This is a genomic window from Collinsella aerofaciens (genome assembly GCF_040910185.1).
GTDB classification, from domain to species: domain Bacteria; phylum Actinomycetota; class Coriobacteriia; order Coriobacteriales; family Coriobacteriaceae; genus Collinsella; species Collinsella aerofaciens_BF.
In genome coordinates, this window is the sequence record NZ_JBDGBA010000003.1 from 45522 (window position 1) to 103192 (window position 57671).

General features: G+C 59.6%; 44 protein-coding genes, 1 tRNA gene and 1 pseudogene (1 of these 46 only partly in view). 31 read left to right on the forward strand and 15 right to left on the reverse strand.

Annotation, left to right across the window (positions count from 1 at the left end; all coding sequences use genetic code 11):
* Positions 1-174: 174 nt before the first annotated feature.
* The 7 genes from pknB to AB5Z54_RS02145 form a co-directional block, all read right to left on the reverse strand.
* Positions 175-2130 (reverse strand): Stk1 family PASTA domain-containing Ser/Thr kinase, encoded by a 1956-nt coding sequence (pknB, locus tag AB5Z54_RS02115; protein ID WP_368159966.1) that lies wholly within the window; start codon positions 2128-2130, stop codon positions 175-177.
* A gap of 132 nt (positions 2131-2262) precedes the next feature.
* Complete coding sequence (locus AB5Z54_RS02120; protein ID WP_368159968.1) at positions 2263-5133, reverse strand: FtsW/RodA/SpoVE family cell cycle protein; 2871 nt, start codon at positions 5131-5133, stop codon at positions 2263-2265.
* 16 nt (positions 5134-5149) lie between these two features.
* Positions 5150-7048, reverse strand: coding sequence for a Stp1/IreP family PP2C-type Ser/Thr phosphatase (locus AB5Z54_RS02125; protein WP_368159971.1), 1899 nt, complete (start codon positions 7046-7048; stop codon positions 5150-5152).
* Positions 7045-7461: an FHA domain-containing protein gene (locus AB5Z54_RS02130; RefSeq protein WP_006235180.1), complete on the reverse strand. Its 417-nt coding sequence runs from the start codon at positions 7459-7461 to the stop codon at positions 7045-7047. The genes AB5Z54_RS02125 and AB5Z54_RS02130 overlap by 4 nt, the downstream gene beginning before the upstream one ends.
* A gap of 6 nt (positions 7462-7467) precedes the next feature.
* The gene (locus AB5Z54_RS02135; RefSeq protein WP_368159973.1) at positions 7468-8478 is read right to left on the reverse strand and encodes an FhaA domain-containing protein; all 1011 of its coding nucleotides are present in this window, start codon (positions 8476-8478) and stop codon (positions 7468-7470) included.
* Positions 8475-10328: a serine/threonine-protein kinase gene (locus AB5Z54_RS02140; RefSeq protein ID WP_368159975.1), complete on the reverse strand. Its 1854-nt coding sequence runs from the start codon at positions 10326-10328 to the stop codon at positions 8475-8477. Before AB5Z54_RS02140 ends, AB5Z54_RS02135 begins: the two co-directional genes overlap by 4 nt.
* Before the next feature lie 142 nt (positions 10329-10470).
* Positions 10471-11187: a hypothetical protein gene (locus AB5Z54_RS02145; protein ID WP_368159978.1), complete on the reverse strand. Its 717-nt coding sequence runs from the start codon at positions 11185-11187 to the stop codon at positions 10471-10473.
* 115 nt (positions 11188-11302) lie between these two features.
* On the opposite strand from AB5Z54_RS02145, the gene dnaX reads away from it, so the two are divergent.
* The gene (gene dnaX / locus AB5Z54_RS02150) at positions 11303-13780 is read left to right on the forward strand and encodes a DNA polymerase III subunit gamma/tau (RefSeq protein ID WP_368159980.1); all 2478 of its coding nucleotides are present in this window, start codon (positions 11303-11305) and stop codon (positions 13778-13780) included.
* Between the two features lie 21 nt (positions 13781-13801).
* Here the strand turns inward: dnaX and AB5Z54_RS02155 are convergent, their stop codons facing one another.
* Entirely contained in the window at positions 13802-14275 is a 474-nt protein-coding gene (locus AB5Z54_RS02155; RefSeq protein ID WP_006235175.1) for a hypothetical protein, read from the reverse strand.
* Positions 14276-14614: 339 nt separating this feature from the next.
* On the opposite strand from AB5Z54_RS02155, the gene AB5Z54_RS02160 reads away from it, so the two are divergent.
* The 7 genes and pseudogenes from AB5Z54_RS02160 to AB5Z54_RS02190 all read left to right on the forward strand — a co-directional run bounded on the left by AB5Z54_RS02160 (position 14615) and on the right by AB5Z54_RS02190 (position 22397).
* Complete coding sequence (locus AB5Z54_RS02160; protein ID WP_006235174.1) at positions 14615-14935, forward strand: YbaB/EbfC family nucleoid-associated protein; 321 nt, start codon at positions 14615-14617, stop codon at positions 14933-14935.
* A gap of 13 nt (positions 14936-14948) precedes the next feature.
* The gene (gene recR / locus AB5Z54_RS02165) at positions 14949-15545 is read left to right on the forward strand and encodes a recombination mediator RecR (RefSeq protein ID WP_006235173.1); all 597 of its coding nucleotides are present in this window, start codon (positions 14949-14951) and stop codon (positions 15543-15545) included.
* 245 nt (positions 15546-15790) lie between these two features.
* Entirely contained in the window at positions 15791-16696 is a 906-nt protein-coding gene (locus AB5Z54_RS02170) for a hypothetical protein (protein WP_368159983.1), read from the forward strand.
* Positions 16693-18537 (forward strand): serine/threonine protein kinase, encoded by a 1845-nt coding sequence (locus AB5Z54_RS02175; protein ID WP_368159986.1) that lies wholly within the window; start codon positions 16693-16695, stop codon positions 18535-18537. The genes AB5Z54_RS02170 and AB5Z54_RS02175 overlap by 4 nt, the downstream gene beginning before the upstream one ends.
* A gap of 3 nt (positions 18538-18540) precedes the next feature.
* A complete protein-coding gene (locus AB5Z54_RS02180; RefSeq protein ID WP_368159987.1) occupies positions 18541-19479 on the forward strand; it encodes an FHA domain-containing protein in 939 nt (312 codons plus the stop codon).
* Between the two features lie 324 nt (positions 19480-19803).
* A pseudogene (locus AB5Z54_RS02185) lies at positions 19804-20073 on the forward strand (methyltransferase); the annotation flags it as partial.
* 695 nt (positions 20074-20768) lie between these two features.
* On the forward strand, positions 20769-22397 hold the full coding sequence (locus AB5Z54_RS02190; protein ID WP_368159990.1) for an ATP-binding cassette domain-containing protein: 1629 nt from the start codon (positions 20769-20771) through the stop codon (positions 22395-22397).
* A gap of 886 nt (positions 22398-23283) precedes the next feature.
* On the opposite strand, the gene AB5Z54_RS02195 is transcribed toward AB5Z54_RS02190, so the two are convergent.
* From AB5Z54_RS02195 to AB5Z54_RS02205, 3 genes are all read right to left on the reverse strand, one after another.
* Positions 23284-23463 (reverse strand): hypothetical protein, encoded by a 180-nt coding sequence (locus AB5Z54_RS02195; RefSeq protein WP_147324165.1) that lies wholly within the window; start codon positions 23461-23463, stop codon positions 23284-23286.
* A 30-nt stretch (positions 23464-23493) separates the two neighbouring features.
* A complete protein-coding gene (locus AB5Z54_RS02200) occupies positions 23494-23697 on the reverse strand; it encodes a hypothetical protein (RefSeq protein WP_124785779.1) in 204 nt (67 codons plus the stop codon).
* Positions 23698-23866: 169 nt separating this feature from the next.
* Complete coding sequence (locus AB5Z54_RS02205; protein WP_082421808.1) at positions 23867-25225, reverse strand: radical SAM/SPASM domain-containing protein; 1359 nt, start codon at positions 25223-25225, stop codon at positions 23867-23869.
* A 515-nt stretch (positions 25226-25740) separates the two neighbouring features.
* Here AB5Z54_RS02205 and AB5Z54_RS02210 point away from each other — a divergent pair.
* Positions 25741-26214, forward strand: coding sequence for an FHA domain-containing protein (locus AB5Z54_RS02210; protein ID WP_055310071.1), 474 nt, complete (start codon positions 25741-25743; stop codon positions 26212-26214).
* A 451-nt stretch (positions 26215-26665) separates the two neighbouring features.
* Positions 26666-30205: a pyruvate:ferredoxin (flavodoxin) oxidoreductase gene (gene nifJ, locus AB5Z54_RS02215; protein ID WP_349124727.1), complete on the forward strand. Its 3540-nt coding sequence runs from the start codon at positions 26666-26668 to the stop codon at positions 30203-30205.
* A 283-nt stretch (positions 30206-30488) separates the two neighbouring features.
* Here the strand turns inward: nifJ and AB5Z54_RS02220 are convergent, their stop codons facing one another.
* The 3 genes from AB5Z54_RS02220 to AB5Z54_RS02230 form a co-directional block, all read right to left on the reverse strand.
* Positions 30489-31820 carry an ATP-binding protein gene (locus AB5Z54_RS02220; protein WP_343006502.1) on the reverse strand — a complete coding sequence of 444 codons (1332 nt, stop codon included), beginning with the start codon at positions 31818-31820 and terminating at the stop codon, positions 30489-30491.
* A 271-nt stretch (positions 31821-32091) separates the two neighbouring features.
* Positions 32092-32616 carry a hypothetical protein gene (locus AB5Z54_RS02225; RefSeq protein ID WP_368138240.1) on the reverse strand — a complete coding sequence of 175 codons (525 nt, stop codon included), beginning with the start codon at positions 32614-32616 and terminating at the stop codon, positions 32092-32094.
* A 2-nt stretch (positions 32617-32618) separates the two neighbouring features.
* Positions 32619-33035, reverse strand: a complete 417-nt coding sequence (locus AB5Z54_RS02230) for a DUF3830 family protein (protein WP_346970053.1) — start codon at positions 33033-33035, stop codon at positions 32619-32621.
* A 602-nt stretch (positions 33036-33637) separates the two neighbouring features.
* On the opposite strand from AB5Z54_RS02230, the gene arcC reads away from it, so the two are divergent.
* From arcC to AB5Z54_RS02260, 6 genes are all read left to right on the forward strand, one after another.
* Positions 33638-34600, forward strand: coding sequence for a carbamate kinase (gene arcC, locus AB5Z54_RS02235; protein ID WP_006235166.1), 963 nt, complete (start codon positions 33638-33640; stop codon positions 34598-34600).
* A 372-nt stretch (positions 34601-34972) separates the two neighbouring features.
* Positions 34973-36868: a BglG family transcription antiterminator gene (locus AB5Z54_RS02240; protein WP_368159993.1), complete on the forward strand. Its 1896-nt coding sequence runs from the start codon at positions 34973-34975 to the stop codon at positions 36866-36868.
* Between the two features lie 119 nt (positions 36869-36987).
* On the forward strand, positions 36988-37314 hold the full coding sequence (locus tag AB5Z54_RS02245; RefSeq protein WP_117648559.1) for a PTS lactose/cellobiose transporter subunit IIA: 327 nt from the start codon (positions 36988-36990) through the stop codon (positions 37312-37314).
* A 46-nt stretch (positions 37315-37360) separates the two neighbouring features.
* Positions 37361-37654 carry a PTS sugar transporter subunit IIB gene (locus AB5Z54_RS02250; protein WP_117648560.1) on the forward strand — a complete coding sequence of 98 codons (294 nt, stop codon included), beginning with the start codon at positions 37361-37363 and terminating at the stop codon, positions 37652-37654.
* Positions 37655-37663: 9 nt separating this feature from the next.
* A complete protein-coding gene (locus AB5Z54_RS02255) occupies positions 37664-39013 on the forward strand; it encodes a PTS sugar transporter subunit IIC (RefSeq protein WP_117776361.1) in 1350 nt (449 codons plus the stop codon).
* A 1-nt stretch (position 39014) separates the two neighbouring features.
* Positions 39015-40469: a family 1 glycosylhydrolase gene (locus tag AB5Z54_RS02260; RefSeq protein WP_267489792.1), complete on the forward strand. Its 1455-nt coding sequence runs from the start codon at positions 39015-39017 to the stop codon at positions 40467-40469.
* 453 nt (positions 40470-40922) lie between these two features.
* On the opposite strand, the gene AB5Z54_RS02265 is transcribed toward AB5Z54_RS02260, so the two are convergent.
* A complete protein-coding gene (locus AB5Z54_RS02265; protein ID WP_368159996.1) occupies positions 40923-41783 on the reverse strand; it encodes a C39 family peptidase in 861 nt (286 codons plus the stop codon).
* A 534-nt stretch (positions 41784-42317) separates the two neighbouring features.
* Here AB5Z54_RS02265 and AB5Z54_RS02270 point away from each other — a divergent pair.
* The 15 genes from AB5Z54_RS02270 to AB5Z54_RS02340 all read left to right on the forward strand — a co-directional run.
* Positions 42318-43769: an APC family permease gene (locus AB5Z54_RS02270; protein ID WP_368159998.1), complete on the forward strand. Its 1452-nt coding sequence runs from the start codon at positions 42318-42320 to the stop codon at positions 43767-43769.
* 132 nt (positions 43770-43901) lie between these two features.
* Positions 43902-45179, forward strand: a complete 1278-nt coding sequence (locus AB5Z54_RS02275) for a metal-dependent hydrolase family protein (RefSeq protein ID WP_196022367.1) — start codon at positions 43902-43904, stop codon at positions 45177-45179.
* A 112-nt stretch (positions 45180-45291) separates the two neighbouring features.
* Positions 45292-46683, forward strand: a complete 1392-nt coding sequence (locus AB5Z54_RS02280) for a histidine kinase (protein WP_368160000.1) — start codon at positions 45292-45294, stop codon at positions 46681-46683.
* A 38-nt stretch (positions 46684-46721) separates the two neighbouring features.
* Entirely contained in the window at positions 46722-47456 is a 735-nt protein-coding gene (locus AB5Z54_RS02285; protein WP_055285284.1) for a LytR/AlgR family response regulator transcription factor, read from the forward strand.
* A 92-nt stretch (positions 47457-47548) separates the two neighbouring features.
* Entirely contained in the window at positions 47549-48493 is a 945-nt protein-coding gene (locus AB5Z54_RS02290) for a zinc dependent phospholipase C family protein (protein ID WP_368160002.1), read from the forward strand.
* Positions 48494-48730: 237 nt separating this feature from the next.
* Positions 48731-49981: an MFS transporter gene (locus AB5Z54_RS02295; protein WP_368160004.1), complete on the forward strand. Its 1251-nt coding sequence runs from the start codon at positions 48731-48733 to the stop codon at positions 49979-49981.
* A 171-nt stretch (positions 49982-50152) separates the two neighbouring features.
* Positions 50153-51337: a glycosyltransferase gene (locus AB5Z54_RS02300; RefSeq protein ID WP_368160006.1), complete on the forward strand. Its 1185-nt coding sequence runs from the start codon at positions 50153-50155 to the stop codon at positions 51335-51337.
* Positions 51337-52680 (forward strand): histidine kinase, encoded by a 1344-nt coding sequence (locus AB5Z54_RS02305; protein ID WP_368160009.1) that lies wholly within the window; start codon positions 51337-51339, stop codon positions 52678-52680. The genes AB5Z54_RS02300 and AB5Z54_RS02305 overlap by 1 nt, the downstream gene beginning before the upstream one ends.
* Before the next feature lie 72 nt (positions 52681-52752).
* The gene (locus tag AB5Z54_RS02310; RefSeq protein WP_022094115.1) at positions 52753-53469 is read left to right on the forward strand and encodes a LytR/AlgR family response regulator transcription factor; all 717 of its coding nucleotides are present in this window, start codon (positions 52753-52755) and stop codon (positions 53467-53469) included.
* Positions 53470-53565: 96 nt separating this feature from the next.
* A complete protein-coding gene (locus AB5Z54_RS02315; RefSeq protein ID WP_006235155.1) occupies positions 53566-54033 on the forward strand; it encodes a YfcE family phosphodiesterase in 468 nt (155 codons plus the stop codon).
* Between the two features lie 409 nt (positions 54034-54442).
* Positions 54443-54520 (forward strand) — tRNA-Asp (locus AB5Z54_RS02320).
* Between the two features lie 360 nt (positions 54521-54880).
* On the forward strand, positions 54881-55366 hold the full coding sequence (locus AB5Z54_RS02325; RefSeq protein ID WP_138341664.1) for an RrF2 family transcriptional regulator: 486 nt from the start codon (positions 54881-54883) through the stop codon (positions 55364-55366).
* Positions 55367-55387: 21 nt separating this feature from the next.
* Positions 55388-56293 carry an HhH-GPD family protein gene (locus tag AB5Z54_RS02330; protein ID WP_368150418.1) on the forward strand — a complete coding sequence of 302 codons (906 nt, stop codon included), beginning with the start codon at positions 55388-55390 and terminating at the stop codon, positions 56291-56293.
* 114 nt (positions 56294-56407) lie between these two features.
* The gene (gene rbr, locus AB5Z54_RS02335; RefSeq protein ID WP_006235152.1) at positions 56408-56947 is read left to right on the forward strand and encodes a rubrerythrin; all 540 of its coding nucleotides are present in this window, start codon (positions 56408-56410) and stop codon (positions 56945-56947) included.
* Positions 56948-57398: 451 nt separating this feature from the next.
* Positions 57399-57671 carry the 5' portion of a hypothetical protein gene (locus AB5Z54_RS02340; protein WP_368143289.1) on the forward strand. The gene runs 150 nt beyond the window's last position, so the window shows 273 of its 423 coding nt (coding positions 1-273); it begins with the start codon at positions 57399-57401; its stop codon lies beyond the right edge, outside the window.

Sequence of the window (57671 nt, forward strand, 5' to 3'; positions counted from 1 at the left end):
GGTCGAATCCGCCCGGAGCACCAGAGATTTGTCGAGCCCGGTACCGCTACGGTGCCGGGCTCTTCTGGTTCAATGCCATGTCAAAAACGAAGCGCCCGCTTGCTGGGGGAGCAAGCGGGCGCCTGTGAGCGAATATGTTTGCGGCGAAAGCCGCGATAAGCGGTGGGGTGGCGACTAGTTGGTCGTACCGGAATCGTCGCCCGTGCTCGTGCCCGAGCCCGAACCAGAAAGTGCGACCGTCAGCGTAATCGTGCTGTCGGTGGACTGCTTGCCAGTGGGGGAGACGCCCGTAACGGTGGCATCCTCGTTACCGCTTACGGGATTGCCGTTCTGGTCACAGAAGCCAATGTTATAGAAACCGGCGTTGTTGAGCGCGGTAACGGCGGCGGAGATGCTCTTGCCGTACAGGTTGCCCGGGACGGTGGCCTTGCCGGACTTCTTGGCAATGACGACGGTAATCGTGGCGCCGGGCTTCTGCTTGCCGCTGGGGTTCCAGCTGATCACGGTGCCCTCGGTAACCGAGTCGTTCTCCTGGTAGCTCACGTCGACGCCAAAGCCTGCCATATCGAGGGCGTTGCGCGCCTGGGCCTCGGTCATGTCGGTCAGGTCGGGGACGGACGTGGTATCCGGGCCGCTCGAGACCTTGTACGAGATGGTCGTGCCCTTCTCGACCTCCTTGCCGGCAACAGTGCTCTGCTCAAAGACCTGGCCCTCTTCGGCCTCATTGGCTTCCTCCGAAGCGCTGCCCTTCAGGCCCACGCTTGCCAGTGCGGCCTCGGCCTGGTCCTTGGTCAGGCCGACGAGCTGCGGAACCTCAACCTTCTCGGAGGGCTTAGGGCCCTTGGAGACTACCAGGTTCACCCTCGTGCCCTTGGCCTTCTTGGTGTTGCCGTTGGGGGTCTGCTCGGCGACCTTTCCCTCGTCGACATCGTCGTTGTAGCTCTGGTCGACGGTGCCAACCTCAAGGCCGGCTTCCTTGATCAGCTCAATAGCGGTTTCCTGGTCCTTGCCCAGCACGTCGGGCACCGTGACCTGTTCGCCACTGAACATGCCCGTGGCAAAGGCCACTACAACGCCAATCACGGCGACGGCGGCAATCACGGCGGCGATAATCTTGTTCTTGTTGGACTTAGGCTTCTCGACCTCGTAGGAGCCCGTGGAGCCCGAGACAGCGCTACGGGCGGTGTTCTGACCGCTCACGCCCGAGACGGGACGAACCATAGCGCGCGTTGAGTCGGAAAGCTCGCGGGTCTTGGTGGCACCCGGGTCGCCGGCGGCACCGATGATGCGCGTGGGCTCCGAGACGTTGACGGCACGGCCGGACAGGTAGCTGTTGAGCACCTGGCGCAGCTCGTCGGCCGTCTGGAAGCGGTTTGCCGGGTCCTTCTCCATGCACTTGAGGATGATGCGCTCCAGGTCGGCATCGACGCCGGAGTTAATCTGGCTCGGCGGGATGGGGAGCTCGTTGACCTGCTTGAGCGCGACCGAGATGGCGTCGTCGCCGTCAAAGGGTACGCGGCCGGTGGCGCACTCGTACATGACGACACCCAGCGAGTAGATATCCGAGGTGGGGCCGAGGTCCTGGCCGCGGGTCTGCTCGGGGCTTACATAGTGGGCGGTGCCCAGCACGTTATTATCCTGCGTGAGATGGCTGTTCTTGGCGCGTGCGATGCCAAAATCCATTACCTTGATGTTGCCGTCAGGCAGCACCATGATGTTTTGCGGCTTAATGTCGCGGTGGATGATCTCGTGCTTGTGTGCGACCGAAAGCGCGGAGCTGATCTGCGAGCCGATCTGGGCGACCTTCTTGGGATCGAGGGCGCCGTGGCTCTTGATGCCGCTCTTAAGGTCGGTACCGCGCAGGTACTCCATGACGATGTAATAGGTGTCGCCGTCCTTGCCCCAGTCGTAGACGCCCACGATATAGGGGGAGGACAGGCCGGCAGCTGCCTGGGCCTCCTGCTTAAAGCGGGCGGCGAAGGTGGCGTCGCCGGCATACTGCGGCAGCATGATCTTGACGGCAACCGTGCGGTCGAGGACCTGATCCTGTGCACGGAAGACGGTCGCCATGCCGCCCGTTCCCACCTTATCCTTGAGGAGGTATCTTCCCCCGAGGACCCTCTGTTCCATTCCTGCTCCTAACATAACTATTCGCTCAACGATGTGTGTAGTACCAAATGTGTGGCCGCTGGGGCCGTGTGGCGCGTTGCCGCTAGCTCATCGGCCGCGGCGCGCCCCAAGTATCCGCTTTGATCACGGGCATCACGCTCCCTGTGCGGCGAGCGCCGCGGTCAGGACGATGCCGGCAATCTTGGCCGCCTCGACGTCGTGTTTGTCGTAATCCTCCAGGGCCACCGAGATGGCAACCGTGGGTGAATCGTAAGGCGCAAAGCCAACAAACATAGAGTTGACGTTGGTGCCGCCGATCTCGGCCGAACCGGTCTTGCCGGCAACCTTGACGCCCGGAATCTGGGCATCGGTGCCGGTACCGGACTGGACGACGGCGAGCATGGCCTGCTTGACCTGGTCGGCCGTGGCAGAGCTGACAGCCTGGCCCAGCGAGCGGGACTGCGTGGTCTTAACCACGGTTCCGTCCGGGGCGAGTATCTGGGACACAAAGAACGGGTCCATGACCACGCCGCTGTTGGCGATAGCGGCAGCGATCACGCAATTCTGCATGACGGTGGTCTGCGGGCCAGGTGTGTGGTCCATGCCGACGGGCTGGCCGGCGCCTGCCCAAGCGGTCTCCCACTCGGTCATAAGCGACGGGTCGGCCATGATGGAAGCCGCGGTGGTCAGATCCTGACCGAGCTTTTGACCGTAGCCAAAGGCGTTGGCAAACTGGACGAGCGAGTTGGCGCCGACCTCGTTGGCCACCTGGCCAAAGACGACGTTGGACGACACGGCGAAGGCCTGCTGCAGGCTGATGGTTCCGTAGCTCTCGTTGGCAGAGTTGGTGACCGGCGCGTTGCCGATGTCCATGGAGCCGGGCGCCTGGTACGTGCTGGTAAGGCTGGCAGTGCCGGTTTCGAGCGCCGCGGAGAGCGTGACGACCTTAAAGGTCGAGCCCGGGGTGTACAGCGCGTCCATGGCGCGGTCGTACATGGAGCCGTCCTCGCCACCGCCCGACTGCATCAGGGCATCGATGTTGGTGTTGTCATAGGTGGGCGAGCTCGCGCACGCGAGGACCGCACCGGTACGCGGATCCATGACCACCACAGCGCCCTTAAAGCCCTTGAGCGCCTGCTCGGCAGCCGTCTGGATGCGCGAGTCGATGGTGAGCTTGGCGGTATTGCCCGGCTGGGTCTGCCCCGCGAGCGATGCGATGGCGTTGTTCCAGCTGGAGTAATCCTTGGAGCCGGTGAGCGTATCGTTCATGACGCTCTCGATGCCGGCGGTGCCGTATTGCTGGCTCACGTAGCCCACCACGTGCGCGGCCATGTTGCCGTTGGGGTAGGAGCGGGCGTAGGTGCCGTCCTCCTGCTGCAGCGACTCGGCTAGTGTCACGCCGTCGGACGTGATGATGGAGCCACGCTGGATGTACTTGGAGCGGGCGATGGTGTGGTTGTTGGTCGGCATGTCCTGATAGTCCTTCGCCTTGATGACCTGGACATAGGTGAGGTTGCCGATAAGGATGGCGAACAGCGCCGTGAAGGCAAACACGGCACGAGTCAGACGGTTGGCAAGCGCCACGCGGCCGAGCACGCCGGACTCAGGCGTGTCGAGCAGGCGACGACGCATGCGAGAACCAGCGGAGTGGTTGCCGTGGCTGTAGGAAGGTGCGCTGGCAAAACGCGTACCGGTCGGGGCAGCGGCGGATGCGACCTGGTCATCGGTGATGGCGGCCATGGTGCCGGTGCCGGTGAGCTCGGCTTCGCGTCCGGTTGCCTCGTCGCCGGCGCGCAGCAGCAGCGCGACGATGATAAAGCTCGCCAGCAGCGAGGAGCCGCCCTGGCTCATAAAGGGCAGGGTGACGCCGGTCAGCGGGATCAGGCGGGTTACGCCGCCAACGATTAAGAATGCCTGGAAGCTGATGGCCGCCGTAAGGCCGGTCGCGCTAAAGGCGGCAAGGTCGGACTTGGCGCGGGCTGCCGTGGTGAGGCCACGCACGGCAAAAAGCATAAACAGGATGAGCACGGCGCCGCCGCCCAAAAGGCCCATTTCCTCGCCGATGGCCGAGAAGATGAAGTCGGACTCGACGACGGGGATGTTGTTTGCCATGCCATTGCCGATGCCGACGCCAACCAGGCCGCCGTCAGCCAGCGAGTAAAGTGACTGTACGATCTGGTAGCCCTGGCCCTGGGCGTCCTTAAACGGATCGACCCAGACCTGAAAGCGCACTTGCACGTGCGACAGGAACTTGTAGGCGCCCACGGCTCCAACGGCCAGCAGCGCAAGGCCGATGATGACGTACGAAAAGCGTCCCGTGGCAACATAGAGCATCAGCAAAAAGATGGTGTAGAACAGGACGGCCGAGCCCAGGTCGCGTTCGAAGACGACGATGAGCAGGCACACGCCCCACACGGCAAACAGCGGCAGCAGCAGGCGGAGGCGCGGAATCTTGAGGCCCAGGATCTTGCGGTTGGAGATGGAGAGCAGCTCACGGTTCTCGGCCAGATAGCCTGCCAGGAACAGGACGATGAAGACCTTGGCGAACTCGCCAGGCTGGATGGTGAAGCCCGCGATGCGAATCCACAGCTTGGAGCCCGAGATCTTGGTGCCGATAAAGATCGGCAGCATCAGCAGGATGATGCCGATAATGCCAAAGGTGTACTTGTAGCGCATGACCACATCGAGGTTCTTGACCAGCGCGAGCGTTCCCACCATGAGCGCCACCGAGACAAACAAGATGATGAGCTGCGAGATGGCGAGGTCGGGGGCCAGGCGCGTCACGAATGTGATGCCGATGCCCGAGAGCACAAAGACGATGGGCAGGATGGCGGGGTCGGCGCCGGGCGCCAGGATGCGCACGGCGATATGCGCCGCGGCGAAGGCGGCGAACAGGCCGATCGGCACGGCGAGCGTCTCAAAGGAAATCGTGGCGCCCGCGGTGAGCACGTACATCGCATAGAGCAGGATGACGGGGAACGCCGAGGCGATGAGCAAGAGCAGTTCGGTGTTGCGGCGACTCATAAGCGGCACTCCCTTTCTAATTCTTATCGGAGGCTTCGGCCTCGGCTGACTGTTCGGCGGTTTTCTCGGAATCTGACTCGGAGGTGGATTCCTGATCGGTGTTGTTGCGAATCGTTTGCGCGTCAATCACCTGACGGGTCTGCTCCTCGTCAATCTGATGGCGGTACTTGGAAATGGTGTCCTGCGCATCGTCGACACTCGTTTGCGGAATGCCTGCCTTCAGGCGGTTTTGCGTGTCTTCGGGCAGGTCGGACAGCTTGATGCTGGTTTCGCTCTCGAGCCAGTGGAGCTCGACCCCGAGCGTCTTGCCGGGCAGGCCGCGCCAGACGGCGACATTGCCGTGGTAGGTTCCCAAGTAATAGGAGCCGGTGACGCCCGTGTATGCCCAGATGCCTGCTACCAGCACAAAGACAAGGGCCAAGACGGCGCCGATGGTGACATTGCGGCGTCGGACGCGTTTTGCCTCGCGCATGACGCCGTCGTCGACCAGGTCGACGACCACCACGGTCACATTGTCGTGGCCGCCGGCGGCGAGCGCCGCGTCCACCAAGTTGTCGACACAGATCTGTGCGCTCGAGGACTGCGTAGCGATGTTCTCGATATCGCTATCGGGAATCATGCTCGAAAGACCGTCGGAGCACAGAATCAGGCGGTCGCCTTCCTCGATGTGCAGGGTAAAGTGGTCGGCATACATGGCGGGATCCGAGCCCAGCGCGCGGGTGATGACCGAGCGGTTGGGGTGGACGCGGGCCTCGTCGGCCGTGATCTCGCCGGCATCCACGAGCTCCTCCACGTAGGAGTGGTCGCGGGTCACGCGGATGAGCGTACCCTCGTGGAGCAGGTAGGCGCGCGAGTCGCCCACGTGGGCGATGGCGAGCGTGTCGTTTTCGATGTAGGCGCAGGTGGCCGTGCATCCCATGCCGGGTTTGCCCAGGCCGTTGAGGGCGGCCTCGATCACGGCGGCGTTGGCGGCCTCGACGGCTGCGGCCAGGCGCGCGGCGTCGGCGGACTGCGGCGCCGTCTTGGCGATGGTCTCGACGGCGATGGAGGATGCCACCTCGCCGGCGGCGTGTCCTCCCATGCCGTCGCACACGCAAAAGAGCGGCGACTGCACCAGATAGGAGTCCTCGTTGTGCGGGCGAACACATCCGACGTCGGAGCGGGCGCCCCACATAAGCTGCGTGGTGGTGCCGGCGTCGTAGGTCGAGTCGGTCTCGATGCGCTCGTCGGTCAGCGGCTCAAAGCTCATGGTCGAGCCGGGATCTTTGAGCTTTGCCTCCACGGCGGCGACATCGATCTCGGCGGTGTCGCCGGGGGAGACGGTGTCGGCATCGTCTCCCGACTCGGCGTCGGAGACGTCCGGAAGGTTGAGATCTTCGGTTACGCGGTCGGCGGGATCGCCGTCCTGCTGCGGCTCGACAGCCGTCGGCTCGGGCGTCGCAAAGTGCGACGGCGCGGGCGTGCTCTGGGGTTGAGCGGAGGGCTCGGGAGCTGCGGCGGGCGCGGCAACGGGCTGCTCGACTTCGGCAGGCGTTGCAGATGCGGGTGCCGCCTCGCTTGCCGGGGCGACGGGGAATACCGGCGCGTCAGGCTCGGGCGCTGCAAACACGGCAGCGCTCTCGTTAATCGCCTCGGCGACGGGCTCGGCAAAGTGAGCCGGTGCGGGCGTTGCCTCCGGTTCCGCGGGCTGCTCGGCAGCGTGCGCGCCGATAGGGGCGTCGAGCTGCTCGGTGTCGGCGTCCTCGTCATCGACGAGTGCCGGATATTCTTGAGTTACATGCGAAAGAGGCAGGGAGAACACGGTGTCCTCGGGCTCCACGGTCGCAGGGCGCGCCGGAGCGGCATGGGCCGGCGCAGCTGCGGGGGCAGTCGGCGTCTCGGGCATGGTTGCGGACTTGTTCTCCTCGTCGATCATCGACGGTTCACCTTCATGACCACGTCGCCAATCTGGACCTCATCACCCTCGCGCAGCGTTGCGGGCTCCACCAGCTGACGGCCGTTAACGAGCGTGCCGTTCAACGAGTTGAGGTCTTCGATGATGAGTGCCGGTCCCTGCAGCGAAAAGCGTGCGTGCGAGGCTGAGACAAACGGTTCGTTGATGCAGATGTCCGAGGACGGCGAGCGGCCCACGATGACGGGGCCGAGCATGTCTACATGGATGCCACGGATGCCGCGCGGACCCTTGTCCACATCGATCGTCCAGATAGCGGAGTCGCGGCGCTGGCCGCGTACGAGTCCCACGCCGGTTTTCATGACGGCGAACAGGAAGATGTAGAGCAGGGCGACCAGGACGATGCGGCCTGCAAAAAGGACGATATCGATGTTCATAAGCGACTATCCCCAAAATTCAAAGGTGCTCAGGCCAAACGTCAGCAGATCGCCGTTGCGCAGCGGGCAGCGCGTGATGCGGCGGTTGTTGACGAGCGTGCCGTTGGTGGAATTGAGGTCCTCGATCGACCAGTCCGAACCGGTAAAGGTGAGCTGGGCGTGACGGCGCGACACGTTGGGGTCGCGCAGGGCGATGTCCGAAACCGAACGCTCGCGACCGATGGTCACCTGCGCGGAAGTGATGCTGTGGCTCTCGCCGCTCACGACGTCGACGAGCTGGGCGAGCGGGCGCTGCGGGGCGCGGGTGCTCGCCATGTTGGAGGCAATACCGGCCGCGGCGCCAAGGCCCACGGCGGCGCCGGTCGCGGCGGCTCCGCCCATACCGGCGAGGGCGTCACGAGAGACGGTCTGCGGCACGGGGATGGGCGCGGCGGCGGGGTCGGGGACGTTGGGCGCAAAGGGATCGGCCACGGCGAGCGGGTCGGGAGCGACGGCGCGGGGCGTCGGCTGCTGGGGCATGGCGGCGGGGTGCTGTTGCTGCGGAGCGGCGAATTGCTGCTTGCCGGCGCGGGGAGCGCTGGCGGCGCGGCTTGCTGCCGAGTTGTTCTGGCCCAGGCCATTCTGGTAGGCGCGCTCTTCCTCGTACAGACGACCGAGCGTGGGGGCGTCGACGTTCTCGGCAAAGACCGAGAACTTACCGGCACGCAGCTGCGGGTCGATCATAAAGCGAACGAGGGGCTCGCCGACAAACACATAGCGGCGCTTTTCGGCCTGTGCCTTCACAAACTCGCGGACTTCGCGCGAAAGCTCGGGGTAGAACGGGGCGAGCATGGGATCGTCGTCGGCGGCGATCAGGATGGTATAGAGTGCCGGCGCGGTGTTGACGCCGTTGATCACCAGAGTCTGATCCTCCATGTCGCGAGCGGCCTGCTTGGCAAGCTTCTTAAAGGAGAACGGGGCACGGGTGGCACCGAAGATGCCGGCCACGTGGTCCTCGAAGATGTTCAGGAAGTTCACGAAAGATCACTCTCCGTATAGGTTCTTTGGTATCCGAGCAAATATAGGCATATCCCAACGATTATAGAGGATAGGGTTCCCGCAACCGCCGCCTTGACGACGACCGCGGCCGCAAGGCTGGCAATTTCCATATGGTGTGCAAGACAGAGCGACGCCGCGGAGCCTATTCCGCAGCCGGCGATGGCAGCGATTGCAGCCAGGTTCGAACCCTGCTCGGCACGCTTGGCATGGACGTTGAGCAGCAGAGATGTCAGTGCAGCTGTCGCCGCGACAAGCACGACGGCAGCCCAGAAGAGCATGTCTCCCAGCGCCGCGGCAACATTGCCGAGCCCCAGCACGCCTCCGGCGGAAAGCGCAACCGTAGCCAGGCGGCCAAAAAGCGCGCCCATCCCCGTGGCGGCCGCGGCGCTTGCCGGGCCGAGCCAAAAGGCCGCGATGCCGGCGGCGACCCCGGCGGCAAGGAGGACGTCGCCCGTTAGACATCCAAGTGTCACCGCGCAGGTGAGCGCGGCGCTCGCGGCGGCCTCGGTGCGGCCCCAGGCGATCCACCAACCGGACATGGCGGCGGCAAAGAGCACCGCGACGGGCAGCATCGACAGGATGCCTTGCGCCTGCATGGTGGCGTTGGCCATAAGTACCAAAAAGCCCACGGCCGAGATGGCCGAGCCAATCTGCGGGGCCAGGCCGGCAGCCGCCCCAATCGCGATGGCCGCGGCAATAAGTCCGGGAAGCGCCGCGACGCCAGCCGTCTGCATGAGCAAAAAGCTAAAGGCACCACACGTTAGCGCCGAGATGGCGCGCATGGTGTAATCGCGCGCGTGGCTCCAGCGCGTGCCGGCCCAGCCGAGTGCGGGGTCGACCTCGATGGTGTCGTCCTTATAGGGCAGCGATTCGATATCGTCTGCCGCGCGCTCGTCATCCGACAGCTCGCCCACCATCTGCTCCAGGCTGCGACGGCCCTCGCGCACGCTGCCCAAGCCGGCGAGCAGCTGGTCGCAAAATGCCTCGATGCTGCTGGGGCGGTCTTGCGGCATGGGGGAGAGGGCGCTCATGAGCGCAGCCTCGGCTCCTGGGGGAAAGTGCGGGATGAGCTCGCTAGGGTAGGTGGCACCGCCGATGATGCGGCCGAGCGAGTCGCCGGGCGTGGCGGCCATAAAGGGAGCGCTGCCGCACAGGCCCTCGTAGATCACGCAGGCGAGGGCAAAGACATCGGCGCGCTCGTCAACCGTGCCAGTCTCGATGTCGAGCTGCTCGGGTGGCATGTAGCCGATGGTGCCGCCGCGCGAGCCGCCAAAGCCGCCGGCAGACGACAGCCGCGCCATGCCAAAGTCGGTGAGCTTTACATTGCCCGAGTGGTCGATGAGTACGTTGGCGGGCTTAATATCCAGGTGGAGCACGCCGTTGCTATGGGCGAAGGTGAGCGCCTGGCCCAGCGCGTCGGCAATTGCCGCGGCCTCGTCAAAGGTGAGCGAATGGCCGTCCACGCGATGCAAAAAGTCGGCTAGGGACATGCCGTCGACATATTCCATGACCAGGTAGGCATAGGCGGTATCGTGCGTAAAGTCGATAACCTGCACGATATTGGGATGTTGAAGCATGGCGGCGGTGTGTGCCTCGCGCAGCACGTCCATGATGTCGCTGGCGGGCATGCCGGCGCCGTTGATAAGGGGGATGCGCTTAATGGCCACGCGACGGCGCAGGTGCGTGTCGCGGCAAATCTCGATGGAGCCAAAACCGCCGGTCGCAAGCGTCTCGAGCGGCTGGAACCGCTTGAGCAGCTCGCGAGAGCTGGTGCCCTCCAAGGGAACGTCCGGAGAGAACCGGGCGGTATGTTGCGAGAAAAGCGGCATGGCCAACCCTCGTGCGTTTAAAGTTCGTTTGCGAGCGGCGGGCGCGGAGCCGAGCCATTCGCGGTGGCATAGATGCTGCTAGTTTAGCACGCTCGGGCGCATGGTGAAGGTAGCGGGGCGAGGTGGCCTGTCTGGCTCGGCCTTAGCGCTTCTTCTTGTTCTTCTTCTGCTTGCGCTGCTTGCCCTTGGTCTCCTGGGGCTTGTCGCCCTGTTTGGCTTCGGCAGCGGCCTTTTCGGCCTTCATCTTCTTGCGTTTGGTCTCGATGCGCAGCTTTTTGTTGATGCGCGCCTTGAGGAAGGAGCCAAACTGCTCGGCATCACCACGCACAAAGGTGTCCTTGGGGATCGTCACGCCCTGGTCGGCGAACATGGCCACAAAGATGCGCTCGCTGTCGAGCACGTGGTCGAGCTTCTCAAACGGGAAGAACTGCGACTTGCCGCTCTTGCCCCATACCATCAGACCGTCCTCGTTAACGGCGACGCGGCGATAGCGGCCGCCCATGGACTCGTCGGCCTCGACGGCATCGATAAAGTCGCGGGCAAGGGTGTGGTGCAGATTTTTGCTCCACCAGGCCAAAAAGGCGCCGAATACGATCAGGACGACACCGAACTTGATCCAGTTGCCGCCGGCCACTAGCATGCCGATGCCGATGAGCGCGGCAATTGCCGCGGCGACATACAGCGAGCCGCGACGCCTGGGCGAGGCGACCAGGCGCGCAAAGTCGGTGACGAGGTCGTTTTCGTACTGATACTCGTTGAGGTACAGGATGCCGTCGTCGGCTGCGGCCTGCTTCTCGAGCGCGACCTCGACCTGGTCGGCTGCTTCGGAGGGAACGAGGTTGCTCTCTGCGTCTGCCATGCTCTTTGGACTCCTATCGCGGCGGGCTCGCCGTACGGGTTATTATGGATGCAGTATGCCGTGCGACCGCATGGCCGCCGCGGCAACAAGACTCAGTATACCCGGGGGAGCACCCATGGAATCGTTGTACCGAAAGTATCGCCCGCTCACCTTCGACTCCGTGGTGGGCCAGCAGCATATCGTCTCGACGCTCGAGCATGCCATCACCGAGGGGCGTCTGTCCCACGCGTACCTGTTCTGCGGACCGCGCGGCACGGGCAAGACCACCATGGCGCGTATTCTTGCCAAGGCGCTGCTCTGCCGCAATGCCGAGGCGGCGCGCGCCGAGGGTGCGAGCGGCTGCATGCCCGACGGCACCTGTGAGGAATGCGAGCTCATCGCCGAGGGCAACCACCCAGACGTCTACGAGCTCGATGCCGCAAGCCGTACCGGCGTAGACAACGTGCGCGAGGAGGTCATCAATTCCGTTAACTTTGCCCCGGTGCGCGGCAAGTACAAGATCTATATCATCGACGAGGTCCACATGCTCACGACGGCGGCGTTCAACGCGCTGCTCAAGACGCTCGAGGAGCCGCCGGCGCACGTGATCTTTGTGCTGTGCACCACCGACCCGCAAAAGATTCTGGAGACAATCCTCTCGCGCTGCCAGCGCTTCGATTTCCACCGCATCGGTAACGAGGATATCGAGCGCCGCCTGGCATACGTGTGCGAGCAGGAGGGCTTCGACTACGACGACGAGGCGCTTGCCATCGTGGCACGCCATGCCAAGGGCGGCATGCGCGACGCGCTCTCTACACTGGAGCAGCTGAGCGTTTTTGGCAACGGCGCCGTGCATGCGGACGATGCCCGCTCGCTTTTGGGCGAGGTTTCGGACCAGATCCTGGGCGAGTTTGCCCGCGCCATTGCCGATCGCGATGTTGCCGAGCTATATGGACTGATCCGTGCGCAGGTCGAGGAAGGAAACGACCTGCTGGAGCTGACGCGCGACCTGGTGGCGCATGTGCGTGACGTGTACGTTGCCTGCGTTGCCGGTGCCCGTGCCGAGCTGTTTGAGGGCGGCTCCGAGCAGGCCGAGGCGCTTGCTGCCGAGGCCGCTGCCTTTGGCGAGCATCCTGCCGACCGCCTGGCCCGTGTGCTGACAGTGCTCGACGATGCCGCGCTGGAGATGAGGGGCGCGAGCGACGTGCGCCTGGTGCTTGAGATTGCCTGCACGCGTCTGGCACGTCCCGAGGCTGATTTAACGATTGAGGCATTGGCCGAGCGCGTGGCACGCCTGGAGGCCATGATTGCCAACGGCGCCGTGCCGGCGAGCGTGGCTGCTGCTCAGGCCGCCGCGCCTGCAGCATCCGTACCCGCTGCTGCCCAACAGCCGACGCTCATTTCGGGCGCTCGTGCTGCCGCTCCGGCGGCATCCGCTGCCCCCGCTGCTACGTCCGCGCGCCAGGGCGGTATGCCTTGGGACCGCGGCGCTGCTGTTCCGGCTGCCCAGCCTGCGACCAAGTCCGCGGCTCCTGCGCCGGCGCCCAGACCTGTAACGCCTGCACCTCAGCCCGTTGCGGCTCCGGCTTCCGCGCCTGCTGCATCGACCGTGTCGGTGTCCAAGCCCAACAACGCCGCCCAGGTTGCCGCCGCCGGTGCTGCCGAGACCCCCGCGGTTGAGGACGCCGGCGAGCTCCAGCGCAAATGGGCCGAGGTCGTCGAGCGCGTCAAGGCTCGTCAGGCCTCCTACGCAGGGCTTTTGCTCAACGCCCGCGCCACGGCCGACGACGGCTCCAAGCTCACGGTCTCGTTCCCCGCGGGTTCGACTTTTGCCATCAAGATGCTCGGTCGCGCCGATACGCAGTCGGTGGTCCTGCCGACGGTCTGCGCGGTCTTCGGTCGTCGTACCGTCGACTATGTCCTGGATGGGGGTGGCACGCCGGCTCCTCAACATGAGGAGCATTCTCCATCTGCACGGGCTGCGGTATCTGCGGACCCGCAACCCGTGTCCTCGGTGCCCCCTGCATCCTCGAGCGCCAGCGCGACGCAGCCAAAAGCGGCGCCGGTAGCGGCACCGACCCCGTCGGCGCCTGAACCCGCTGCGCCCAAACCGGCTGCTCCGATCCCCGCGCCCAAGTCCGCTGCCGCGCCTGCGCCCAAGTCATCCGACCTGGCCAAGGCCCCTTGGCTGCGCTCCGACAACCCTGCCGGTGCTCCTGCCACGGGCAAGCTCCCGACCGAGCCCGCGCCCCGAGCGCCCGAGCGCGCGTCCGTCCCCATGGCTCAGCCGCCTGCGCAGGCTGCGCCATGGGAATCCGAGCAGGTGCCCTACGACGATGCTATGGTCGGTGGTTTTGCTGCCGATGCCGGCGGGGACGATCTGCCCCCGTTCGACGTGCCGGGTGCGGCGTCCGCGACCAAGGCCGCTGCTGTGGCACCCGCAGCCTCTGCAAACGACGACGTCCCCGCCGCTCCCTGGGAATCCAATCCCGGTGCTGGCAGCCCCTTCGGCCATCAGGGCGCAGCCCCGAGCATCCCGCAGACCGAGGACGAGGCCAAGGCCCTCATCCGCAGCGTCTTTGGCCAGGCCACCATCTTCAAGCCGGTGGAGTAGCTGCGCAGGCGGGTATACTGCTCAAGAAGAGGACCCCTTGTCCGGGCGCATCTGTATTTCGGACATGTGTAGTGTGGTGCCGCGTATGTCGCATTTGAGCAGACAGGTGCGTGACGGTCGGCCTAGGATGCTGAGGTCGATACGATACGTCGCATGGCTGTCCGTGTACTCGACTTGCTCGGCGTTAATGGTTGCTCCGATTGCCAAATAAACGCCTAGCTCGGCATCGACAATCTTGAAGTCCTTTATCTTGACCTTGAACTCTTGATAGAGGGACGGGCTGTTGTAGTAGACGGTTCGGGTTCCGTCGGTGCACTCATCGGTCGTCTCCCATTTGACGACGGGCTGGTCCGAGCTGGCTATCAGCAGTTCTGCTCCAAAAGCTATGGCATGGGTGATGACAACCAGCAATGCCCAGCCGACAAAGAGATAGAGAACCACATATGCAACGGGGTGTTTTGAGCGGATGTTTTGGAGCGCGTTGGGGGCATTCATGGGGCACCTCCAAATTACTATCTATGGCAATCAAATTATACCCTGCCGCCATGTGCGCCGCCTCGAGCAGCGGTTCGGCATTTAGCTATTTAGTGGCGCACATGAAATGCCGGATTCGGCTCTACTAGATTGAGTGTGCGATATTATGCAACCTTGCATAATTCGACCTTGCATAATCTTTGAGTGCGGTTTGTATTGGAGGACATGTATATCGACTGAGGTAACACGTCCGCCCCGCTCTCTCGCCGCGCGCCGTGGTACGATTTTTGAGTTTGAAAGTCCCGCCGTGCTCCGGCTGCCCTTGCAGCTCGGCGTGCGGCCGCACGTAAAGGAGCCATCATGGCCGGTATGAACATGCAGCAGATGATGAAGCAGGCTCGCAAGATGCAGGAGCAGCTTGCCGCCGCGCAGGAGAACCTCAAGTCCCAGACCGTCGACGCCTCTGCCGGCGGCGGCATGGTCAAGGTGACCGTTAACGGCGAGATGGAGCTCGTCAACCTCACCATCGATCCCGATGCGCTCGATCCCGAGGACGTCGATATGCTGCAGGATATGATCATGGCTGCCGTCAACGAGGCCGTCCGCGGCGTCAACGAGCTCGCCAACAAGCAGATGGGCGCCATCACCGGCGGCCTCAACATCCCGGGCATGCCGTTCTAAGACACGCATATATATGAGTGCCAACCACAGTCTGCAAAAACTGCTCGATGAGCTGGGCCGTCTGCCGGGCATTGGTCCCAAGTCGGCCCAGCGCATCGCCTATTACCTGTTGGAGGCCGACGCCGAGGAGGCGCGCCGCCTGGCCGAGGCCATCCTGGAGGTCAAGCAGGAGGTCCACTTTTGCAGCCGCTGCTTTAACTACGCCACGGCCGACGAGTGCTCCATCTGCCAGGACCCGATGCGCGATACCACTCGCATTTGCGTGGTGGGCGAGCCGCGCGATGTCCAGGCGATCGAGCGCACGGGCAGCTACCACGGCCTCTACCACGTATTGGGCGGCGTGATCAGTCCCATGGACAAGATTGGCCCCGAGCAGCTGCACATTCGAGAGCTGCTGGCACGCTTGGGCCACGAGGACATCCACGAGGTCATCATCGCCACCAACCCCAATATTGAGGGCGAGACCACGGCGAGCTATCTGGCCCGTACCATCAAGCCGTTGGGCGTCGAGGTGTCGCGTCTGGCAAGCGGCCTTCCCGTGGGCGGCGACTTGGAGTATGCCGACGAGCTTACGCTTGGCCGCGCCATCGAGGCCCGCCGCGCGATTTAGGTGGCGAGCCTGCTCCTGCCGTATGTTTTCCTCGCGACGCACGGGGTAGTCATAATTTCCCCGTGCGACTGTGAGTTTGTTGTGCAACAAAGATGCTTCGTATCCGCTTATCGCATGGATGCTTCCGCTCGCATCCTTAATTTGTCCATTCGTTGCGCAACCTTTTTGGTTCGCTGATACACTCAAATATGGATTCGAATGAATGCGCCGCTCCCGAGCGGCGTGTTTTTGTTGGAGGAGAACGCATGCGGCCCGGTGGCACTCAGACAAAGCGCGGCGCCGCGGTGCGCATGCGACGCCGGCTGGGCCTGGCGCCTCGGGCGTACGCGCTGCTGTCGTGCTCGCTGGTGCTGGTCATAGCTGGCGTTTCTGTCTATGGCATGACCGTGCCGTCCATGATGCAGGCGCATGCCGCACGCGAACCGCGCGTGGGGCATGAGGTCAAAAGTGATCTGGGTACCACGACTGGATATGCTTGGGCAAGTGTGGTCGCGCATATTGTGTTTGGCACCGACGATGCGGACGGCGCCGAGGCCCCGGACAACGAAGTCACGCTTGCCAATGGCAAAACCATCGTGCTCACCAACACCAAGATCATCGATCGGTTGTCCAGCAATAGCGTGGCGGCAACGGTGAATAAGGTCGAGCAGCAGAAGGAACAGGACGCCCAGCAGTCCGGAAAGCCCGGTAGCTCGGATACTTCTGGCTCCGGCTCGGATTCATCGAGTTCGGGCGGCGGCTCTGGGTCGGGTTCCTCCGCCGGAGGGTCTGGAAACGGCGGCTCGACGGGCGACAACACTGACAACGATGCAAACTCCGGTGGCCTTTCCGCTGCTGAAGAAGAGAGCATTCACAGTTGGCTTGTGACCAAGTACAACATGCTCGACGGCTATGTTTCTCGCGCCAATGACGTGGTCTCGACCTATAACTCTACGGGAGATCCCAGACCGTGCGACAGCCTGGTCGGGGAGATGTTTGTCATTCGAGCCGAGTTCGGTCGTCAGACATTCTCGCCCCGGTCAAAGTGGTATCAGCAGTATGCCAATCTGTGGGGCTGTTACACCAACCTATGTCAATGGGTTGGCCATTACGGCGATGATGACGTCGCGCTCGGTAACTTCAACAATAACGTGGCGGCGCTTGCCCTATGATGACCGATCTTGCATCCACCACACCACAATCACTCGGTCGCGATCCCATGGTGGGCCTGCGCCTGGCGCGCGTTGGAGGGTTTGAGCCTGCTATTGCGCTGAGCCCGGATGAGCTGCCCGTCTACCAGCGTCGATTTACGATGCTGTTTGCCGACGACGCCACCATGCGCCGTGGCGGCATCGGCCGCGTGACGCGTGCTGTCAATGCCCAGGGCGAGGCCGTGGCGCTCAAGCAGCTCATCTTGCCGACGCGCGACGAGTTCGATGATGACGCCGCTTATGAGGCACTGGTCGCTAAGTTTAAGGCGGCGTTTCGCGAGGAATACGAATGCCATCGCGCCCTTTCGGGCCTTAAAGGCTTTCCCCGCCTGTATGGATGGGGCGAGGTCGACGGTGTGCCCGCGATTGTCATGGAATGGGTCGAGGGCGAGACACTTGCCCGCTTGCGTTCGCGACTCGCCGTGGACGATGCCGGACGCCTGTCGCCGCTTGTGGCGGCGCGTCTGGGTCGCGACCTGTTCGATCTGCTCTGCCGTATGAGCCTGGTGGGCGAGGGCTTTGTCCATCGCGATATCTCGCCCGCTAATATTATGGTGCGTACGGCGCGTCTACCGCTTGACCGGCAGCTTGCCGAGGGCACCTTTGACCTGTGCCTGATCGACTTTGGCTCGTCGCTGGCGCTCGAGCCTGCGTCGGCCGTGGCCGGTACCGGCGGCAAGGCGTCGTTTACGGAGCGCTATGCCACGCTGCGTCGCGCGACGGTTGCCTATGCCCCGCCCGAGATGCTCACCGACGATATTCCCGACCTGCGCGCTTTGCGTATGTCGCCGGCGATTGACGTATACGCCGCGGCAAGCACGGTTTACGAGCTCATTGCCGGCGTCGCGCCATACGAAGCCGCGCCGAGTACTTCGGGTGCCTCGGGTTCGCGCAAAAAGACGCGCGACATCGCGAGCCCCTACCGTCTCAAGATGGACACGCGGCCCGACTATCCCATTGGTGCCCATGCGCCCGGTTGCGATTTGACTCAGCTGCTTCGTCGTGAGCCCGATGTGGCGCTCGCCGCGGCCGAGCAGGCCCAGCAGCTGGGGCTTGAGCCGGATTCCGAGGAGCTACGCGATGCGCTGGCGTTTGTCGATGCCCAGCTGTTCGACGTGGTGACGGCCTGTCTGTCCAGCCATCAAAAAGATCGTCCCGAGCCGGCGGCGGTCGAGGCGGCGCTCTCGGCGTTTTGTGACCACTATGCGCAAAATGTCGGTCGTTCGCTCCGCGGCGAGCCGCTCACGCCGTGCCCCATGGATGCGTCTGGCCGCGCGGTTCGTCGCGCGCTGATGGTCGGCGCGACGGTCGTCTGTGGCGTGGTTTGGGCTGTGGTCGTGGTTTCGGCCGCGCTGCTGGCGTCGGGCGCTCGCGTGACGGCGACTTTGGGATCGCTCGTGTGGTCTGGGTCGCTACCGGGTATTATAGCCGCACTGGCGTTGGCGCTGCCAGGCATAGCCGGCGTTGCCGCGGGGGCACTTGCGCGCGATCGGCGCTCGGGGTTCCTGCAGGGTGTGCTTGCGCTTTCTGCCTGCGAGGTTCCGGTGCTGGTTGTGGCTGCATGTAGCGTATTTTCCCAACGCGCCGTGATGGGCGGCCTTATTGCCGCCCTGGTTGCAACCTATGCGCTTACGTGGTTTTTGCTTGCGATGGGCTTTGCCTTTGAACTTCCCGTTTCGGCACCGCGACGCACAAAAGCCCAGATGGCGACTCCGCTTGCCGGTGGAGCCGCAGCTGCCCGTACTTTTGGCAGACCTGTCGAGGTATCGTCCGATTCTATTTCTACGACCAAGGAGGCCTAGGTCATGGCATCTCAAGTTGAGCTCACCCCATGCGGGGCCATGTTTGACATCTTTAAGCGCGCGGCGCATCTGAGCCATATCGAGCTGTGCGGCTTGGTGCTTTCGTCCCGTCCGCTCGCCGACGGCCGCAGCCCGCAGAGCCGGGCCGCCGATCGCTCTTGGGTTTCCCGCTTTATCGTTCGCGCGCCGGTCGGCACGCTTCAGCAGCGCTACTTTGCCGAATACGGTATCTCGGCTGCGCGTATTATGTCGCAACTGGCCCTGCGCCAGCGAAATCCCATGGACTCCACGGCTGTGATCAATATGGTGTGCGGTCCTGCAGGTGAACCGATGGTACGCGCACTCGAAGAGTGCCACCAGGACACGAATCTCTATCGCAACGCGCTCGATCGCCTGTCCCAGGCGGCAGAACTCATGCCTGCCGAGCGCGCCGAGGCCGTGCTGGTGCTGTTTGTCGCCGTCGGTTGTTCGGCGGATGTGCGGTCCTCGGTGAACTATGCCATCGACTACGCGCACGCGACCTGTGGCGGAGGAACATCCACGCCGCGTTCGCTTGGCATGTCGATGACCGCGGGCGAACGCGAACCCGCCCCGGCGCACCCCTTGGGCTTGCTGCGCGTACAAAACAGTTTTGTCGTGAGCGCCCCGCGCTGGATTCAGCCGAGCGAGCAGGGTGTTGAGATTGGCGCGCTGGCCACTGGTGAGGGCGATATTACCGACGTCGGCGACGATGTCTCGGCCCGCCATGCTCATATCTGGTGCGATGCTCAAAATATCTGGCACGTCGAGGACTTGTCGTCCACCAACGGAACCGTGGTGGTAAACGGGGCCACGCGCGTCTGCATTCAGGTCGAGCCCGGCCGTTCCGCCCAACTCAATCCCGGCGACGAGCTCAAGCTCGGCGAATCCACTACCTACGCCATCCTCTTCGGTGCTCTCTAGCCGGCAGATAGGGACGTTTCTTTTCTGCCGGCACTTGGGGACACTCCTCGGCGCGCCAGAGCCAGTCGCCCGGGGATGGAGGGGCCATTTTGGCCCTTGGCGGTCAGTCGGGGCGAAACTAGAAGATCTTTCCGATTCGCGGCTGTTCATGCTTGTAGAGCATCTAAAACAATAGGATGTTATTCTGGAATATGCCGGGTGCGTGAACTTGCCTGTCTTAGCCTTAATAAGGTATAGGGGAGTTTGGCTCAGGGGTTCCGTCTTGTTCTTCAGCGCAGTATTGTGGGACAGATTTGCTGAGATTGGCGCCTTACACCGCAGAGCGCACGGAAGGCTCTCGATTTGTGTTCTGGCCCCAGAATACAGGGCCTGATACTTACCAACTGTGGCATGGATGTAACATCTGTAGAAATCAACCCTTTTGTTGTCGACCTTTGTAAGAAAAACACTGCCATCAACTCTTTGGATGACGAAACTAGGGTGCTTGAGGGGAGCCTTTACTCCCCTCTGAGAGATGACTCATGTTTTTCGCTTGTCGTTGTGAATCCTCCGTTACTGCCGATTCCGGATGAGATTCCTTATCCCTTCGTTTGAGATGGAGGACAATCGGGTCTGGATAAAACACTTCGTATTCTTAAGGGTGGCGATACGCATTTAGAGAAAAACGGTAAATACTGCTAATAGGGGTGACGACGATGGTGCAGGGGCGACCCGCGATGCTCTCATCAATACGTCGGATACTTGGGAAATCAGGTCTAGATGCATGTATGATGATGCTGTGTGGCTATTCAATTAATCCGCGTTCCGAATGGGTGCGGGGTATGGCGGCGACATCGTATGCTTTTGACCCGGCGCGATACTCAGATATTTCTGAGGCGGTTGACGAAGTTTATACGCACTATGCCGCGCAAGGCGTTTCGGAAGTTTGCACATCTACGTTACGGGCTTAGGTTTCTTCAAGCGAGCAGGCCGGTTGCGTTATTTCGAGCGATTTTTCTAGTCTAGACGACAAAAGGCAAAGGATTTGATGGGTATAAAACGCGGACGTTTGTGGGCGGATGCTCAAATCTATTGTGGCAATCGGGCGGTTGAAAAAGATATTTCAACCGCCCGATTGCCAGGTTCGTCGGAGGAGATGTCCGATTCCGACTCTCTTGTAGGAAGAGCTTGAGATCGTATTGGCCCAAGGCAATCTTAAAGCAGTCTCATTGGCAAATCTTCGCTCCTGTTGTGTTGAGGTGTAAGGTATCAGTGATTGATGTTTTGTGGCGGGTAGATTGGGGCCTTCCTTGATTCGATGCGTTCTCTCGAGGTTCATCAGAGCAAAAGGGGCTTTCGTCTTCATTGCTATCACGGTGATTGGAACCGCTCTCTCCTATGCCATGCCATACATGAACGGGAAATTCTTAGATTTTCTTCTCGGTAACCGCAGCGAAAGAGACGCCGTACTCTTCGCGCTCCTGGTTGCGTCAATAGGAGTTTTCTCCACCCTCTTTACTTATTTTGCAGGAACACTTTCCATTCGCATAACCACGAGACTTTCCTTTGATCTTCTCAGGGAGGCCGTCTTGCGTTTTGAAAGAGACGATTACTTGGTGAGTCGGACCATCGATCCAGCCTATACAACGCAACGGATTATTTCCGACTCCAGCGTGGTCTCATCCTTCGTTTTGGCGAATTTTATCAGTGCGCCGCTGTCCATTGTAGCCATTCCCATCGTATTGCTTATCATATGGTCAATTGATTCAACTCTCGCGGTGTTTTCCATCATTCTCCTCATCGTGTATTTCTGTGTAATTACTGGGTTGAGGAAACTTTTGTATAGGGTCACGTATGAGAAGAAAGAGGCGGACAGCGCCTTTTACGCCGCAATTGCATCGCAGCTTAATCAGATTCTCAACATTCAACTGACATCTTCGTACGGCAAGAGCGAACAAGCGCTCGACGCTGGGTTTAAGAGCTATTTTCCCAAAGTTTTGCGCTCCGGAAAGCTATCATATTCTCTGACATCGCTCGATGGTCTTTTCGCAGCGTTGTTTCAAGCGGTGATACTTGTTGTTTCCGGAGTACGAATCATTAACGGAACTATGTCAATAGGCGAGTACACTATCATCGGTACATACTTCGCGGTTCTCTTTAAGACTTTGAAAAGTATGATGTCATTGTTCAAATCCTATCAAGATGCCAAAGCATCATGGGATAGGACGGCTATCGCGACGAGAGAAAAGGAGAGATCGGGGTGGAATCGGACCGATTTAGCTAAACTCGATGAAATAAATGACATTTCGGTATCTGATTTGGAATTCTCGGTTGCCCTTCCAGACGGATCTGTCCGAGAGGTCCTCGGCGGGTTTTCTTTCAAGTTTTCCGGTCCTGGTACATATTGCATAGTTGGGGAAAACGGAAGAGGCAAGACGTCACTTCTTTACTTGATGCTCGGGCTATACTCATCGAAAGGCAAAGTAAAATACAACGGCGTGCCAATCGAAGAATGCGACTTGGATTACATACGTGCGAGAGAGATATCGTGCTGCCCACAGTCGTGCTTCGCGCCGGACGAAACGGTGAAAGAGCTGTTAGAGTATTTCGACACGCCCTTTTCTTCCTATCACCGGGGTGTAGATGGCCTACTTTCGCTGGAAAACAGCGTGAAGGAGTTGCTCGGGAAACGTTGCTCCGCGCTTTCGGGCGGTGAGCTGCGCCGAGTGTACTTATGGTCGGCGATTTCACGCAAGTCGTCAGTTTTGGTACTCGACGAGCCCGCGACTGGGTTAGACGCTGTAAGCCGCGCCGAGCTTGCGGCCTATGTTAAGCGCAACAAGCAAAGCCAGCTGATCATCGTTGTCTCTCACGATGACGAGATGGTCGGCGCGGTAGAAGGGGTAGTGGATTTAGGCAGCATGTACCAGGGTAAATGATGACAAGTGTAGTGCTACCCAACTGGCAGAGATAACAAAAAGGCGATGCAGATGCACGTAGCATTCAGGCGGTTCGGACTCGGTGCCTTCACGCCATCGCAACGCTTTCAGATATAGTTCTCGTTCTCTTACTAAAGGAAACTATAGTCTACGTCATCTTGTCGAGACAGAGGTGAAGCGAAGTGTTGTCGCGACGTATCTTATTCCAGGTGGCTCAGTATCAGCGTGAGAATCGCACCAAAGTGTACTTACGATTCTCGTGTCCCACGGACAACATGAGCTGAGCATTGAGGTTCCACCCTTTGCTGCAACTACACGGGGTTGGACGGCAATGAATATGCCGGGCCGCATACCACGCGCAGCGGGGGTCCATGTCCCAGTATGTTGCCTACAGCAGCCTCGATGTCCACGCACACATCATCTCTGCCTTCGCGTTCAATCCATTTGCCGGAGAGTGCGAGGGTTGCCAGGCCGTAGAATTCGAGCCGAACAAATGAAATGCGGTATCAGCGCATAGGATTAAACTGACGATTGCTTTGCACTGAGAATACGCTTGGAAAGCCGCTATGGGTGGCGGCCCGGGTTAAATAGAGAAGCCCGTCCGATCACTTTCATGTGGCGAACGGTCGGGCTTCTTATTCCACTTGCCAATGCTCGGCTCATATTGGAAGAAAGCTACGCTAATGTTTGCGTGACACTCCTATTTTCTCCGAAGAAAGAGTCGGATAATGAAGAATAGAATTAAAAAAGGTGCCAGATATAACGCAAGTATAAAGGCTAATCCAACGAGACCTTGCAATAATGGCATAACTCCTCCCAGACACGAGATTTTGGTATTTGTTCCCATCTTATTCTGAATTGGACCAAATAGTTCCTAGCCACAAAACTACTCGTCAACTGGATCGCACCAATCTGCTGGCAAAACACAGCTTGATTCTTTATCGACATAGCACCAATCCGCAACAGGGCACTCGGCGATGTCGTAAAAATTGCATATATCAACTCCAAGACAACAAGGCTCAACGGGAGGATGTTCATTTGAACCAACAGGATGGATATGCTTCATAACAGCTCCTCACCTTAATCCAATTAGAGACTACGTTTGATCAATGCCACAGTGATCTACAACGCAGATGCTGCCGCCATCCATGTCATAGTCGCAGTAATCGTATGCACCACAGCCATCTGCTTTATCATAAACAGTACAGATGTCAGTAATGCCCAAGAGGCAGTCAAAAGACATCGGCTTCACGCCTGCCTCGTCGCCACTTCCTGGATTAATCGGATGAATATGCTTCACGACTACCTCCCTTTGAGTGCAGAAAAACCTCAATATTGTGTATAACAAACCAAGATGTCTAGTTCACCATATTTCTAGAATGGTTTCGGCGAATGTAGCAATAAGCTTCGCAGACGGTAATCAGAAGAACGAACACCTCCACAATGGTGACAGCAATGCGCTGAACCGCTTATTCCGATACAGTAGCTTCTCGTTGATTTTTCTCCTGCGAAGATGAGTGGCGGGAAATAAGGTCAAAAGCCATCTCGTAGCACATTTTTCTATATTCACATGATGCAGGGTGTAGACTCTTGGGCAAGTAGCCGTGCTCGTCTGCAGCCTCCCAGCTACAGCCCCCACCACAGAAAGACCGAGCCCAACAGTCCGTACAGTCAATTCTTTTTTCGACACCCTGACTCCAGTTTTCAATATACCTAGTTTCGTCAATTCCGGTGACGATGTTGCCCATTTTGAATCGCATCATCCCGACAAACCTGTGACAGGGGTATACGTCCCCTTCGGGAGTCACGGAAATAAAACGCCTGCCAGCCCCGCATCCGACAAAGGCGATCCTGTTGCTCATAATCAAATCAACTGCAGTTTTCAATGTTCTAAACAAGGGCTTTTCCCCTTGATCAATCTGTTTGAGATATTGATCCGCCAAATCTATTAGGCCCGCCCTGATTTTGTTTAATGAGTGTTCGTCGAGTTTGATATTCTCATCGAATGAGCTCACGGGCGAGAAGTAAATCCTTCTGAAGCCCATCTCTTTAAACTGAAGATAGTCTTCAACAAGGTTACAGTTATTATTTGTTAAGGTCGCTCTTGCGCCGAAGGGGAACGACTCGGAAAAACGACGAACGTTTTTGTCGATATCGGAGAAAGAGCCGCCTCCCGTCTTGTACGGGCGCGATGCATCGTGCTTGCATCCTGTACCATCGAGACTAATCAGAACAGAAAACCCGTGCTCCTTGAAAGAATTCACAGCAGTGTCATTCAAAAGCGTTCCGTTGGTCGTAATAGAATAGGTAAAGTTTCTATTGGGGTATATTCTTTTTGAATAGTCGACCGTTTTCCATATCAGCGGCTCGTTAATCATGGGTTCCCCACCAAAAAAGACGATCGCAAGCGTTTCGTTTTCCGATGAACTTGCGACGAGGTAGTCGACCGCCTTGAAGGCTATCTCGTCTGTCATCAGCAGAGGAGACGTTCCATAATCTCCTTTACCGGCAAAACAGTAACTACAACCAAGGTTGCATGCATGTGAAACGTGGAGTTCGATGGATCTAAGTTTTCGAGGCGTGTCTTTTGTTAAGAAAGTCCGCTCAGACAATCGTTGATACTCATCAATGTCGTCTTCAAGTTCTGCTATGGTCGTTTGGTCGTAGCCTTTCGCAGCAAGTGACTTTGTTAGCAACTTCGAGTTGACCGTTCTTCCCGATGCTTCAAATATGCGAAGCGCATCTTCTGATGCTTGGTCAACCTGAAAGCAATTGCGAGTGACCTCATCGAAGCAGTAACGACGATCACTTACTGAGAAAAAATGCATACGTTCCTCAATTTCATGCTGGACTGGCACTAACCTTGTTTATTGTTGCGCAGCTATAAAAACCACCAGCGGGGATTCGGTGTGCGGCCCAATCGGACTCCCAAAAGGTTCTATTTGAGACTGGCAAGCTTTGTGTTGTTGGCACTTCGACAGCGCTCTTTATTCCAACATGGAGCCTCGCAGTTTGAGTCGACTTGCCTCTGGAAGGTCCGATCTTAACTTGATTTAGGATGAAAACAGATTACAGGCGCGCTCCTCTAGAAAGAAAGGAAACCAATCGCCGCCTTTCACCAGGAAAGTTTTTATAGCCCACCTCGAGCAAAATGAAAGATGCGAGAGCGATTGGGGAACAACGCGAATCTCCCCTTTTGGGTGGAAGCGAGCCTTCAGCCACCGGCGAACGACTCGCCCTGGTCAGAATCTGGAAGTGGTGCCGGGCCGCTTGGGCCTCCCCGGTGACTTCGTGGGGCTTACCTGCCTGACGTCGAGGAGTACATCCGCAAGATTCGTTCCCTATGCCGTTTGCTCTCACGCCCGCCTTAGTTCCAAGTCGGGCGAGCCGCCGCGCTCATGCGACCCGTGGCGGCGACACGTTGACGCCGCGCTCGCTGAGCACATCTTCGGTCGCGGGCGAGCACGAGGTCGCGCCGGCGCATCCGCTGGGACTGCTGTGCGTGCAAAACGGCTACGTGGTGAGCGTCCCGCGCTGGATTCAGCCGAGTGAGGAAGGCGTTGAGATCGGCGCGCTGGCAACGGGGGAGGGCGGCATCACCGACGACGTCTCGGCCCGCCATGCCCATATCTGGTGCGACGAGTCTGGCGCATGGTTTGTCGAGGACCTGTCGTCCACTAACGGCACCGTGGTGGTAAACGGGGCCACGAGTGTGTGTATTCAAGTAGAGCCCGGCCGCTCCGCCCAGCTCAACCCCGGCGACGAGCTCAAACTCGGCGAATCCACCACCTACGCCATCCTGCTCGGCGCCCTCTAGCCGGCAGTTAGGGACGTTCCTTTCCTGCCGGCATCTGGGGACACTCCTTGGCGCGTCAGAGCCAGTCGTCCGGGGATGGAGGGACCATTCTGGCCCTTGGCGGTCACCCGAGGTAAACCTTTACCGCCCGCCTATATTTGTCGAAATTACACTTAACGGCGGGGTACAATAAACCCGCATGCGGATTTCCGTTGCGGGCGCTTCCCATCGCCGGGGCGTGCCCGGGAGCATCCGGCATGCGGCCTTTGCGGCGCTCGGTCATGTGCAAGACGGGCGGTCGGGTCTGTGGGGCGCATCGGCTGCCCCTCGCCTCGGCATGTCTTCTCTCCACGCCACGTACCTGCTGCTGAGCCTGCCTGCCAGATGATTGGAAGCAACAGCGTAAATCCCATCACGCCAACATCCCGGCGATCGCCGGGGCCTGTATACCTATATGAGAGGAGAGGGGTATATGGCGCGTAAGTTTAAGTCTATGGACGGCAACGAGGCGGCCGCATATGTTTCGTATGCGTACACCGAGGTAGCGGGAATCTATCCCATTACGCCGTCCAGCCCGATGGCCGACCATGTCGACCAGTGGGCGGCCCAGGGTCGCAAGAATATCTTCGGCACCCCGGTCAAGGTCGTCGAGATGGAGTCCGAGGCAGGTGCAGCCGGTACCGTTCACGGTTCGCTGGGCGCCGGTGCTCTGACCACCACCTACACGGCTTCTCAGGGCCTGCTCCTGATGATCCCGAACATGTACAAGATCGCGGGCGAGCAGCTCCCGGGCGTCTTCCACGTCTCCGCGCGTTGCGTCGCTTCCCACGCCCTGAACATCTTTGGCGATCACTCCGACGTCATGGCCTGCCGTCAGACCGGCTTCGCCATGCTCGCCGAGGGCAACGTCCAGGAGGTCATGGACCTCTCGCCGGTGGCTCACCTTGCCGCCATCGAGGGCAAGACTCCGTTCCTTAACTTCTTCGACGGCTTCCGCACCAGCCACGAGATCCAGAAGGTCGCCATGTGGGACTACAAGGATCTGGCCGAGATGTGCGACATGGACGCCGTCCAGGCTTTCCGCGATCACGCGCTCAACCCTGAGCACCCGCACACCCGCGGTAGCCACGAGAACGGCGACATCTTCTTCCAGAACCGCGAGGCCTGCAACAAGGTCTACGACGAGCTTCCCGCCGTCGTCGAGGGCTACATGAAGAAGATCAACGAGAAGCTCGGCACCGATTACGGCCTGTTCAACTACTACGGAGCTCCCGATGCTGATCGCGTCGTCGTGTGCATGGGCTCCTTCTGCGACGTGCTCGAGGAAGTCATCGACTACCTCAACGCTCACGGCGAGAAGGTCGGCCTGGTCAAGGTTCGCCTGTTCCGTCCGTTCTCCATCAAGCACTTTGTCGACGTTCTCCCCGAGACCGTCAAGAAGATTGCCGTCATGGACCGCACCAAGGAGCCGGGTTCCATCGGCGAGCCGCTCTACCAGGACGTCGTCTCCGCTCTCTACGAGGCCGGCAAGACGGGCATCAAGGTCGTCGGCGGCCGTTACGGCCTGGGCAGCAAGGACACGCCTCCCGCGTCCGCGTTCGCTGTCTTCGAGGAGCTTAAGAAGGACGAGCCCAAGCGCGAGTTCACCATCGGCATTGTCGATGACGTGACCAACCTGAGCCTGCCCGAGGCCGAGGATGCGCCCAACACCGCAGCCCCCGGCACCATCGAGTGCAAGTTCTGGGGTCTGGGTGGCGACGGTACCGTCGGCGCCAACAAGAACTCGATCAAGATCATCGGCGATCACACCGACAAGTACGTTCAGGCCTACTTCCAGTACGACTCCAAGAAGACCGGCGGCGTCACCGTTTCGCACCTGCGCTTTGGTGATTCCCCGATCCGTTCGCCGTACTACGTGACCAAGGCCGACTTTGTCGCCTGCCACAACCCCAGCTACATCGTCAAGGGCTTCAAGATGGTCCGCGACGTCAAGCCGGGCGGCACCTTCCTGGTCAACTGCCAGTGGAGCGACGAGGAGTTCGCTGAGCACATGCCCGCCGTGGCCAAGCGCTACATCGCGAACAACAACGTCAACGTCTACCTGATCGACGCTATCGACCTGGCCGCCAAGGTCGGCATGGGCAAGCGCACCAACACGGTGCTCCAGTCCGCCTTCTTCGCGCTGGCCAAGGTCCTGCCCGCCGAGGACGCTCTGCAGTACATGAAGGACGCGGCCACCAAGTCCTACATGAAGAAGGGCCAGGCCATCGTCGACGCCAACCACAAGGCCATCGATGCCGGCGCTACCGCCTTCCGTAAGTTCGAGGTTCCGGCCGACTGGGCTACCGCCGAGGATGCTGCTCCCGTCGAGCTCTCCGAGGAGACCAAGTCTGCCATAGCCCAGCAGGTCAAGAACCTGCTTGAGCCCATCGATCGCATGGATGGCGACAGCCTGCCTGTTTCCGCCTTCGTCGATTGCGCCGACGGCCAGTTTGAGCTGGGCGCCTCCGCATACGAGAAGCGCGGCGTCGCCGTGGTCGTTCCCCACTGGGACGAGACCAAGTGCATCCAGTGCAACCAGTGCGCCTATGTGTGCCCGCATGCCACCATCCGTCCGTTCGCGATGACCGAGGACGAGGCTGCCGCCGCGCCCGAGGCTACTCGCACGCTCGACGCCATGGGCCCCAAGGCCAAGGGCATGAAGTTCACCATGGCCGTGTCTCCGCTCGACTGCATGGGCTGCACCAACTGCGTCAAGGTCTGCCCCAAGGGCGCCCTCGAGATGGTTCCCACCGAGCAGGAGATGGACCAGCAGCCCGTTTGGGACTACATGGTCGAGAACGTCTCCGAGAAGAAGGAGCTCATCGCGGCCAACGTCAAGGGCAGCCAGTTTAAGCAGCCCTACCTGGAGTTCTCCGGCTCCTGCGCCGGCTGCGCCGAGACCGCCTATGCACGTCTGGTGACCCAGGTCGCCGGCGACCGCATGTTCATCTCCAACGCCACCGGCTGCTCCTCCATTTGGGGCAACCCCGCTGCCACCGCTCCTTACTGCAAGGACAAGGACGGTCACGGCCCGGCGTGGAACAACTCCCTGTTCGAGGACAATGCCGAGCACGGTCTGGGCATGGCCGTCGGCTACGAGGCCGTTCAGAAGAAACTGATCGCTGCTACGCAGGAGATCATCGCCGCTGACGGTCCGTCCGACGAGCTCAAGGCCGCCGGTCAGGCTTGGATTGACTCTGTCAACGACGCCGAGGCCTCTAAGACCGCTGCCGCCGCTTACGTTGCCGAGCTCGAGAAGTGCGGCTGCGACGCTTCCAAGGCGATCCTCGCCGACAAGGCTTACCTCACCAAGAAGTCCTTCTGGGTCTTCGGTGGCGACGGTTGGGCCTACGACATCGGCTTCGGTGGCCTGGACCACGTCCTGGCTTCCGGCCACAATATCAACGTCTTCGTCTTCGACACCGAGGTCTACTCCAACACCGGCGGTCAGGCCTCCAAGGCCTCGAACCTGGGCCAGGTCGCTCAGTTCGCCGCTGCCGGTAAGGTGACCAAGAAGAAGTCTCTGGCCGAGATCGCTATGAGCTATGGCTACGTCTACGTGGCGCAGGTCGCCATGGGCGCCAACCCGGCTCAGACCCTCAAGGCCATCCACGAGGCCGAGGCCTACGACGGCCCGTCCCTCATCATCGGCTACAGCCCCTGCGAGATGCACTCCATCAAGAAGGGCGGCATGCAGAACTGCCAGGCCGAGATGAAGAAGGCTGTCGAGTGCGGTTACTGGAACCTCTTCCGCTTCAACCCCGAGGCTGCTGCCGGCAAGAAGTTCTCGCTCGATTCCAAGGAGCCCGCGGGCGGTTATCAGGAGTTCCTGATGAACGAGGCCCGTTACGCTTCGCTGACGCGTTCTTTCCCCGAGCGCGCCGAGGAGCTCTTCAAGGAGAACGAGCAGGCCGCTATGGACCGCTACGCTCACCTGCTGAAGCTCAAGACGGTGTACAACGAGGCCTAGGTCTCTCACCGCAGGATCTGAGGGCTGACCTTCGCGGACGTCCTCGGACATGAAAGAACCCCCGCTGCGCACTACGTGCGGCGGGGGTTCTTTCGTCCTGCGGAGTGTCCGCGAAGGTTAGCCCTCAGATCCTGCTACGACTACGTCCTCGGATTGTGTGGCTGAATGGATGACGTGGCTGTGGGGGCCTTTTGTCCCCTTCGCTGTTTCGCGGCTTTGCCGCGAAACCACGCGTCACTTTGGGGATGGATGGAGGGCGTGGCTGGATTGCAGATTCAAATGGCTAGAGAGATATGGGCGCGAACGAGAAATCGTTATTGGGGTCATCCTTTTCCATAAACTCATCGAGACAAAACGTCATGTAGATTGGAACGTACAGAACCTTGCCCTCTTTGCTGAGATTCTCGTGGCTTAGTACAACGGCCTCGGGAATTTTGTACTCGCCCACACTCATCAGACGATCGAGGGCCGCGTGCGCTCGAACTTTCTTGCCCGATTTGACCTCGATTGGGACAACATGCCCGTGGGCGCCTTCGATTACAAAGTCAACTTCACCGACCTCACGCGTTTGGTAGTACCATGCATCCGCCCCGAGGGCAACGAGTTCCTGCGCGACCACGTTCTCATAGAGACCACCAAGGTTGGGAGTTTTCATATCAAGATAGACAGCGCGTGCAGTGCTGCCGGGGTATCGCGATGCGAGCATGCCTGTATCAGACTCGTATAGTTTGAAGGCTGTCGTTTTCTCCGTCCTCTTGAGAGGACTCCGTGGCTCCGTCACCCTGGCGACCATCAATCCAACACCTGCGTTAACAAGCCACAGGAAATCCTGCTCATATTTTTTAAGGCGAGCTCCCTCACCCAGAGACGAAACAACAAAGCGATGAGACTCCGCCTCAAGCTGAACGGGAATTTGCTCAAAAATCGACCGAACGTTAAACGCTCGAGTCGATGCATATTTTGAGATATCGCTTTTGTACTGATCGACCAGCTGAGTTTGAAGCTCACGTGTGCTCACGAGCGAATAACCCGAATCAATATAATTCTGAACGACCTCCGGCATGCCGCCGCAAACGATATAGGCTCTATAGTTCTTGAGCATCGCCTCATGAATATAGTTTTCGACAGGATGTTTCTCGACAAGGCAGCTGCGAATGCCTGCAAGCACATTCTCGCTTACGCTGTTTGCCCAACAAAACTCTTCAAAATCCATCGGGCGCATAACAATGTGCTCTACATACCCCACCGGAAAAGAAGAGATCCCCTTAAACTCAGTCCCAAGCATAGACCCCGAGAAGACATAGCTAAAGCGCCCATCCTCGACCAACGCCTTCATGAGTGTAACGATCTGCGGATACTCCTGAATCTCATCGACAAAGACAAGCGTATCGCCCTCAACAAGCGGCGCATCCGCAAGAAGGGCTACGCGGTTGATAAAGTCAACGGAGTTCTTTGCGCCAACAAGTGCATTCCTTGCTTCGACATCGAGTAGTAAATTGACCTCAAAATACGAAGCGTAGTTGCTTTTTCCAAACGCGCGAATCGCATAGCTCTTGCCAATCTGACGCGCACCAGTAACGAGTAATGCCTTATTGGAGTTATTCTTCCAGCTCAAAAGCCTATCAGTGACCTTACGGCGTAGCATTAAACCCCCAAATGACAAAAATTGACAGATAGAATCGCCTAAAATCATACAAAAATTGGCAGATAATATTGTCGTAAATATACAAAAATTGGGAGATAGAAAAGGTTCGAATAGGCCTCAAAGCCACTGAAACAGTGCTCTACTTTGCGAAGGGGCTGGGGACGCTGTTGGGTGCGTCTCCAGCCCTCTGATTCTTACTTTGGATCCCGATGGTGGGGTGTTGTCGGTGCTGCTTGCTTGGTTACCTTGTCTCGCCGGACTCCGTGCGTAGGCGGTAGCCGTGGACGAGGTCGCTAATGGCCGGCCAGGGAATCTGGCGGTCGACCCAAAATTGGAGCTGGACCAGATAGCGCTCGGTGGCGCGGGTGAGGGCTGCAAACTGTTCGTGAGTCTCTACCTGGGCGTAGAGGTCGCGGCTGTGGGCGAGGATTGCCGTGGTGTCATCCATTTTGCCGGTGACGTCGAAGGCGCCCGAGAACCAGTCGCACAGGCGCGCGGCGCTGTTGTTGATCGTTGCGAGGTCGGCGGTGCCGTCGTTGGCGTTTTCGTTGGCCTGGGCTCGCAGGAGGGAGAGGGCGTCGGCGGCGTTCATGCAGTAGCCGACGGTGAAGTTCCAGACGGCGAATTCGCGGCCTGTGTCGAGCTTGCGGCGGCGCATGTAGTCGATATCGCGTGGTTCCTCAAGCATCATCTGGTCGGCGAGGGCCTCAAGTGCAGTGGTGTACTCGGCAAGGTCGAGTGCGAGCAGGGTGTTGATATCCATCATCTTTAGGCCTCCGCTTCGATCTCGACGATTTCGTTTTTGATGTGCATGCCCTGGTTGTCCCAAACATTGCGGCAAGCAACGGCAAAGCGCTCGCGGTCGGCTTCGCAGATGCGGGCGAACATGTTGCAGGTGCCAAAGGGCTCGCACACGTCAAAGAAGATGCAGATTGACGACCATCCGCCATACCAGCTCACGGCGCCCGCCGGCTCGTGAAAGACGGGGTTCTCGATGTGCTCGTAATTGGCGATGGGGCCCGATACGGGATAGGTTACCTCGGCATCGCAGATCTTGGCCGAAAAGATACGTGACTCGACCGGACAGGACGATTCGAACAGCTTGCATGCCTCGGGAGCCTTGTCCCAGAGCATGTCGGCGAGAAACGTCTCGCCATTCAGCGTGATCTTGAGCATTTTTGTCATAGTAAGGACCTCCTCAATCCGTCGCTCAAGGGGCTCGCTGGCGGATAAGGAGAAGACAGCGGCGGGGTCGCCGAACCCAAACTTCACGACAGATCTCTGTCGCCCAAGCCCGCGCTGTTCTTCGCTAAAGTACCATGCCGCAATTGCGCGCGCAATATCAGTTTTTGATTTTCTGGAAGCGGCGATCGACGAGACGGCTCGCCGGCTGCCGGCCGACGCGCGGCAAAGGCACTCGTCTATTCCTTAAGTTGGATGAAAAACGCCATGTTATTGCAGGGCTGCATACTCGTCCAATAAGTGCATAGAATCTCGTATAGTGCGAGTAAGATTTTGCGCTGCCTATTTTATGTTTAGCAAAGATATAGTTTGCATAATCTGGTCTAATCCCTGCTCTATTAAAATAAAGTTGCACGTAAATGACGTAGATATGCTTGAGCTGGGTTTCTTTACGCTGAGCGGGTAAAAGCGACCGTTCACCGTTCAACTATTTTCAAAATGAATAAAATGAGCGATAAAGAGAATATAAACCTTAATAAACTCGCGTATCGCACGGGCGCGGGTTATTAATGGGTTGTAGGCCTTTTACAGAAAGGATTCCAGCAATGTCTAAGCCTCTTGGCAAGCCCGATCGTATCGTCGTCGCCCTTGGCGGCAACGCCCTCGGCAACAACCCCGTTGAGCAGATCGAGGCCGTGAGTAACACCGCTCACGCTCTCCTCGGCCTGATCGAGCAGGGCAACGAGATCATCATCACCCACGGCAACGGCCCGCAGGTTGGCATGATCCAGAACGCCTTCGCCGCTGCCCACGACGCCATCGGCACCCCCGAGATGCCGCTGCCCGAGTGCGGCGCCATGTCCCAGGGCTACATTGGTTATCACCTGCAGCAGGGCATTGGCCGCGAGATGCACAAGCGCTATAAGCGTTGGCACGCCGCCACCGTCGTCACCCAGATCGAGTGCGACCCGGACGATCCCGCGTTCAAGAACCCGACCAAGCCGATCGGTCCCTTCTACACCGAGGAGCAGGCCAAGGAGTTCATGGCCGAGGATCCCTCCAAGGTCTTCGTCGAGGATTCCGGTCGCGGCTGGCGTCGCGTCGTCGCTTCCCCCGATCCCAAGAAGATCGTCGAGGCCGACTCCATCCTCAATCTGCTCGACAACGAGTTCATCGTCATCGCCTGCGGTGGCGGCGGCATTCCCGTCGTCCGCGACTATGAGAACAAGGGCTGCTACAAGGGCGTCCCCGCCGTCATCGACAAAGACCTGGGCGGCGAGCTGCTGGCCGAGGACTGCGACGCCGACGTTCTGTTCCTGCTGACCGCCGTTGAGCATGTCGCCATCAACTTTGGCAAGCCCAACCAGGAGGAGCTCGAGGACCTCACCGCCGACGAGGCCGAGCGCCTGGCCGACGAGGGCCAGTTCGGCAAGGGTTCCATGGAGCCCAAGGTCCGCGCTGCCATCAAGTTCGCTCGTTCCCGCAAGGGCCGCACCTGCATCATCGGCGCTCTGGACAAGGCTGCCGAGACCATGGCCGGCCTCTCCGGCACCCGCATCCACGAGTAGTCTCTACTCTGTTGCCTCTCTCGTGGGCGCCAGGCAAGACGCCCACAAACTAGCCTCTCTTCATGAGCCCCGCAGTCCGCTCCGACTGCGGGGCTTTTGCTATTCACCTAGTCCCCGATGGGTGAGTAGTCATTGGGGACGTTCTTAAACGACTAGTCAAACAAGAACGTCCTCAATGACTACTAATTTAAATCTGTCCCCAATGACTGCGGAAAGCGCATCTCACACCGACGCATTGCTTTCGGGCCCTCTCCCCAGGCTCTCCATAGCTCAGCTGGACTCCCCGCAACCTGTTCCGAGTTGGCGGAACGAGCGCGACGTGGAGTGTCATTCTTTACCGCGTTAGACTAGACGCAGGGAAAGGAGGAGGACATGGATGCTCGCGTCAAGCAGCTTGTAAATATGATCGAGGACGCTCAGCCTGTCGCTGTCGCGGTACTTGCCAAGCGTCTCGAGGTAAGCGAGCGCGCCGTGAGAAACTATATCCATCGCGCAAACGACAGCCTTGCAGGGGTTGCACGCATCGTTGGCAGCAAGGGGCAGTATCGTATCGATGTTGCACGTGCAGATGAGCTTGCTCGCTTGCTAGACGGTGCGGCTCTGGCCCATCCGGGCATTCCTGATACGCGCGATGGCCGTGTGTCCTTCCTTCTTAACGACCTCCTCATGCGGTCCCAGTGGGTGACGATTGAGGAGTATGCGGATTTACTCTACGTTTCGGCGCGGACTCTGTCCAATGACATGCGTCTGGTAGAGCAGAAACTCGCCCAATTTGACTTAACGCTCGAAAAGCGCCCACGCTACGGAATCCGCGTTGCGGGCGGGGAGTCACAACGGCGCCTGTGCCGGGCCTCGCTGGTGAGGCCCGTGTTGCCCGACACCGACGATGCAAAGCTCGCCGAGCGCCTGCGGGCCATCGCCGCATGTGTGGACGATGCCCTGACGGCCTCGCCCGTCACGGTGAGCTCGCTGGCATCCCGCAATCTCATCATGCATCTTTACATTGCTCTTGGCCGCATCGAGCAGGGCTGCTATGTCCCAGCTGCAGAATCGGACGTTCAAAAACTGGAGGGAACGCGCGAATACGCCGCGGCTTTCCAGATTGCCGCAAACATCAAGGATGCCCTGGGCGTGAGCATGCCCCGAGAAGAGGTTGCCTTTATCGCAATCCATTTGCTCGGCAGGGGCACGGGCGTGCCCGAGAAGGGCTCTGCCGTTATCTCGGACGAGATGTGGGAGATTGCTTCCGAGATGGTACGTGCGGTCAACGATGAGTTTAGGTTTGACTTTAGCGGCGATCTTGAACTTCGCATGAACCTTGCTCGGCATATCGGCCCTCTGGGCTATCGCCTTGAATATCACATGCATATGGATAACCCCATGCTGCCCGATATCAAGACGAGGTTTCCGTTGGCCTATTCGATGGCAGCTGGCACCTCGCAGGTACTCGAGCGTCATTTTGGCAGCCAGCCCTCTGATGAAGAGCTCGGCTACATCGCCATGGCATTTGCCCTGGCCCTCGAGCAGCAAGCCGACCAGCCGCGTCGCAAGCGCATCCTGATCGTGTGCGCCTCGGGAGCGGGAAGCGCCCGTATGCTCGAGCACCAGTACCGCAAGCAGTTTGGCATGTATATCGATTCGATTGAGACATGCGATGTCGCCCGCGTGGGAACGTTCGATTTTTCGCACATCGACTACGTGTTCACAACGGTGCCGCTCAACGTCAAGTTGCCCGTGCCCGTCCGCGAGGCCGATTTCTTCTTGGAGACGAGCGATGTCAACGCTATCCGCAAGGTGCTGAGCGACGACACTGCGCAATCGGACTCCGTAAGCTCTTTCTTTAGCCGTGCCCTGTTCTTCAACCGCGTTGAGGCGTCGTCGAAGCAGGCCGTTCTCCGATATCTCTCCGTGCGCGCCGTCGAGAGCGGCCGTGTCGATGCCCAGTTTGCCCAAGAGGTCGCCGAGCGCGAGAGCGCGAGTGCCACCTCGTTTGGCAATGGGGTAGCCATGCCCCATGGGATGCATCCCTTGAGCGCCGAGGCCTTTGTTACCGTGGGCCTGCTCGAACATCCCATTCTTTGGGACGAATACGGCCATGAGGTCGATATCGTCTTTATGGTGTCGTTTGCCCGGTCGGGCGGCGATGAGGCGCGGATCTTGAGCTCACTGCTCGCCGAGATCTTTATGGACCGCCAGGGGGTCGAGCGCCTACGCGAGCGCCGGTCCTGGCATGAGCTGATGGCGCTTGTGCAAGCGCATACGGCTTAAGACTTCTTTTGTCGATAACCCTGTCTGTCTACCTGCAATAAACCTCGAGGATTGCGGGCGGGAGATAGGCGTTTCGAATATTCAAGTACAAACCAAACATCACGGGAGAGGAGACCGTTATGGACGATCAGGGAACCGAGATGGTTTCGTTTCAGCTGGTCGCTGCGGCGGGAGAGGCACGCAGCCTTGCCTTCGAAGCCCTTGAAAAGGCAAAAGCGGGGGATTTTGACGCCGCCGCCAAACTCATGAAGCAGTCAAAGGATGCGGGAATCAAGGCTCACCACATCCAAACGCAGCTGCTTTCGACTGAGGCAGCGGGCGAGCATCTGTCGGTGGATGTGTTGCTGGTCCATGCTCAGGACCACCTCATGTGCTCCATGCTTGCTCAGGAGCTCGTGCAGGAGCTGATCTGCCTGTATGAGTGCACTGCAACCAAGAACGCCTAGCGGCGTGCGGTGACTATCCAACCAATCAATGCGAAGGGAATCCCTTATGAAGATCCTTCTTGTTTGCGCAGCTGGTCTGTCTACAAGCATTCTGATGAAGAAACTCGAGAAATATGCGGAGCAAAACGGCATCGAGCTCGATATCGATGCGGTGGGTATCGGCGAGTATCAGGAGACGTGCGCCAATTATGACGTGCTGCTCTTGGGGCCGCAGGTGTCCTACCAGCTCAACACCGTCAAGCAGGGGAGCGGTAAGCCGACCGCGGTCATCCCCGCACAGGACTACGGCATGGGCAACGCCGCCAACGTGCTGGCACTCGCCCAGTCGCTGTTGGGTTAGGAGGCGACCATGGAGAAGTTCATGACCCTGCTTCAGGAAAAACTGACCCCTATCGCCAATTTCTGCGGCACCGAGCGCCACTTTGCCTCCATGCAAAAGGGCTTTATGAGCGCGATCAGCTTCATCTTGGTATCTGCCGTCTTTATGATCCTCGCCAACCCGCCGGTCACGGCCGACCTGGTGGCGCAGGGCGGGTTCTGGTCCGTCTTTGGCCCTTGGCTCGATTTTGCGACGGCCAATAAGCTCACGCTGCTCATCCCCTTCAATATGACGATGGGCATACTGTCGGTGATCGTGACGTTCGCAATCGCATATAACCTGGCGGGCACCTACAAGATGCCCAAGCTTAACGCCGGCATGACCTCGCTGGTGATGTTCCTGATCGCCGCGGCGCCGTCGTCCTACTACCAGCTTGCTGACGAGTCCGTGCTCCAGGCGGTCCCCTGCACCTATCTGGGTGCGCAGGGCCTGTTTACCGCCATCATCGTTGCCTTGGTCTCCGTCGAGGTCACGCGCTTCTGCCAGACCAAGGGCATCACCATCAAGATGCCCGATGGCGTGCCGCCGTTTTTGTCCGAAACCTTTGGCGCCATCGTACCTATGCTCGCCAACATCCTCATCTTCTTTGGCGGCAACCTGCTGATCCAGATGATCGATCCCGCGCTGTCCATCCCCTCGGTTATCGAGAAGCTGCTCGCTGCCCCGCTTTCCGTCGCAGTTGACTCTGTGCCCGGCGCACTGCTTATCTGCTTCATGACGCTGCTGTTTTGGTGCTTTGGCGTCCACGGCAACATGATCGTAATGCCCATCACCGCCCCGGTCTCGCTTGCCGCCTTTGCCGCCAACGCCTCGCTCTATGCTGCCGGGCAGCCGCTTGAGTTCCACCCGGTGCTCATGTCGTTGGCCATCAACCTCATCGGCGGCACGGGTAATACGTTCTCTTTTGTGGCGCTCTGCGCGTTTAGGGCAAAGTCGCAGCAGCTCAAGGCATTTGGCAGGGCATCGATCGTGCCGAGCTTCTTCCGTATCTCCGAGCCCGCGATCTTCGGCGCGCCCATCATCTTCAACCCGATCCTCATGATTCCGTTTGTGCTAGGCGGCATGATCTCGGCCCTGCTGTATTGGGGTGCGGTCTCACTGGGTCTTGTCTCTAACTTCTACATCTTGGTGAGCGGCACGTTCCCCATCTTCGTTCAGGGCTTTGTCCAGTGCCTCGACCCGCGTATCTGGGTGTTTACGATCGTTTTGATCGTGGTCATGGCTGTGGTCTGGTACCCGTTCTTTAAGGTGTACGATAACCAGCTCCTGGCTCAGGAGCAGGAGAACGCCGCGGCAGCTTCTGCCGAGGATGCTGAGTAGCATGAGTTACTTTGACAGAACGTCTGCCGCCGGTATGCCCGAGGGCTTTTTGTGGGGTGGTGCCCTCGCCGCCAACCAGGCCGAAGGGGGCTGGAACGAGGGCGGCCGCGGCATGTCGCACTCCGACCTGATCCCACAGGGTTCCGACCGCTGGGATGTAATGTTTGGCAGGCAAAAGCCCGTGGACGATCCGGACAGGCTGTATCCATGCCGCTGGGGCAACGACTTCTTCCATCATTGGCACGAGGATGTCGAGCTTTTTGCCGAGATGGGCTTTAAGTGCCTGCGTCTTTCAATTTGCTGGAGCCGTATTTTTCCCACAGGGATGGAGGCCGAGCCCAACGGCGAGGGCTTGGAGTTTTACCGTCAGGTATTCGAGGCGCTGCGCGAGCATGGAATCGAGCCGCTTGTGACGCTGTCGCACTACGACTATCCGTTGGCTCTGGTCGAGCGCTATGGTGGCTGGCAAAGCCGAGAGATGATCGAGCGGTATGCGCACTACGTCGAGACCGTCGGACGCGCGTACCAGGGCCTCGTGCGTTATTGGCTTACGTTCAACGAGATCAACAGCGTGGCGCTGTCCTATCTCAACGCGGGTGTCACGCTCGAGGATGAGCGTGACCGTGCAGCCGTGACTGCGGCGTTCTCGCACCATATGTTTATGGCGAGCGCTCGCGCTGTCGAGATTCTGCACAAGATCGATCCCGCAAACAAGGTGGGTTGCATGGTCGCTGCCGGTGCGACCTATCCGTACCGTTGTGCGCCCGAGGACGTATGGCTTGCGTATGAGGAGGACCGCGGCCGCTACTTCTACACAGACGTGATGGCTGCGGGCGCCTATCCTGCTTGGAAGCTGCGTGCACTCGAGAAAGAGGGTGTTCACGTGCCCTTTGAGCCGGGCGATACGGAGTATCTGGCAGAGCATACGGTCGACTTCATCTCGTTCTCGTACTATTGCTCGCGCTTGGTGTGCGCCGATGATCAGGTGATCGCCGAGAAGGCGGAGGGCAACGTGTTCCCGACGTTGCGCAATCCGTACCTCAAGGATAAAGAGACTGCCTGGAAGTGGCAGATCGATGCGCTGGGTTTGCGCGTGACGCTTGCCGGCTACCACGATCGTTACCATCTTCCGCTCTTTATCGCCGAGAACGGTGTGGGCGGACTCGATGCGCTGGAAGACGGCAAAGTCCACGATGCGTATCATATTGATTACCTGCGAAGGCATATTCTTGCGCTGCGCGATGCAATTGTCGAGGACGGTGTTGACCTGATGGGATACACGCCGTGGGGCTGTATCGATTTGGTGTCGGCCTCGACGGGGCAGATGAAGAAGCGCTATGGCTTTGTTTATGTCGATGCCGATGATATGGGCAAAGGCACGTTCGATCGCTACCGAAAGGACAGCTTCTGCTGGTACCAAAAGGTCATTGCATCAAATGGCGAGGACTTGAGTTAACTCTTGCAGGTCTGTTGCCCCCGCGGTCCGCTTCGGCCGCGGGGGCTTTTGTTATTGAGGCGGCTGTTCATGAGGAGCATTGCAGGCTGCGGAAACCCGGCACTTGGGGACGTTCCTTTCCTGCCGGCAGCTTGGGACAGTCCTTAAAGGCCGCATCGATCAACTGCGGAAAGCACATCCCAGAATGAGCGTCCAACATGGGGTGCGGTTTCCCTTGAGGCCCTCAATCGGAAAATGCATCCCGGATTATTGTCGAAAAGCGGTCCCTAGTTTCCCAAACGGGCCGCTAACGGAAAGCGCACCCCGCTATTGGGCCCCAAAGCAGGATGCGCTTTCCGTGCTGGCAGTTCCAAGCAGTTCGGGATGGCCCTTTTCGTCTGCTCTCGGCCGGCGTCCGTAAGACTGTCCCCGACGACCACTCATTTAAGTCTGTCCCCAATGAGTCCCCAATGACTAGTAGTAGGCCCACATGGCTTCGACTTCGTTAAGGACCTCTACGCAGCCCCAGCGGCGGGCGCTGCGGCTGGCCGAGTTGGGGTCGTAGACGCCAATCTGGTTGGCGTCGTCGATGCCGTAGAGCACGATGTAGTGGCCTACGTTGGTAAACGTACCGGGGCGCACTGCGGCGATGACGGGCGCACCCGAGCGAAGTGCTTGGGTAATCGATTCGCGATCGTTATAGAGCTGTGTTCCGTTGAGCCCCAGCTGCCACGCACCGCCTGTCATAAACGACCACTCGGTGGCACCGGTGGGGGCGTAATTGCCCGCCTCGGAAAGCGCGCACATATCGACGGGGGTCATATCGGTGCGTCCCGTCTTAAAGATATAGACCATGGTGAGGCACGTAGGCCCGCAGGCATTTTGGCGGATGGTGCCGCCGGCGTAAGGCAGCTCTGACCACGCGGGGTCGATCTGATAGATATGGGGCATCGTGCCGGCTTGCCATTGCGAGCGCGGGGTCGAAAAGGCGAAAGAATAACCGGGCGCGACGGGGGCCTTGAGCAGCTTGTCCTCGGCGGTGGGACCGAGACCGGCCGAGCCGTGGGACACACAGGAGCTCATAAGCACAAAGACCAGACAGGTAAGGATAGAGCACAGTGCGAGGCGAAGTCGACGAGCCGGCAGGGCGGGAGCATTCACGTGCGGTGTCGAGCGGTAAGGCTTGCCGTCGCGTCCGCCTTGGGGATGCGAAAAGAAGCGGTTGATATGGATGCCGGGCTGACGTACGCCGTTGCGGCGCAACTGCGGAACCTCGGCCTGACGCTGTCGAGTGCGCGCGCCCAAGCGGCTATCTTGCTGCGCGCTTGTGCCCATGCTCGGACGGCCACTCTGCCGTGTTCTGCTTGCCTGCTGCCGAGACGAAGGCCTGGGTTGCTCTTGAGGACGTTGCGGATTGCCGCTCGTGGCACATCTGGGCGTCGGCGTGGTACGGCCAGCAAGGCGAACGCTTTGTCGCCGTTGATCACCGTCGTTGTATCCGTATGCCATTCGTACCGCCTTGTCTCATGTATAACCTATCCATCCTACAAAAAAGATGTGCAACAAATGGGTCTGCGCGTCAAAAGCTCGGCAAACGGTACGAAAGGCGCAAAACATACGGCCTCAAAAACATCTCTATATGCGTCCGATGAGCGTACGCCCGTCGGACGGGCGGCAACAATGAGCGGCAAACCGTGCCGTTCGTCCCAAAAACGGCGCCGCTCGTTTTGCAGTTTTGCCTTCGGTCGAGCTACAGGCGGCGTTGCCGTGCCAAGGCCGTATCTTAAAGCCATGAAGTAAAAGCGCGCGGCAAAACAGACTGCGCAAGGGGTGACGCCAGGAGGCGTCAAAAAGGAAAGGAGGGGAACAATGGCGGACAAGAACGCAGAAGTTGCAGTCGAGGATAACGGCGGCATGAAGAAAACGCTTTCGCTCTGGAACTTCTTCACCATCGGTTTTGGTGCCATCATCGGTACCGGTTGGGTTCTGCAGGTCGGCGACTGGATGGTCGTGGGCGGCGGTCCCGTTCCCGCTATGATCGCATTCCTCTTGGGTGCGATCTTCCTCGTGCCCGTCGGAGCTGTTTTCGGTGAGCTCACGGCTGCTATCCCCATCTCGGGTGGCATCGTCGAGTATGTCGATCGTAGCTTTGGCCGTACGCTGAGCTACATCACCGGTTGGCTCTTGGCTCTGGGCAACGGTATCCTTTGCCCGTGGGAGGCCATCGCCATTTCGACCCTCGTGTCCGAGATGTTCGGTAGCCTGCCCGGTCTTGAGTGGCTGCGCGCCGTCAAGCTCTACACCATCCTGGGCGCCGACGTTTACCTGTTCCCGACGCTGATCGCGCTCGGCTTTGCGGCCTACGTCATCTTCCTCAACTTCCGCGGTGCCAGCTCGGCCGCCAAACTCCAGGCCTTCCTGACCAAGGCCCTGCTCTGCGGCATGCTGCTCGCCATGGGCGTCTCGCTGTTCACCGGCTCGCCGGACAACGCCATGCCCGTGTTCTCCCAGGTCACCGGCGCTGGCGGCGGTAAGGCCGCTACCGAGAGCACCGGCCTGTTCGCCGGCATCGTGTCGGTCCTGGTCCTGACCCCGTTCTTCTACGCCGGTTTCGACACCATTCCTCAGCAGGCTGAGGAAGCGGCCGAGGGCCTCAACTGGAACAAGTTCGGCAAGATCATCTCCCTGGCCCTGCTGGCCGCCGGCGGCTTCTACATGGTCTGCATTTACTCGTTCGGCACTATCCTCGACTGGCATGAGTTTGTTAAGAGCCCGGTTCCCGCGCTTGCCTGCCTCAAGGGCATCAACATGCTCCTGTACCTGGCCATGCTTGTCATCGCCACGCTTGGACCCATGGGCCCGATGAACTCCTTCTACGGCGCCACGAGCCGCATCATGCTCGCCATGGGTCGTAAAGGCCAGCTGCCCGAGCAGTTCGCCGAGGTCGACCCCAAGTCCGGCGCTCCCAAGCTCGCCTGCGTCGTTCTGGGCGTCATCACCGTCGTCGGTCCGTTCCTGGGCAAGAACATGCTCATCCCTCTGACCAACGTGTCGGCTCTCGCCTTCATCTTCTCCTGCGGCATGGTCGCCCTCGCTTGCCTGCGCATGCGCTTCACCGAGCCCGACCTGCCTCGTCCCTACGAGGTGCCCGGCGGCAAGTTTGGCATCGGCCTCGCTATCGCTGCCTGCGCCATCATCATCGGCTTGCTTGTGATTCCGTTCTCTCCCGCTTCCCTCAACATGGTGGAGTGGAGCATCGTGATCGGCTGGTTGGCTATTGGTCTGGCCCTCATGGCTTTCACCAATTCCCGCAAAAAGTAACGCCTAGCCGGGGCGGATCGGGTGCGCGGGACCCTCTCTCCCGCGCACCGAACCCGGCATCACTTGGGTAGCTTTGTGAGGCCGCGACCCAACACGGCCTCGCCCACATATATGGATCCATAAGGAGGAACCATGTCCACTAAGTATGCAATCGTTGGCGGCAAGCTCATCGACGGTACCGGTGCCGAGCCGGTCGAGAACTCCCTCGTCCTCGTCGACGACAACGGCAAGATCGAGTACGCCGGCACTATGCAGGACCTTCCCGAGGGCGTTGAGGTTATCGACGCCGCCGGCAAGACCGTCCTTCCCGGCCTGATCGACACCCACCTGCACTTCTCGGGCAACCTGACCGACGATGACACCGATTGGGTCATGCAGCCGCTCCTCGAGAAGCAGGCCGTCGCCGTCAAGCAGGCCTACGACTGCCTCACCCACGGCCTCACCACCGTCTGTGAGATCGGCCGCTTTGGTATCCAGATCCGTGACTGCATCGACAAGGGCGTCTTTAAGGGCCCGCGCGTTCTGGCCACCGGCCTCGGCTTCTGCCGCGTTGCCGGTCACGGTGACTCTCACCACTGCACCCAGGAGCTCAACAAGGAATCCCACCCCTGGGGCGACCAGGTCGACGGCCCTTGGGATCTGCGCAAGGCCGTCCGTCGTCGTCTGCGCGAGAACCCCGATGCCATTAAGATCTGGGCTACCGGCGGCGGCATCTGGCGCTGGGACTCCGGCCGCGACCAGCACTACTGCTCCGAGGAGATTCAGGCCGTGGTCGAAGAGGCAAAGATGGTCGGCATCCCCGTGTGGAGCCACTGCTACAACAACCACGCCGCTGCCTACGATTCCGTTCGCTTTGGCTGCGAGCAGCTGATTCACGGCTTCGATATCGATGAGCGCACCATGGACCTCATGGCCGAGCAGGGTACCTTCTTCACCCCGACGATCGCCTTCCTGCCCACCTGGTACGCCACCTATCCGCCCGTCTACGTTCCCGAGCTGCACGACAAGTACGAGGGCACCCTGGTCGAGAAGGAGCTGCAGCGCAACTACGACTGCCTGCGCGAGGCCAAGAAGCGCGGCGTCGTCATGACGATCGGCTCCGACTCCTTCTCCTTCGTCACCCCGTACGGCACCTGCTCTATCGAGGAGATGTACGAGTTCGTCGACAAGATCGGCTTCACTCCGGTCGAGACCATCACCTGCGCCACCCTCAACGGTGCCAAGATGTGCCACATCGAGGACGAGACCGGGTCCATCGAGGCCGGCAAGTGCGCCGACCTGCTGGTCGTCAACGGTGACGTCGCCGCCGACATCCACGTGCTCAACACCGACAACATGGACGTCATCATGAAGGACGGCTGGATTGTCGAGGGCGGCACCTTCGGCGAGGCAAACAAGTACAGCGCCTAAGCTACCGTTCATCGATGGCTTGATGTAAAACACAGTATTTGATTGCATAATGCAATGGAGAGGGTCGCTTGCGGCCCTCTTTATTGCTATGGGGTGCGTCAGTAAGAAGGAGATGACGGTGGATCTCAATAGGCTGATTCTAGGCAAGAGCTACAACTCTACCAAGGTCTTTCGTACCGCTCAGCATGTGGCTCAAGCCATCTTGCTCGGTATTGTCGTCCCGCTGCTTATCCTGCTGCTCATCTGGGATCTAACCGATAATCCCAATCCCGTTCCGGGCGTTGTCGTCATTGCCGGCTTGGTCATGCTGTGCTTCTTCTTCTCGTACGTCTTTGTCGTTCCCGACGACCTCACATCGAGCGCAACCGACCGCACGCTCGCCATCGCATCAAAAATATTCGCCTACACGTCGCGCGGCCTTACGCCCGAAGCGGCCCTGGGCGCCTCTAAAATTATCCTGTCCGAGACCATCGCCTCTGCCATCTGCTTTACCGACGGCAAGCAGGTGCTGGCAAGCTGGGGCGAGGACTCGGCAAAGTGCCCTGCCGGCACCCCGGTCGTGCTCAAGACCACGCTCAACGTGATTGAGACGGGCGAGCAGAGCGTGTTTTCGCGTGACGCCTCCAGTGAGACGGGCGGTTATTTTCCCCGCCTGCGCGCCGGCATTGTCGCGCCGCTGACCGTGCGTGGGCATTGCGTAGGCACACTCGAGCTGTATTACCCGCGCCTGAGCAGCATCGATATGCGCCAGACGGCGCTTGCCTCGGGTTTTGCCGACCTCATTTCCACGCAGCTCGCCAGCTTTGAGCTCGAGCGCCAGGATGAACTCACGGCCCGCGTTGAACTCCGCGCTCTGCAGTCGCAGGTCGACCCGCATTTTCTATTCAATACCATCAGCACCATCGTGTCGCTCGTTCGAACCGAGCCCGACAAGGCGCGATCGCTGCTGATCGACTTCTCCAACTACTATCGTCAAACGCTTTCTGACTCCGATACGCTCACCACGCTCGAGCACGAGGTGGAACAGGGCACCCGTTATATCAATCTTATGCAGGCCCGGTATGGCGACGGCCGTCTGCGCGTTTCGGTCGACATCGACTTTGAGGTGCGCGACAGCCTGGTGCCGCCGTTTATCTTGCAGCCGCTGCTCGAAAACTGCATCAAGCATGCGCAGCGCGAGACCGAGCCGCTTTCTATTCGTGTTAGGGCTTTTGAGACCGATGACGGCTTGGAGATCATCGTCGAAGATGACGGTATCGGTATGAGTGAAGAAGTCTGCGCGCATCTGTTTGAGCAGCATCGCCGAGAGGAGCCCGAGAGCATTACCGCCGACGGCTCCATCAAGCGAGGTTGCGGCCTGGCGCTCTTCAACGTACTTCAGCGCATCCATTTCTTTTACGGAGAAGATTCTGGCATGCGCGTGAAGTCCCAGGAGGGCGTGGGAACGCAGGTCATCGTTGAGTTGAACGGCGAGCCACATGAGCCGGCACCGTTGACGGTGTAGCACGCGGTTGGATTGAGAGAAAAAGAGGGGAAGCACATATGTCCGAAGGCTGGAACATCTTGGTGGTTGATGACGAGCCTCCCATTAGGGCTGAGCTACGCTATCTGTTGGAAAAGGATACGCGTGTGGGTCAGATTGCCGAGGCGGGCAATGTCACCGAAGCCGTGGAGTCGATTCTGTCGAACAAGCCCGACGTGCTGTTTTTAGACATTACCATGCCCGGTCGCTCGGGAATTGAGCTTGCCGAGACGCTGCAGAACCTAAAGACGCCGCCGGTCGTGGTGTTTGTGACAGCGTTTGCCGAATTTGCCGCCGATGCGTATAACCTCGATGCGGTCGACTATGTCGTCAAGCCGGTCGAGGACGCACGCCTGTCAAAGGCACTCGACAAGATCGAGGCAGCCTTGGGTGCCCGTCGTGTTATCCATGCTCCGCGCCAACCTTTGCGTCTGACGGTGGACCGCGGGGGCAAAAAGGTGTTCATTCCCGCCGCAGACGTCTGCTACTTTGAGGCGCGCGCCGATTTTTGCAACGCCATCTGCGCCGAGGGAACATACCTGATCAATGAGTCGATCTCTTCGCTCGAGCGTCGCTTGGACTCCGAGGGCTTTATTCGCGTTCATCGCAGCTACCTGGTCAATTTGGAAGACGTGCACAATGTTGAGATTGGCTCCACGGGGTTGATGGAGCTCAGGCTCGACCGCGTGAACTCGACGGTACCGGTGTCCCGTCGTCGTGCCGCCGAGGTCAAGTCGCACCTGGGGCTTGCGTAGACGGTCTGCATGCCGTCGTTTACCATCGCAGGTTTGGCATGGGCGCGCGGTGGGCATAATGGGTGGCATCGAATGAAATCGAAAGGATCATTATGCCCGCGCTTATCACCCATCATCTGTTTGGCGAGGAAAGCATCGACCGTCTTCCGCAGGGCGTCATCACGTCCGATGAAGAGCGCATTGCCTTTATCTTGGGCAACCAAGGCCCCGACCCGTTTTTCTTTCACATTCTGACACCGCGTGTTTCCGACTGCACGCTGCTGGCGCAGGTCATGCATCGGTCGCGTATGTCTCGCCAGTTCGCGTGCCTGCGCGACGGCGTGTCGCATCTGCTGCCGCGCGACGCCAGCTTGGGTCGCGCCTTTGCGCTGGGCCTGCTGTCTCATTACGTGCTCGACCGCAACGCCCATCCCTTTGTCTATGAGCAGCAGTTTGGCATCGTGGAGTCCGATTCAGAGCTTGAGGATTCGAGCAGTCAGGTCCATGCCGTGATCGAGAGCGACCTGGATGTGCTGATGCTGCAGCTTAAACGCGATGGCGCTACGGTCGACGATTACCCGCCGGCGGGCGAGATCGTCACTACCGATCGCATCAATCGCGTGGCCGGCGTGCTGATGAGCTATGTTGCCGGACGCGTGTACGGCATTGACATTCCGGCGGGGGAGTACGGTGCTGCCGTTGCCAATATGCAGCGACTTTACCGCGCGATTGAGCCGGCCGGCTCCGCAAAGACGCGCGCGATCTCGCTGGTTGAGGGCTTGGTGCACGACTACTCGCTGCTCGACGGCCTTGCCCATCGCGTGACGACGGAGCTGCCCGAGCGCACCGGCAATCTGGGCCATCTGACGTGGAAGAATCCCTTTACCGATGAGGTCTCGAACGAGAGCTTCCCCGAGGTCTTTGACCGCGCGCTGGCCGATTACGAGTGCACGGTCGCCCGATTCATCGAAACAGGTGACATGGAGGCCGTGACCGGTCACGTCAACTACAGCGGCCGTGTGCTCGGCGCCGACGAGGAGTTCGACCGCGAGGAATAACAAGTCGCCTCGCCCATACTCTCCAATAAGTTGCGGTGGAATAGTTCTTGCTTGGACTCCTGGAGTCCTTGAATAGGAACTATTCCACCGCAACTGCGTTGGAGCGCGAGGAGTTTGTTCCGGGCAAAGGCCGCGGGTGCCGCTCCCGTCCCTTTGCCGAATCCTTACCGGCGCCTCTGTGCAATTGGGGTACGATGAACTAACTGCATATCGGGCGAATACGAAGGGTCCCTGTCCATGAAATACACCAAGCTCGAGCGTAACTGGGTCATGTACGATGTGGGAAATTCGGCCCTCGTGCTGCTCAATACCTCGGTGGTGCCCATCTACTTTAACGCCATCAATACCGGTGCTTCCTCGGCAGACCTGGTGGTCGCTTGGGGCAACGCGCAGACGATTGCCTCGCTGGTCATTGCCATGCTCATGCCCATTCTGGGCGCGCTTGCCGATTACGCCGGCAACAAGATCAAGTTCTTCTTGGGCTTCTTCCTCACGGGCCTGGTTCTTTGCCTGGCGCAGGCTATCCCAATGCCCGCCATGGCATTTTTGACCGTGTACGTGCTGTGCACCATCGGCCTTAACTCTTCTATGACGTTCTACGACGCCATGCTGCCCGACATTACCACCGACGAGCGCATGGACGCCGTGTCCAGCTCGGGCTATGCCTGGGGCTACATCGGTTCCACCGTGCCGTTCATCATCTGCTTGGCGCTTATCATGGGTGGTCCCGCTCTTGGTGTCGACACCATGCTGGCAACGCGTCTGTCGTTTGTCATCACTGGTGCCTGGTGGCTCATCTTTACCCTGCCGCTCATTCGCACCTATAAGCAAAAGTACGGTCGCGAGCGCGGTCCCGAGGACACCATCGGCCACATCGTGGGCGGTGTGTTCTCCGAGGTCGGACACACCATGCGTGAGATTGCCCACAACAAGACCGTGCTGGTCTACATGATCGCGTTCTTCTTCTACATCGACGGTGTGCACACGGTCATTTCCATGGCAACCAGCTACGGATCGGCTTTGGGCATCGACTCGACCCAACTGGTGCTGGCTCTGCTCGTTACGCAGTTCGTGGCCTTTCCGTCCGCCATCATCTACGGCAAGCTCGCTGGCCGCGTGGGCACACTCAATATGATCTTGGTGGCCGTTGCCGCCTATATGGGCATCGTGCTCTTTGCCGCGTTTTTCTTAAAGACCGCCTTTGAGTTTTGGGTGCTCGCTATTTTGGTCGGCCTGTTCCAAGGAGGCGTGCAGGCGCTGAGTCGCAGCTACTTCGGTCGTATTATCCCTAAGGAAAAGTCCAACGAGTACTACGGCTTCTTCGATATCTTTGGCCGTTACGCAAGCGTTATGGGCACCTTCCTGGTGTCGGTTGTCACCTCGCTGACCGGCAACCCGTCGCTGGGCGTCCTTTCTATTGGTGTTCTGCTGGTTGTTGGCTTTGTGCTGCTGATCCGTCTGTCCCGCATGGCTCAGGCGGCACAGTAAACGCGGCCCGGATCGTGCTTGCCCGCGGTGCTCTTTTAGGGTTCCGGACATAAAACATTTCCGTCTATCCAACAATGCCGAGCCCAAGTGGGTATGATGGAATCAGCTAGGTCGCGGGGCGCCGCCTGTGTTTGGCGGCGCCCCGTTTTTGTGTTGTAAGGAGGGCAAGGCATGAATGCCACGGTGGTGATTCCAACGTATTGGGCGGGCGATGATGCTTGCGCAAACGCCCCTGGCACCTATGACCATTCGACGCGTCTCAACGCCGACAATCCCGAACTCGACCGCTGCCTGGCCTCGCTTGAGCAGGTACGTGACATCCCGCGCATCATCCTTTTGGTGGTCTGTCCCGTTTCTGCCACAGCCGATGTGTCGCTGCGCGTGCACGAGATTGTCGACGCGCATCCCACGCTCAAGGTTACCGTTGTCACCAACACCCAGGCCTCGCGCATCGCAGACCGGGTTGCTCAGATCGCGCCCAAGGGTTCGGGCGAATGCGTGAGCCTGCGAGGCTACGGTGCCATCCGCAACATGGGGCTAGCCTGTGCCGCTGTGCTGGGGCATGACGCGGTTATCTTTTTGGATGACGATGAGACTGTCATCGACGCTGACTTTATGAAGCGCGCGACCTATGCGTTGGGGCAGCAGACGCGTCAGGGCTTGCCGATCTTGGTCAAGAGCGGCTATTTCTACGATCGCGACGGCTCGCCGCTGGCTCCCACGGACAAGGCGGGCATCTGCCATCGTTGGTGGACCAAGCGCATCGAGTTCAACCGTTGGATGAAAAAGGCACTTTCGGGTACCCGCATCTCACGCTCCAATTACGCGTGCGGCGGCCTTATGGCCCTGCATGCCCGCGCGTTTACCCGCGTGGCATTCGACCCGTTTATTACCCGCGGCGAGGACCTGGATTATCTCTTTAACATGCGCATGTTTGGCTACGACGTGTGGTTCGACAACGAGTGGACCGTGCGCCATCTGCCGCCCGAGTCCGAGAAGCGCTCGCCGCGCTTTATGCAGGACGTGTACCGCTGGTACTACGAGCGGGCCAAGCTGACGTTTGCCGCGCACCAAAAGGAGCTCATTCCCGTTACGGCCGCATCGCTCATGCCCTATCCGGGTCCGTGGATTTCGCGCGAGCTCGACGATCGCGTGCGCAAGACCGCTATGGTGCGCAGCATGTTTACCCGCGAGCACGAAGGCTACCTGCGCATCTGGCGTCACGGTATTGCCGAGGCCCGAGCCTATGCGCGCCAAAACGCCGCGAGCTATCTGCGCTTCCAGAGCTTCTGGCCCAAGATTATGGACGGGCTTTGGCGCGACGCCCAACTGATTGACATTCTGGAGGGGAAGTAATGGCCGACCGCCGTGACGGGCGCGACAGCTCAATTTCGTTCTTCCGCATCGTTGCCGTGTTCTGTGCCATCTGCGTGATGGCCTACTTCATCTTCGCACTGGCGACCGGAATCGAACCCATCGCGACGGTTGTCGCCTGTGCCCTGCTCTGCATCTTTCTGTGCATCTTTATCTTTTTGACGCTTAATCCCGATTCGGTGCGCTCGCAGTACACCGAAGAGACACTCTCGGTTGCATCGGCCATGCTCGAGGACATCAAGGGCGGCCTGACGCAGGAGTCGGCGTTGCTGGTGTGCCGTCGCATTCTGCCCGAGACGCGCGCCATGACGGTGGCCATCACCGACGAGGGCAACGTGTTGGCCTGCGCGGGCGAGTTTGAGGAAAAACTACTGCCAGATTCTCCCATCCACACGCTTGCCACACGCTACGTTATCGAACATGGCATCGTGCAGTCGTTCAACCGTATGGTGGATGTCGTGGGCTCGGATGGCTCGCACAACCAAGTCCCCGCCGGCATTATCGCCCCCATCAAGGTGGGCGATCGTACCGTCGGCACGCTCAAGTTCTACTACAAGACCCCGCGCGCCGTCGACCGTACCCAGTACGCGCTTGCCTCGGGCTTTGCCGAGATCTTGTCCACGCAGCTCGCCATCCACGAGCTCGAGGTGCAAAAGGAACTCACGGCGCGCGCCGAGGTGCGTGCGCTGCAAGCGCAGATTAACCCGCACTTCCTGTTCAACACGCTGAACACCATTGCATCGTTTACGCGCACCGACCCGCTGCGGGCCCGCGAACTGCTTCGTGAGTTCTCATCGTTCTATCGTGCCACGCTCGACAACTCGGGATCGCTTATTCCGGTCTCGCGTGAGGTTGCACAGACCAAGCGCTACCTTACCTTTGAGAAGGCCCGCTTTGGCGAGGACCGCGTGCTTGCGACGTTCGATGTGTCCGAGGACGTGGAAGATACGCTGGTGCCGGCGTTCGTGATCCAGCCGATTGTCGAGAACGCCGTACGTCATGGTATGGGCGATGACGACGCCCTGAGGATCGACGTGACCGTTCACCAAGACGGCGAGGATGCAATCTTGATTGCCGTGGCCGATAATGGCGTGGGCATGGATGAGGGTACCGCCGCCAGACTGTTTGACGAGCGTTCTGCCCGTCCCGACGCCAGCTCTCCCCAGGGTGGCGGCGCCGGTGTGGCCATGCACAATATTTCGGAGCGCATCCATCGCTTTTATGGGCCGCACTCCTATACGCGTGTCGAATCGGCGCCGGGCAAGGGCACCAAAGTGCTCCTTCATCTTGATTTGTCAGAGAGCATCTTTGACATTCAAGAGTAAAATAAAAGGCTACGGGCTCAACGTCATGCGACGGATGCCCGGCGTAGTTAGTTGACGAAAGGTTTTATCCCTATGCTGCGTGCGATGATTGTGGATGATGAGGCGCCGGCTCGCTCGGAGCTTCGCTTCCTGCTCGAGCAAACGGGCAAGATCGGCACGATCACGGAGGCGTCGAGCGTCCGCTCCGCCATCGAGATGCTTATGGAAAGTCGCGTGGATGTCGTGTTTCTCGATATCTCGATGCCCGGTGCCTCGGGCCTGCAACTTGCCGAGGCGCTGCATAAGCTCAAAAATCCGCCGGCGATCGTGTTTGTGACTGCGTATAGTGACCATGCGGTCGAGGCATTCGACGTGGATGCCGTCGATTATCTGATGAAGCCGGTCGAGGAAGCTCGCTTGGATCGCGCGATCGAGAAGGTCATGCAACGCACCAAGCCGGTTACGGACAGCAAGGTGACCATCGAGCGTATCCCGGTGGAAAAGGGCGGCCGCAAGGTGCTCATTCCCGTGGACGACATTCGCTTTATCATGGCCAAGGACGATTACTCCTGCATCTATACCGTCGATGATCGCTTTTTGTCGACGACCTCGCTGGCGCAGTTTGAGGCCAAGCTCTGCGACTTTGGCTTCTTCCGTGTTCACCGCCGCTATATCGTCAACTTGGCGTGCGTCACGGATGTGGAGACGGTGCCCTCGGGCGCCATCCAGCTGGGCATTACGGGCGTCGACGAACGCGTGCCGGTTTCGCGCCGCCGCGTCGTGCCGCTCAAGAAGGCTCTGAGTCTCTAGCACGCTGGCCCCGCAGCTCTGTAGACCCATCGTCTGCGGAGCCGTGGGGCTTTTTTGTATGTATCTGCCGAATCGTTTTTTTGCGGAAGGGATCCCATGAACAGCGCAAGCGCCAAGCGCATCGACATCATCTCGGACACCCACGGCTATTTGTCGCCTGCGCTCCTGGACGAGCTTGAGGGCGCGGATCTGATTATCCACGCCGGCGACCTTACGTCAGAGATGGACTACGAGCACCTATGCACCATCGCCCCCGTGCGGGCCGTACTGGGCAACAACGATTACTACCGCGACTACGGCCCCGATGTAGACCGTCTTGCGCTCTTTACCTACGAAGGCCTTAAATTCGCCGTAGCCCACTACCGCGAAGACCTTCCGGTGGGATCCGTAGACGTAGCCATCAACGGCCACACCCACGTAACCAAAGAAGCCCAAGTGGGCCGTTGCTTAGTCCTCAACCCGGGCAGCGCCAGCTACCCCAGAGGCACCCGAGGCCCCACCATGGCCAGAATGCTAGTAAAAGACGGCAAGATCCTAAGCACTAAATTTATTGACCTAGAGTAACCACAACAAAAGCGGGGGATGCAGATGCGTCTCCCGTTTCCATTTGAGCCAAAGGCGGAAGTTCAACAAGATCCATCAGACCAACCCCGCCGAGGAGCATGCGGGCTAGCCGCGCAGCGGTGCACGCCCGCAAAACTGATTGAACAATGTGACGGCAGGGAGGGTCTCCGGGGCTGAGGGCGGGGGTTAAGTTTGCTGCTCTCCAGTCCTGCGCAAGACGGAAAGCACATTAAGTGCTTTCCTTTGCGTGCGGAACTCGCGACAAACTTAACCCCCGCCCTCAGCCCCGGAGACCCTCCCGGAGGGACCCAAAAAATTTTTTCAAAAAAGTTGTTGCGCGCCAGACAGACTTCTGTGTATACTAATCCCCGCAGCGCACGCGAGCGGAAACAAACGCGAACGTCTGCCTGGGGAGTTAGCTCAGTTTGGTTAGAGCGCCGGCCTGTCACGTCGGAGGTCGCGGGTTCGAGCCCCGTACTTCCCGCCAACGCAATTAAAGCCACGTCTTCGGACGTGGCTTTTTGCGTTTGATGCACTTTGTTTCGATAGAACGATCGCCCTGGTGCATCTTCGCCCAGAATCCCCGCGCCTTCGGGAACGCAAGTAAAATCTAATAAGTATATTTGTCTGAACAACGGTTTTGTTGCGCAACACCTGTTCAACGAGACAGGGGGGTTAGGTTATACTAAATTGCACTGTAGGCCGCATCTGATGCATTTCGCTCCAAGCGCGGCACTCAGAGGATATCCGATTTACCATTTGGATGTCCTGGCGGTCATTTAGCGTCTCGACACAAGCTCGGCCCCGGAGCTCGTTCGAGCTGTTCGTATTCCTTGAAAGGGGAAAAATGGACATATCGAGGAAGACTGATTACGCCCTTCGCATGCTGGCGATGCTTGCCGAGGATCCGGAGCGTTTGCTTTCTGTTCGCACCGCTGCCGAAGAGGTCAATGTCCCGTATTCGTTTGCCCGCTCGATTCAGCACGGTTTGGTCCAGGCCGGTATTGTGGAGAGCCTGCGTGGCGTCCACGGCGGCATGCGTCTCAAGGTCAGTCCGGACGACGTCACTATCCGCCAGGTCGTCGAGGCCGTTCAGGGTCCTATGGTTATGAACGATTGCACCGCGCCCGATGGTGACTGTGCGCGCATGGGCGCGTGCTGCTATCATCCCCTGTGGGCCGGAGCCCAGGCGTTGATGCGCGACTACCTCGATTCCGTTTCGCTCGGCGACATCGTCGCTCACCGCCAGTTCCCGGCCGTCGATCCCAAGTTCGCTGACCGCGAAGCGTTTCCCGAGTACGCCACCTGCGCGTGCGCTTACCGGGAGGAATAGCGCCGCATAAGGAGCATAGCAATGATTCAGGACCCCTTTCGTTCGATGATTCGTTCGGAAGGGGTCCTGCGTTATCGCGACCTTCCGTGGCGCCGTACACGCGATCCGTACATCATTTGGCTTTCTGAGGTCATGCTGCAGCAAACGCAGGTGCCGCGTGTGGAGGCGCGCATGCCGGTGTGGCTCGATCGTTTTCCGACTGTGCAGGCGCTTGCCCAGGCCGCGCCTTCCGATGTTTTGGACGCTTGGCAGGGCATGGGCTACAACCGACGCGCTCTGGCGCTTCATGGGGCCGCTCAACGGGTCGTAGAGGATTGGGGCGGGGAGTTTCCGCGCGAGACGCGTGACCTGGTCGCCCTGCCTGGTATTGGCCCGGCAACGGCGCAGGGTATCCGGTCGTTTGCGTTTGATCTTCCAGGTGTGTATCTGGAGACCAACGTGCGCACGGTCTTTTTGCATCATTTCTTTCCCGATGTACCGGCTGTTCCCGATCGCGAGCTGGTGCCGCTGATCCAGGCTGCTTGTCCGGCGGCTCCCGGTGCGTCGGCGGACGAGATTGCGCCCTTTGCCGCGCCTCAAGACGATGCCGACACGCCACGCGCGTGGTATTACGCGTTGCTAGATTACGGTGCATATCTAAAAAAGACGTTGCCCAATCCGTCCAGGCGCTCGGCGGGCTATAGTCGTCAGTCCAAGTTTGAGGGCTCGCGTCGCCAAAAGCGCGCGCATATCGTGCGTATGTTGCTGGCAGCGCGCGATGGCCAGCCGGCGGGGATTACGGTTGATGAAGCTGTTGCAGGCGTTAACGAGATGGAGACGGCAGCCGGTCGCGGGCCGGTCGAGTGCGACTTGATCGCGGGCATTCTAGCTGACCTGGAGCGCGAGGGCTTTTGCCGAGCCGAGGACGATCGTTGGTTGAGTGTGTAGCCCGCTCAAATCTGAAGAACGGGATTGTAAGGTTTAAATTCGCGGCTTGAGGGCATCCTAAAGACAAGGTCGCTCAAAGCCTATGGGCGGCACGTGTTGAAGGGAAGTACACCTATGGATTTTGAGAATTCCCAAACCAAGAAGAACCTCGAGACCGCTTTTGCCGGTGAGTCCCAGGCACACACCAAGTATCGCTACTACGCATCTAAGGCCAAGAAGGATGGCTACGTTCAGATTTCGAATATCTTTGCCGAGACGGCGGGCAACGAGTCCGAGCACGCCAAGCTGTGGTTTAAGTATCTGCACGACGGCGCCGTTCCGGGCACTCTGGACAACCTGCGCGACGCCGCCGCGGGCGAGAACTACGAGTGGACCACGATGTACGACGAGTTCGCCAAGACCGCCGAGGAGGAGGGCTTTGCCGAGATCGCCGAGAAGTTCCGTGGTGTCGCCGCCGTCGAGAAGGCCCACGAGGAGCGCTACAACAAACTCGTCGAGCGCATCGAGTCGGGCGAGGTGTTTGAGCGCGAGGGCGTGAAGGTATGGAAGTGCCTGAACTGCGGGCACCTGCACGTTGGTGCCGAGGCGCCTGAGGTGTGCCCGGTGTGTAACCACCCGAAGGCGTACTTTGAGGAGCAGGTGGTGAACTACTAGCGCTTGGCGCTGGCTGCTGCGGAGCGCGGGGCGGGAGGCCGGATTGCCTTCCCTCCCCGCTCACGGCTTCGCAGGGTCGCGTTGAGGGAAGGCAATCCGGCCTCCCGCCCCGCGCCCCGGCGTTGGGTCGTTGCGTGCTCGCTACAGAAAAGCTGATTAGAAGTTTGCGTGCCGCCCCTTTTGGGGCGGCACGTTTTTGTGTGGGGTCCCGGTCTTCACAATTTCCGTCAAGCTTTTGGCCAGCTTTTGGTTAGTTGGCGGGTTGGTGGAAGGGCAAAAGATTATTCGACAAAAAAGCTCAGAGAAAGTGCTGGTAGGGGAGTTGTTGAGGTTTTCGACAGCTTTTGTCAACAAGAAACTTTGCGGCTATTGCTACGGATTGCGTTGCCGTGGCCTTGGCGGTGCGGGATGCTGGGCGTAAGCGTCGAATGCTCCGATTTTGGAGGCCAGCATGGATTTGTTTCTTGAGACCCCGCAGCGACAAGCCGAGCGCATGTTGCGCCAACAGCAACGGCTTATGGAGATGCAAATGCAAGGGGCGGCCGTTCAACCTCCTGCACAAAACGCCGCACCTGCGGTATCGTCTGCGGGCGAGGTAGACCCAGGAGCATATTCCGTACAACAAGATTCATATGCGCAGGAGCTTGCGTTCGACAAGCGCCGCACACGTCACCGCCGCGTGGGCCAGCGCCTGCGCACGTTAGCGATGATCGTGCTGATCCCG

What these genes read in the sequence shown, in the direction of transcription:
- AB5Z54_RS02275 (WP_196022367.1), top strand. Translation starts at nt 43,902, where the DNA reads ATGTCCACTAAGTATGCAATCGTTGGCGGCAAGCTCATCGACGGTACC.
- AB5Z54_RS02230 (WP_346970053.1), bottom strand. Translation starts at nt 33,035, where the DNA reads ATGACAAAAATGCTCAAGATCACGCTGAATGGCGAGACGTTTCTCGCC.
- AB5Z54_RS02260 (WP_267489792.1), top strand. Translation starts at nt 39,015, where the DNA reads ATGAGTTACTTTGACAGAACGTCTGCCGCCGGTATGCCCGAGGGCTTT.
- AB5Z54_RS02280 (WP_368160000.1), top strand. Translation starts at nt 45,292, where the DNA reads ATGACGGTGGATCTCAATAGGCTGATTCTAGGCAAGAGCTACAACTCT.
- AB5Z54_RS02130 (WP_006235180.1), bottom strand. Translation starts at nt 7,461, where the DNA reads ATGAACATCGATATCGTCCTTTTTGCAGGCCGCATCGTCCTGGTCGCC.
- pknB (WP_368159966.1), bottom strand. Translation starts at nt 2,130, where the DNA reads ATGGAACAGAGGGTCCTCGGGGGAAGATACCTCCTCAAGGATAAGGTG.
- recR (WP_006235173.1), top strand. Translation starts at nt 14,949, where the DNA reads ATGAGTGCCAACCACAGTCTGCAAAAACTGCTCGATGAGCTGGGCCGT.
- AB5Z54_RS02270 (WP_368159998.1), top strand. Translation starts at nt 42,318, where the DNA reads ATGGCGGACAAGAACGCAGAAGTTGCAGTCGAGGATAACGGCGGCATG.
- arcC (WP_006235166.1), top strand. Translation starts at nt 33,638, where the DNA reads ATGTCTAAGCCTCTTGGCAAGCCCGATCGTATCGTCGTCGCCCTTGGC.
- AB5Z54_RS02125 (WP_368159971.1), bottom strand. Translation starts at nt 7,048, where the DNA reads ATGATCGACGAGGAGAACAAGTCCGCAACCATGCCCGAGACGCCGACT.
- AB5Z54_RS02195 (WP_147324165.1), bottom strand. Translation starts at nt 23,463, where the DNA reads ATGAAGCATATCCATCCTGTTGGTTCAAATGAACATCCTCCCGTTGAG.
- AB5Z54_RS02170 (WP_368159983.1), top strand. Translation starts at nt 15,791, where the DNA reads ATGCGGCCCGGTGGCACTCAGACAAAGCGCGGCGCCGCGGTGCGCATG.
- AB5Z54_RS02265 (WP_368159996.1), bottom strand. Translation starts at nt 41,783, where the DNA reads ATGGGCACAAGCGCGCAGCAAGATAGCCGCTTGGGCGCGCGCACTCGA.
- AB5Z54_RS02140 (WP_368159975.1), bottom strand. Translation starts at nt 10,328, where the DNA reads ATGCCGCTTTTCTCGCAACATACCGCCCGGTTCTCTCCGGACGTTCCC.
- AB5Z54_RS02300 (WP_368160006.1), top strand. Translation starts at nt 50,153, where the DNA reads ATGAATGCCACGGTGGTGATTCCAACGTATTGGGCGGGCGATGATGCT.
- AB5Z54_RS02175 (WP_368159986.1), top strand. Translation starts at nt 16,693, where the DNA reads ATGATGACCGATCTTGCATCCACCACACCACAATCACTCGGTCGCGAT.
- AB5Z54_RS02145 (WP_368159978.1), bottom strand. Translation starts at nt 11,187, where the DNA reads ATGGCAGACGCAGAGAGCAACCTCGTTCCCTCCGAAGCAGCCGACCAG.
- AB5Z54_RS02310 (WP_022094115.1), top strand. Translation starts at nt 52,753, where the DNA reads ATGCTGCGTGCGATGATTGTGGATGATGAGGCGCCGGCTCGCTCGGAG.
- AB5Z54_RS02160 (WP_006235174.1), top strand. Translation starts at nt 14,615, where the DNA reads ATGGCCGGTATGAACATGCAGCAGATGATGAAGCAGGCTCGCAAGATG.
- AB5Z54_RS02250 (WP_117648560.1), top strand. Translation starts at nt 37,361, where the DNA reads ATGAAGATCCTTCTTGTTTGCGCAGCTGGTCTGTCTACAAGCATTCTG.
- AB5Z54_RS02180 (WP_368159987.1), top strand. Translation starts at nt 18,541, where the DNA reads ATGGCATCTCAAGTTGAGCTCACCCCATGCGGGGCCATGTTTGACATC.
- AB5Z54_RS02325 (WP_138341664.1), top strand. Translation starts at nt 54,881, where the DNA reads ATGGACATATCGAGGAAGACTGATTACGCCCTTCGCATGCTGGCGATG.
- AB5Z54_RS02240 (WP_368159993.1), top strand. Translation starts at nt 34,973, where the DNA reads ATGGATGCTCGCGTCAAGCAGCTTGTAAATATGATCGAGGACGCTCAG.
- AB5Z54_RS02305 (WP_368160009.1), top strand. Translation starts at nt 51,337, where the DNA reads ATGGCCGACCGCCGTGACGGGCGCGACAGCTCAATTTCGTTCTTCCGC.
- AB5Z54_RS02155 (WP_006235175.1), bottom strand. Translation starts at nt 14,275, where the DNA reads ATGAATGCCCCCAACGCGCTCCAAAACATCCGCTCAAAACACCCCGTT.
- AB5Z54_RS02255 (WP_117776361.1), top strand. Translation starts at nt 37,664, where the DNA reads ATGGAGAAGTTCATGACCCTGCTTCAGGAAAAACTGACCCCTATCGCC.
- AB5Z54_RS02205 (WP_082421808.1), bottom strand. Translation starts at nt 25,225, where the DNA reads ATGCATTTTTTCTCAGTAAGTGATCGTCGTTACTGCTTCGATGAGGTC.
- AB5Z54_RS02225 (WP_368138240.1), bottom strand. Translation starts at nt 32,616, where the DNA reads ATGATGGATATCAACACCCTGCTCGCACTCGACCTTGCCGAGTACACC.
- AB5Z54_RS02285 (WP_055285284.1), top strand. Translation starts at nt 46,722, where the DNA reads ATGTCCGAAGGCTGGAACATCTTGGTGGTTGATGACGAGCCTCCCATT.
- AB5Z54_RS02315 (WP_006235155.1), top strand. Translation starts at nt 53,566, where the DNA reads ATGAACAGCGCAAGCGCCAAGCGCATCGACATCATCTCGGACACCCAC.
- dnaX (WP_368159980.1), top strand. Translation starts at nt 11,303, where the DNA reads ATGGAATCGTTGTACCGAAAGTATCGCCCGCTCACCTTCGACTCCGTG.
- AB5Z54_RS02120 (WP_368159968.1), bottom strand. Translation starts at nt 5,133, where the DNA reads ATGAGTCGCCGCAACACCGAACTGCTCTTGCTCATCGCCTCGGCGTTC.
- AB5Z54_RS02290 (WP_368160002.1), top strand. Translation starts at nt 47,549, where the DNA reads ATGCCCGCGCTTATCACCCATCATCTGTTTGGCGAGGAAAGCATCGAC.
- AB5Z54_RS02245 (WP_117648559.1), top strand. Translation starts at nt 36,988, where the DNA reads ATGGACGATCAGGGAACCGAGATGGTTTCGTTTCAGCTGGTCGCTGCG.
- AB5Z54_RS02210 (WP_055310071.1), top strand. Translation starts at nt 25,741, where the DNA reads ATGCCGTTTGCTCTCACGCCCGCCTTAGTTCCAAGTCGGGCGAGCCGC.
- AB5Z54_RS02330 (WP_368150418.1), top strand. Translation starts at nt 55,388, where the DNA reads ATGATTCAGGACCCCTTTCGTTCGATGATTCGTTCGGAAGGGGTCCTG.
- nifJ (WP_349124727.1), top strand. Translation starts at nt 26,666, where the DNA reads ATGGCGCGTAAGTTTAAGTCTATGGACGGCAACGAGGCGGCCGCATAT.
- rbr (WP_006235152.1), top strand. Translation starts at nt 56,408, where the DNA reads ATGGATTTTGAGAATTCCCAAACCAAGAAGAACCTCGAGACCGCTTTT.
- AB5Z54_RS02295 (WP_368160004.1), top strand. Translation starts at nt 48,731, where the DNA reads ATGAAATACACCAAGCTCGAGCGTAACTGGGTCATGTACGATGTGGGA.